Origin of the sequence: Candidatus Pantoea edessiphila (assembly GCF_002933315.1) — a bacterium.
Classification (GTDB): Bacteria; Pseudomonadota; Gammaproteobacteria; order Enterobacterales; family Enterobacteriaceae; genus Pantoea_C.
This window is the reverse complement of record NZ_PDKT01000001.1, coordinates 1-57,671: the sequence shown is the minus strand read 5'-3', so window position 1 is coordinate 57,671 and position 57,671 is coordinate 1. Positions and strand designations below refer to the sequence as shown.

Below are 57,671 nucleotides of genomic sequence, written 5' to 3'. Positions count from 1 at the left end.
GTCTTTTTATCTGATTCTGGTTCAGTATCAATAGAAGTATCGATAAAAATGGCTCTACAATATTGGTTAGGACGGAGTGAAAATCGTCAAAAATTTTTGGCTATTAAATACAGTTATCATGGAGATACTTTCGCTGCAATGTCTATATGTGATCCACAAAATTCCATGCATAATTTATGGCAAGGATATTTAAATAATAATTATTTTGCGGAAGCCCCAACATGTGGTTTCTATGACAATTGGGATATAAATGATTTTAATGATTTTGCGTATATCATGGAACAAAATTATAAAGAAATAGCTGCAGTGATTATTGAGCCAATACTTCAAGGAGCTGGTGGAATGCGCATTTATCATCCTAAATATCTAAAATTAGTTCGTGAATACTGTGACAAATATGGAATAATACTAATTGTTGATGAAATAGCGACTGGTTTTGGCAGAACTGGTAAATTATTTGCTTTTGAGCATGCAAAGATTGAACCAGATATTTTGTGTTTAGGAAAAGCGCTTACTGGTGGTACTATGACCCTTGCAGCTACTATTACTACACATGAAATAGCGCATACTATTAGCAATAGCAAAGCAAATTGTTTTATGCACGGACCAACTTTTATGGGAAATCCTATAGCTTGTGCTGTAGCTTTAGAAAATATCAATATACTACAAAATAATAAATGGATTAAACAAGTCAATAATATTGAAAAAAAATTAAGTAAATATTTATTACCATTAAAAAAATTGAGACAGATATCAGATGTTCGCATATTGGGAGCTATTGGTGTAGTTGAAACCTACAAACTAATCAATATTGAAGCGATTCAAAAGTTTTTCGTTGAACAAGGTGTTTGGATACGTCCTTTCGGTAAATTAATTTATTTAGTACCACCATACATCATTAAACAACATGAATTAAAAAAATTAACTCAATCTATCAGTCTAGCAATTGAAAATCCTCTAAATTTTATAAATTAATTTTCAAAATAGGATAAGTTATTTAGAATAGAATAAATAATGTTTATTTTAAACAATTAATAATAATTAACTGTTATTTCGATTATTTTATTTTATTAATTATATTAAACATGTTAATTTTTTCTGAAAAATACATTTTATATTATCGATTAATTAATTTTTTATTAATAGTATTAATAAAATCTTTTATATGAAATAAAATAATATAAATCAAGGAGAATTATATGAGTAAGATAGTAAAATTGGTTTTATTAAGACATGGTGAAAGTCAGTGGAATATGAAAAATCGTTTTACTGGATGGACAGATATAGATTTATCTGCTAGAGGTCGCATTGAAGCTAAAAAGGCTTCTAATACATTAAAAAAAGCAGGTTTTTTATTTGATTTTGCTTATACGTCTATGCTAAAGAGAGCTATTCATACCTTATGGTATGTTTTAGATCAACTTGATCAAGTTTGGATTCCAGTATATAAATCTTGGTGTCTTAATGAACGTCACTATGGTGCTTTACAAGGATTAAATAAAAAAGAAACTATTAATAAATATGGAGAAGAGCAAGTCAATCAATGGAGGCGCAGTTTTGAAATATTTCCACCAAAAATTACGCCTAGCGATTATCGATTTCCAGGACATGATTTTAGATATTCTTTTTTGAAGTATGAACAACTACCTTTAAGTGAAAGTTTAGAATCAACTGTTAATAGAGTTATTCCTTATTGGAATAAAAATATTTTTCCCTTAATAAAACAAGGTAATAAATTAATTATAGTTGCACATGGTAATTCATTACGGGCATTAATAATGAATCTAGATAATATTAATGAAAAAGACATCATGAAAATAAACATTCCAACTGGAAAACCATTAATATATGAATTTAAAAATGATTTAAAAATATCAAAAAGATATTACTTAAAATAATTCTTTGTGTATAAATACAATAAAATTAAATATTTCCTTTCACTTTATATTTAAGTTTTTTTGCAAAATCTAGCATACGATTAAGTGGTACTAATGCTGCCTTACCTAAGTCATTATCAATATTAATTTCATGTTGAGAGCCTCCAAATTCAAGGCTATCATAAATTGTTTTAAGGCTATTCATTTCCATCCATGGACAATGAGCACAACTTCGACAAGTTGCACCTTCACCTGCAGTAGGTGCTTCTAAAAGCTCTTTATTCGGAACTATTTGTTGCATTTTATAAAAAATAGCTCGATCAGTGGCAACTATTACTTTCTTGTTAGGTAAATCTTTTACTGCTTTAATTAATTGACTAGTGGAACCAACTACATCTGCTATTTTAATTATTGATTTTGGAGATTCTGGATGAACTATAATGGCAGCATCAGGATATACAGTTTTCATCTTTTTTAATGCACGAATTTTGAATTCATTATGTACAATACAAGTACCATTCCAATTGATTATATCAGCTTTTGATTTGTGTTTAATATAGCTACCCAAATTACGGTCTGGTGCCCAAATAATTTTTTTTCCCAAGTAATCAAGATATTCAATTAATTCAACTGCAATACTCGAAGTAACAACCCAATCAGCACGAGCTTTAACTGCTGCTGAAGTATTAGCATAAACCACTACAGTGCGATCTGGATGATTATCGCAAAAAGCATTAAATTCTTTAATTGGACAACTAAGATCTAAGGAACACTCTGCTTTTAAAGTAGGCATAATTACGTTTTTTTCTGGACTAAGAATTTTAGCTGTTTCTCCCATAAAACGTACACCTGCAACCAATAAAGTTGTAGCTGGATAGTTACTACCAAATCTAGCCATCTCAAGTGAATCAGAAACACATCCACCTGTATTTTCTGCTAATCTTTGAATTTCAGGATTAGTGTAATAATGAGCTATTATTACCGCATTTCTAGATTTTAAAAGCACCTTGATTTTATTTAAATAAAATTCTTTTGCTTCGTCACTTAATATAGAAGGTTTACTCATTAAAATAGGATAAGTTAAATTTTCAGAATCAAATTTAATACTTTTCATAAAGCACTCAATTTGTTAACTAATAAATATAATTTTTAATTAACAAGTTAAAATAAATAAATTATATATCTTGTAGTAAAATAGATTTTACTACTTTACCAATATCTGTTAATTTCAGTGCTATTTTTACCCCTGCTTCTTGAAGTAGAGATATTTTTTTATCTGCAGTACCTTTACCATTTGAAATAATTGCACCGGCATGTCCCATTCGTTTACCTTGTGGAGCAGTCAATCCAGCTATATAACTTACAACAGGTTTTGTAATATATTTTTTAATAAAAACAGCTGCTTTTTCTTCAGCTACACCGCCAATCTCACCGATCATTACAATTACTTTAGTTTGCAAATCATCCTGAAATAGTTTTAATATATCAACAAAGTCAGATCCGGGAATAGGATCACCTCCAATTCCTACGCAAGTAGATTGACCGTATCCTAAATTAGTAATTTGTTGAACTGCTTCATATGTTAAAGTGCCAGAACGAGATATAACACCAACACAACCAGATTTATGAATATAACCGGGCATTATACCAATTTTACATTCACCAGGAGTGATGATACCAGGGCAATTTGGACCAATCATACGTACACCTGTTAAATCTAATTTTGTTTTTATTAATAACATATCTAAAACTGGAATACCTTCTGTGATTGTAACAATTAATTTTATACCTGCATCTATGGCTTCAAGAATGCTATCTTTACAAAACATTACGGGAACATATATTACGCTCGTAGTTGCACCGGTACATTCAACAGCTTCTTTGACTGTATTAAATACAGGTAAACCTAAATGTACAGTACCACCTTTTCCTGGAGTAACCCCACCAACTAATTTTGTCCCATAATCCAATGCTTGTTTGGAATGGAAAGTACCTTGTACTCCAGTAAAACCTTGACAAATAACTTTAGTAAATCTGTCAACTAGAATAGACATTATTTATTCTCCGCAGAACTAACAGCTAATTTTACTGCTTGCGTTAACTCATTAACAATAAAAACATTTAATCCACTATTTATCAAAATTTGTTTTCCTAATTCAGCATTATTACCTTCTAGTCTTATTATAATTGGTAATTTTATATTTAATTTGGTTATTGCAATAATAATACCGTTAGCTATTAAATCACAACGTACAATACCTCCAAAAATATTAATAAGAATAGATTTAATATTACTATCTGATAGCATGATTTTAAAAGCTTCAATAACACCTTCGTTTGTTACGCTACCACCAACATCAAGAAAATTAGCTGGTTTCCCACCATAATATTTAATTATGTCCATAGTACCCATTGCTAAACCTGCACCATTAACAATGCAACCTATATTACCGTCCAGTGATACATAATTTAATTCATTTTGGATCGCATTTGCTTCCTTCTGATCTTCTTGACTAATATCATACATTTTGCTTAATTCTGGATGACGAAATAAAGCATTACTATCAATAGACAATTTACTATCTAAGCAAATTAAATCACCTTGTTTATTAATTACTAAAGGATTAATCTCAAGTAATTTAAAATCATTTTCTACAAACATAATGGACAATTTCATAAATATTTTAATAAATTGACTGACTTGTTTTCCTATTAATCCTAATTTGAATGCTAATTCACGGCCTTGGTATTGTTGTGGACCAGTAATAGGATCAAGTTTTATTGTATGAATAACATTAGGTGTTTTTTTTGCTGTTTGTTCTATTTCAATACCACCCTTAACAGAAGCTATGAAAACTACACGATAAGTTTCACGATCTACAATAGCACTTAAATAAAGTTCTGTATTTATATCAGTGTTCTCTTCAATTAAAATTTTATTTACTAATTGTCCACAAATATCTGTCTGGTAAGTCACAAGATATTTGCCATACCATTTTTTAAAAAAATCACTAATATCTTTTTTTTTGTTTGCTATTTTTATACCACCAGCTTTACCACGACCGCCAGCGTGTACTTGGCACTTAAGTACAAATAAACTACTCTTTATTTTAGAATATGCTTCTTCTGCTTCAGCTAAATCATAACATATATAACCTTTTGGTACTGGTATATCATATTTTGCAAGTAAATACTTAGATTGGTATTCATGTAAATTCATTATATTATATCCATTTATATTTCTAATAATAAACGTATTGGATTTTCCAATAACTCTTTAATTTTAACAAGAAAACCAACAGATTCACGACCATCAACCAAACGATGATCATAAGATAAAGCTAAATAACTCATTGGTAATATCATAATTTCACCTTTTACTGCCATAGGTCTATCTTTAATAGCATGTATACCAAGAATTGCGCTTTGTGGTGGATTGATGATAGGTGTAGACATTAATGACCCAAATACTCCACCATTAGTAATGGTAAAATTACCACCAGTTAGTTCTTGTACCTTTAATTTACCATTCTGACCTTTGGCTGCTAATTCTATTATTTTTTTTTCAATATCAGCCACACTCATAAAATTAATATCATTTATAACTGGTGTTACTAATCCTCTAGATGTTGATATAGCAATATTAATATCAAAATAATTGTGATAAATTATATCATTACCATCAATAAAAGCATTAATTTCTGGATATTTTTTTAATGATTCTACGACAGCTTTAACATAAAAAGACATAAAACCTAAGCGAACTCCATGAGTTTTTTCAAAAAAATCGCCATATTGTTTACGAATATTTATTATTGGCTGCATATTTACTTCATTAAATGTTGTTAACATCGCAGTATTATTTTTTGCATCTATTAATCTTTCTGCAATACGTTTACGTAAACGTGTCATTGGAACACGCTTTTCAACACGATCATTATTTGTATAATGTTGAATTTTTGTTTTTTTATCTTTTAGTTGATTTTGTAATATATTTTTTAATTCATTTATATTTTTATTAAAATTACTATTCTTTACATCTGAAATATTTAAATCATGTTCTGCAATCAATCTACGAGTTGATGGACTTAATGTATCATTTTTTTCTTTTTTTACATCATCTTTGAAATTAACTATATTATTTTTTTTTTCTTTTTGTTGATCAATAATTTCATCTTTTTGATGATCTTTATAATCATAATTATTATTGGAACTTTCTATTTTTTTTATAAGACCAATAACCTGATTTGATTTTACAGTTGAACCTTTATCCTCTACAATTTTTTCTAATATTCCGTTAGCAATTGCTGGAATTTCTATTATAACTTTGTCAGTTTCAATTTCTACTAATACTTCATCCACATTGATTTTATCACCTGGTTTTTTATGCCAAAGTGATATTGAAGCATCAATAACTGATTCAGGCAGATCAGGAACTATTATTTCCAAAACATTCATTATCTTTCCTTTTAATTCATGTCAATGCGCTATTAATCAAATCTTGTTGTTGTTTATGATGTGTTCGGATATAACCTACAGCTGTTGAAGCAGAAGCCGGACGACTTACATAACGCAATGTGGCATTAAATGATATAATTTTACTGAAATAATTTTGCATATAACTACATGCACCTTGATTTAGAGGTTCTTCTTGACACCAAATAAAATCTTTTACATGCGAATAAGATAATAAAACTTTTTTTAATGCTTCACATGGAAAAGGATAAAGCTGTTCAATACGAATTATAGCGATGTCAAATTGTTTGTTTTTAATCCTTTGTTCTATTAAATCAAAATATATTTTACCAGAACAAATTATTACACGTTTGATTATTTCTGAATTTAAGTTAACATTTTCGCCAATGACTACTTGAAAAGTACCACTTGCAATATCTTCTAATGTTGAAGTAACTAATGGATGTCGTAGTAGTGATTTTGGAGACATAACAATAAGTGGACGACGCATTTTTCTTATAGCCTGACGACGCAACATATGATACATTTGTGCCGGTGTAGAAGGTATACAAACTTGTATATTTTGTTCTGCACAAAGTTGTAAATAACGTTCAAGACGTGCAGAAGAATGTTCGGGACCTTGACCTTCATAACCATGAGGTAAAAGTAAAACAATACCGCACATACGACCCCATTTTTGTTCTCCAGAACTTATAAATTGATCAATAACTACTTGTGCCCCATTTGCAAAATCTCCAAATTGAGCTTCCCATATGGTTAAAACTCTTGGTTCAGTAATAGAATATCCATATTCAAATGCAAGTACTGCTTCCTCTGATAACACAGAATCCCAAACTTCAAATTTTCCTTTTTTAGATATATGATTTAAAGGAATATAAGTTGAACCATCAATTTGATTATGAATCACAGCATGTCTATGAAAGAATGTACCTCTGCTAGAATCTTCTCCCGAAAGACGTACTGAAATTCCTTGATCAATTAATGAAGCATAAGCCAGATTTTCAGCTGCACCCCAATCAAAATTTTTTTCTCTTTCTGCCATTTTCTTGCGATCATGATAAATTTTTTCTACACGTTCTTGTAATTTTATTTCTTTAGGGATATTACTAATAATACGTGCTAATTTTTGAATGTGTCGTATATTAATACAAGAAAGATATGCTTCCTCCCAATTATGATTTAAATAAGTAGACCAAACTGAAGAATATAAATTTGTAGGAGATAATTCTGGTATAACACATTCACCTTTTTCAAGTTCAATACGATAAGAAATGTTCATATCATTTACATGATTTTCACTAATAATTCCCTTTTTAATGAGTAAATCCGCATAAATCCTACGCGCAGTGGGATGTTTTTTTATTTTTTCATACATTAACGGTTGAGTAACAGTTGGTTCATCAACTTCATTATGACCATGACGTCTGTAACATATTAAATCTATAAATACATCACGTTTAAATTTATTTCTATAGTCTAAAGCTAATCTTGTAATAAATATTACAGCCTCTATGTCGTCAGCATTCACGTGAAAAATAGGTGCTAGTATCATTTTCCCAATATCTGTACAATATATCGTAGAACGTGAATCCTTAGGGTTTGATGTAGTAAAACCAATTTGATTATTAATTATAATACGTATAGTACCACCTACTTCATATCCTCGTGTTTGAGACATATTTAATGTTTCTTGCATTACACCTTGTCCAGTTACCGCAGCATCACCATGAATAGTAATCGGTAAGATTTCATTGTTGTTTTCTAATGCACGATCTGATCTTGCACGTGCTGATCCCATAATTACTGGATTGATTATTTCAAGATGTGATGGATTAAATGCTAGCACTACATGTAGTAATTTATTTTTAATTTTGAGATCTGATGAAAACCCCATATGATATTTCACATCTCCTGTACCTACATATTCTTTATATTCCCCGCAATAATTTCCAGAAAATTCATTAAATAAGTCTTTTGGTTTTTTACCTAAAATATTAATTAATACGTTAAGACGACCTCGATGTGCCATACCTAGTATCATTTCTTTAGTATTGTGTTTGGTAGAATATTTAATAATTTCCCGTAACATTGGAATCAATGCATCTCCACCTTCTAAAGAAAAACGTTTTGCACCGGGAAATTTTGCACCTAGATATTTTTCCAGACCCTCTGCTGCAACTAAATCTTGTAGGAAATCTATTTTTTCTTTTATGCTAAATGAATTTTGATAAGTAAATGATTCAATACATCTTTGAATCCAATTTTTTTCTTCCATGCTACTAATGTGCATATATTCTACACCAATGGATCTACAATATGTATTTTTTAAAATTTCAAATAAATTAGATAATTTTATAGGTATTTTTTTTTCAGTAAAATAATCTACATAAAAGTTTTGTTTTAAATCAATATCATTTAATCCATGAAAAGAAAGATCGAGATCAGAAACTGGATCTTTTTTCCACAGATTTAATGGATCCAAATTTGCCTGTCTATGGCTGTGTAAACGAAAAGCATTTATCAATTGCATTACTTTTAATTGCTTATAGTTATTATCAGGAATAATAGTACTATAACTACATTTATTACTAGCTAAACAACGAAAATTTTCGCGTATATTAGAATGCAATTGTTCTAATTCTATTTCTGTACCGGATATTTTTTGAAAAATTTTACCCCATTCTATATCAACAGAACTAGGATTTTCTAAAAAATCTTCATAGAGCTTTTCTAAGTAATATTGATCCACACCAACTAACCAAGAAGATTCCAGCCAGGATTTTATCGCTCTATTCTGCATGACAATACCTTTATACACAAATAATGATAGAATTATTTATAACTAATAATTAATTTTATATGGTTATTAAAATTAATTATTAAAAATATTACATTTATTAATTATCACGTTTTAATAACATTAATTTAATTTGATTAATAGCCCGTGTTGGATTCAGTCCTTTTGGGCAAACACTTACACAATTCATTATGTTATGACAACGAAAAACACTAAAAGAATCAATTATATTATCAAGACGTGCATTTGATTCTGTATCTCTATTATCAATTAGAAAACGATAAAGTGTTAATAAACCAGCTGGACCGATAAATTTATCTGGATTCCACCAAAATGAAGGACATGCAGTAGAGCAACAAGCACAAAGCACACACTCATACAATCCATCTAATTTTTCACGTTCTATCGGTAATTGAATATATTCACGAACAGGATGATTTATTCCGTTATTTAATAAAAATGGTTTAATTTTATTATATTGAGCATAAAATTGACTCATATCTACAACTAAATCACGTATAACTGGTAATCCAGGTAAAGGACGTATCATTATTTTTTTATTTTTGTTTTTTAATTTTGATATTGGTGTAATACATGCTAATCCATTCTTTCCATTCATGTTTATGCCATCAGAACCGCATACTCCTTCCCGACATGAACGACGAAATGATAAAGTTGGATCTTGTTCTTTTAAAGCAATTAAAGCATCTAATACCATCATGTCATGATTATCCTCAATTTCAAGATGATAATCTTGCATATATGGTATTTCATTAATTTCTCTATTATATCGATAAATTGAAAACCAAAGCTTCATAACTATTTTTTACTCGATTTAATAAGTACGTATCTTTGGTGGAAAGGAACTACGAAATTTAGGTGTCATATTAACCTTGCGACTAGTCATACTTTCAGTTTGTGGTATATAAATACTATGACATAACCAATTTTTATCATCCCTGTTTGGAAAATCGAATCGATTGTGTGCTCCTCGACTCTCAGTACGGTAATTAGCGGCAATTGCAGTAGCATAGGCTGTTTCCATTAAATTATCTAATTCTAGACACTCGATAAGTTGAGTATTAAATTCTTTTGAATGATCATCCAATCTAACAAATTTTAATTTATCTCGAATAATCCTTAATTCGTTAATACCTTGTTCCATTGCTTTACCTTCTCTAAATACAGAAAAGTTATTTTGCATACATTTTTGAAGTTCTTTACGCACATTAAATGGATTTTCACCATTTGTATTTTGCTTCCAGTAATTTAAACGTTTCATTGCAGCATTAATATCTTCTCTAGAAGCATGACGTAATGTTCCTTGTTCTTCAATACTTTTTGATAAATATAAACCAACTGCTCTGCCAAACACTACTAGATCTAATAATGAATTACCTCCAAGACGATTAGCACCGTGCACTGATACACAAGCAACTTCACCAACTGCAAATAAACCTGGTACAATAACTTCTTTACCTCCTTCGTTAATTCTTAGTACTTGACCGGTTATTTTAGTAGGAATACCACCCATCATATAATGACATGTTGGAATTACAGGGATAGGAATTTTTGTAGCATTAACATTAGCAAAGGTATTAGATAACTCAAGAATACCTGGTAATTGTGACTCAAGAATTTCTTTACCTAAGTGATCTAATTTCAATTTAACATGTGGACCCCAACGGCCATCATAACCACGACCTTCACGAATTTCTATCATAATTGATCTAGCCACTACATCACGACTAGCAAGATCTTTAGCATTTGGCGCATAACGTTCCATAAAACGTTCGCCATGTTTATTAAGAAGATATCCACCTTCACCACGACAACCTTCTGTAACTAATACACCTGATCCTGCTATTCCAGTTGGATGAAATTGCCACATTTCCATATCTTGTACTGGTATTCCTACACGTAATGCCATACCAATACCATCACCAGTATTAATATATGCATTAGTTGTGGATTGGAATATACGACCTGCACCTCCAGTAGCTAGTATTGTAGCTTTAGCTTTAAAATAAAAAACCTCACCGCTTTCAATTTTGATGGAAATACATCCAACTATTGCATTATCTGCATTTTTTACTAAATCTAGTACATACCATTCTGAAAATATAGTTGTTTTGTTTTTTAAATTTTGCTGATATAAAGTATGTAATAACGCATGACCAGTACGATCGGCAGCAGCAGCAGTACGAGCTGCCTGCTCTTCTCCAAAATTTTTTGACTGCCCACCAAAAGGACGTTGGTAAATTTTTCCATTATCAAGACGCGAAAATGGTAAACCCATATGTTCTAGTTCTAAAACTGCTTCTGGACCATTTTTACACATATACTCAATTGCATCTTGATCGCCTATATAATCAGATCCTTTTACCGTATCATACATATGCCATTCCCAATTATCTTTGTGGGTATTACCTAAAGATACAGTAATGCCTCCTTGCGCCGAAACTGTATGTGATCTTGTGGGAAAAACTTTTGACAATAATGCACAATTTTGTCCCGATTGAGAAATCTTCAGTGCAGTTCTCATTCCTGCACCTCCTGCACCTATTACAATAGCATCAAATTTTTTAACCGGTAAACTCATTTATCCTCCACAAATTACAATACATCCATAAATGGCATATGATAATAGTACTAATATAATTATTGATTGTAATATAAGGCGCAATACTACCAGCTTAATATAATCTGTTAATACTTGCCAAATTCCTATCCAACCATGAATAAGTACGGAAAACAACGTTAATATGGTAAATATTTTAGTTGTGATATTCTCAAAAAATTCATGCCAATTATAATAATTTAACTTATCTAAACTGATTAAAAAACTACAAACATATATCACATATAATACAATAATAATTGCTCCTATACGTAATATTAACCAATCACGAATACCACTACGACTGAAAGCAGAAGTATCATTTACCATATTAAAACTCCAGCTATTATAGAAAGCATAAGAGTAATACTAAATACTATGTAAGTTAAGAAAGTAGCAGTTTTTAATGTTTCTGATAAAAAGTTGAAATCCATTAAAATATGACGAATTCCATTAATTATATGATATATGAAGATATTAAAAAAACACCAAATAATAAATTTACAATAAAAATTATTAAAAATATACATAACGTAATGAAAATCTTTTGGAGAAGAAAGTGATAAATCTAACAACCATAATAAGATACCAAAAATGAATAGCATAATTACACCAGAAATACGGTGTAATATAGACGATATAGCTGTTATAGGAAAATGAATCGTCGATAATTTTAAGTTAATAGGTCTTAATTTATTCATTATTACTAATAATTTTTAATAAAAATAAGTCTAAAATATTAATTATAATAATTGTTAAAGCAAATTGCTATAATTATAAATAAATCATAATAGTGATTACAATTATTCAATGAGAATTTTTTATGATTTTTAAATAAAAATTGATAATAATCAATTTGTTAATAAATTTATAATTAATCGATAAGATGACAGGTATAATTTATTTTTTTCTTTATTATTAAAATATGCATATATTGTAACAGTATATAAACTGAATTATTATAAGATTGTAAGTTAAGTACTATTGATTTTTTATTTGTTAAATATACTATTATAAAATAATAATATTGATAATTAATTAAAATTTAATCTAAATTATTTTGATTATTGTGAGGAGATTATATAATAAATGGATTTAAAAAAAACAAAACTCATTTTACAAGACAAAACATCAATTGAATTAAATATCATAAAAGGTACTTTAGGACAAAATGTAATTGATATAAGAAATTTAAGTTCTAAAGGATTACTTACATTCGATCCTGGATTTAATTCTACTGCTTCTTGTGAATCAAAAATTACGTTTATTGATGGTGATAAAGGTACTCTATTATATAGAGGTTTTCCTATTGACCAACTAGCTAGCAAATCTAATTATTTAGAAGTTTGTTATATTTTATTGAACGGAGATGTGCCTACAAAAAAACAATTTGAAAAATTTCATAAAATAGTTACACGTCATACTATGATTCATGAACAAATAACTAGATTGTTTCATGGATTTCGTAGAGATTCCCACCCAATGGCTGTGATGTGTGGTGTCACTGGAGCATTAGCAGCATTTTACCATGATTCACTTGATGTTAATATAAAACGACATCGTGAAATTGCAGCATTTCGTTTACTATCTAAAATGCCAACAGTAGCTGCAATGTGTTATAAGTATTCTATTGGTCAACCTTTTATTTATCCACGTAATGATTTATCTTATGCTGGTAATTTTTTACATATGATGTTTGCTACACCTTGTGAAAAATATAAAGTAAATGCTATTTTAGAAAGCGCTATGGATCGTATATTAATACTTCATGCTGACCATGAACAAAATGCTTCTACTTCAACAGTTCGTACTGCCGGATCTTCTGGAGCCAATCCTTTTGCTTGTATAGCAGCAGGTATCGCTTCTTTATGGGGACCAGCACATGGAGGAGCTAATGAAGCTTGTTTAAATATGCTAGAAGAGATTAATACTGTTGATCATATACCAGAATTCATAAATCGTGCAAAAGATAAAAATGATTCTTTTCGACTTATGGGTTTCGGTCATCGTTTATATAAAAACTATGATCCTCGAGCAAAAGTAATGCGTGAAACTTGTCATGCAGTACTTAATACACTTTGTATGAAAGATAACCTTTTAGAAGTGGCTATAGCATTAGAAAATATTGCATTAAATGATCCATATTTTGTTGAAAGAAAATTATACCCAAATGTAGATTTTTATTCAGGTATTATACTAAAAGCTATGGGTATTCCTTCTTCAATGTTTACAGTTATATTTGCAATGGCACGTACTGTTGGTTGGATAGCTCATTGGAAGGAAATGCATGATGATACCATGAAAATTGCTAGACCACGTCAACTTTATACTGGGTATGATAAACGTAAATTTATTTCTAAATTAATTGATTAATTACTATCATTTTTAATAAACTTAATTAATATTATAATATAAATTGTTAAAATCACTATAAATTCAACAATATACTTATAATCAAGTAAATCATCCATGTATATTTTTCTATTTTCAAATTAAACTAAATTAGCGAATAAACAAAAAACAGAATAAAATATTTACTAACATTAGTTACAATAAAAAATCAGTATGATTGAGTTAATACTATTTATTAAATTTTTATTGAAAAATAATGTAGCTAATTCATATTTTTCGTCACATTTTTTAATGTAACTTATTAAAAATAGATATTATTAAATATTATTTTTTAATCTTGGTGTTATAAGTTATTATTATGTGATATTTTTATGTTGTAAATGAATAATACTATTTAAAATATACTATATAATAATATATCAAAACTTTAACTCAATTTTTAATAGACATAAAATAAATTTGTAATTTATTCATTCAACAGTATTGTATGTTTTAATAAAGTTTTATATAAATTAATTTGAAATGTTGAATATAAAAATGATACATTTCTGACTTTTTATTTCATATAATTTACTGTTTGTAAATATAATTTAGGTTTAACTCTATGAATAATATAGGTATTTTTTTTGGAAGCGATACTGGTAATACTGAAAATGTTGCAAAAATGATACAAAAACAAATAGGAGACAATGTAGCAAAAATTTTTGATATAGCTAAAAGTAGTAAAGAAGATTTAGAAATATTTAATATTATTTTGATAGGTAGTCCAACATGGTATTATGGTGAAGTACAATGTGATTGGGATGATTTTCTTCCTACGTTAAAGGAAATAAATTTTTTTGGGAAAAAAATAGGTTTATTTGGATGTGGTGATCAAGAAGATTATACGGAGTATTTTTGTGACGCATTAGGAATTATACACAATATTGTTGTATCTAATGGTGCAAAAATCATAGGTTATTGGCCAACTGAAGGTTACCATTTTGAATCCTCAAAAGGTCTTAAAAATGAAAAAAATTTTTTAGGATTAGCAATTGATGAAGATCGTCAACCAGAACTTACTAAACAACGAATTAGTATATGGGTCAAAAAAATTTTAAAAGAATGCAACCTTAAAAATAATCTAGAGATTGAATAGTTATTTATTTAATTTAGAGTATAAATTACGTAAACCAACAATACGGTTAAATACTAAATTATCTGAACTAGAATATAAACTATCTGTACAAAAATAACCTTCACGTTCGAATTGATAAGCCATATTATTTTTTGCATTTAGAAGGCTTTGTTCTACATAACCTTTTTTAATCTCTAATGAATTAGGATTAATATTTACGAGAAAATCTTCTTCTATTTCTGGATTTGGAATTTTAAATAAATTATTGTATAGACGGAACGTAGCTGGTTGAGAATGCAAAATCGATAACCAATGAATAATGCCAATATTTTTATCTTTTATTAAATTTTTACCAATCGTACTTAAATCACATGTACAATAGATACAGATGATATTTCCTTCTGTATCTTTTTTTACATAATTAGAACTAATTATACAAGCATTACGTAACCGAACTTTTTTTCCAAGAACTAGACGTTTATAATTTTCATCAGGTTCTTCTCTAAAATCAGATTTGTCAATCCAAATTTGATTAGTAAATTTTACTTCACGAGTACCCATTTCCGGTTTATTAGGGTGATTTTTCATTTTAATATATATTTCGTAATGCAATGGAAGGTTTAAAATAATTAATTTTATCGGATTTAATACTGCTATAGCACGAGGTGCATTGATATTTAGATCTTCACGAATACATGATTCTAATGCATCAATTTCAATAATATTTTGCTGTTTAGTTACTCCTATGCGACGACAAAACTCACGAATTGAAGATGCAGTATAACCTCGACGACGTAATCCGGAAATAGTAGGCATACGAGGATCATCCCAACCTTCAACATAATTTTTATTTACTAATTGACCCAATTTTCTTTTTGACATTACTGAATATTCCAAATTTAATCTAGAATATTCATATTGATTTGGAAAATTTGGAATAGAAATATTGTGTAATATCCATTCATAAAGACAACGGTTATCTAAAAATTCTAATGTACATAATGAATGTGTAATGCCTTCTAAAGCATCAGATATGCAATGAGCAAAATCGTACATTGGATAAATACACCAATTGTCATTAGTTTGATGATGTTTACAAAACTTAATGCGATATAATACTGGATCCCTCATTACGATAACACTAGAAGACATGTCAATTTTAGCACGTAAGCATGCTTCTCCCTCTTTAAAGCAACCATTTCGCATTTTATCAAATAAAAATAAATTTTCTTCTATAGATCTGTTACGGTAAGGACTATTAATACCAGGTTTATTCCATACTCCACGGTATTCTTTAATGTCTTGTATTGTAAGTTCATCTACATATGCTAAATCTTTATTAATAAGTTCAATAGCATATTGATATATTTGATTAAAATAATCAGATGTATAACGAATATCTTCATTCCAATTAAAACCTAGCCAAAGTATATCATTTTTTATAGATTCAACAAAATGAACGTTCTCATTTAAAGGATTTGTATCATCAAAACGTAAATTGCATGTACCACCATAATCTTGTGCAATACCAAAATTTAAACATATAGATTTTGCATGTCCAATATGAAGATAACCATTTGGTTCAGGTGGAAAACGAGTACATATTTTACTATATTTACCGCATGCCAAGTCATTATTAATGATTTGACGAATAAAATTAATCGTTTGACTTTTATTACCTTTCATTAAATTAAATTCCTTATATTAATATAATAAACCTTATATTAAGCATGAAATGCTATTTTTGATAGTACACATGAAGAACCTTATATTTTATAGTAAAAATAGTGATAAATAAAAATTAAATCAATATATAAGATTGTACAATTAATTTCTTAAAATTATAAATAATTAATTGTATATAAAACATGAAAATATTATTTTAAATACGGAGTATGATTATATATATTATTTTATAATTACTAAAAAACGTCATTAATAAATATAAAAATAAATTATTTTATGTTAATTTTGGGAATTATTTATGTGTTCAATCTTTGGAATATTAGAGCTAAAAACAGATTTTGCTCTTATGAAAAAAAAAGCTATTGAGTGCTCAAATTTAATGAAACATCGTGGACCTGATTATTTTGGTATTTATGAAGATAAATATATCATTTTAATACATAATCGTCTCTCAATAGTTGATGTGAAAAATGGTGCACAACCGTTATATAATGATAATAAAACTCATGTATTAGCTGTTAATGGTGAAATTTACAACTATCACAAATTATATTCTAAACTGAGTAAAAATTATAAATTTCAAACTAATTCTGATTGTGAAGTAATTCTTGCATTATATCAAGAAAAAGGTATTAATTTTCTTAATGACTTACAAGGAATGTTTGCTTTTATTTTATATGATAGTGTAAAAAAAATTTACCTTATTGGTCGTGATCACATAGGTATCATTCCTCTATATATAGGTATGAATAAGCATAATACTATTTTTATAGCTTCAGAAATGAAAGCTTTAATTCCAATTTGCTGTTCAGTTAAAGAATTTCCTCCTGGAAGTTATTTATCTAATATTCAGAATAAAATTTATCGTTATTGGCAACCTAATTGGATAAAATACAAAAATGTTAAAAATAATATAACTTATGTTTCTAAATTAAAAAATGCTTTAGAAAAATCTGTTAAAAGTCATCTCATGTGTGATGTACCTTACGGAGTACTTTTATCTGGAGGAATAGATTCTTCAATTATTTCTGCTATTACAAATAAATTAATAAAAAATCAAAATAATTTCAAAGAAAAAAACAATATACCATTACATTCTTTTGCTATAGGATTAAGAGGTTCACCAGATTTAAAAGCAGCAAAATTTGTTGCAGATTATTTAGGTACCCTGCATAATGAAATACATTTCACAATACAAGAAGGTTTAGATAACATTCGTAATGTAATTTATCATATTGAAACATATGATGTTACCACTATTCGTGCTTCAACTCCAATGTATTTGATGTCTAATAAAATTAAAGAAATGGGAATAAAAATGATATTATCTGGTGAAGGTGCTGACGAAATATTTGGTGGTTATCTTTATTTTCATAAAGCTCCAAATCCTAAAGAATTTCATGAAGAAAATATCCGAAAATTGCTATCATTACATATGTTTGACTGTATGCGTGTTAATAAAGCTATGTCAGCTTGGGGTATCGAAGCACGTGTTCCTTTTTTAGATAAAGAATTTCTAGATATATCAATGAGAATAAACCCAAAGGACAAGATGTGTGGTTCTAATGGAAAAATAGAAAAATACATATTACGTAAATGTTTCTCTTCTTATATTCCAGATATTATATTATGGCGTCAAAAAGAACAATTTTCTGATGGAGTTGGTTATAGCTGGATAAAATCGTTAAAAAAACTTGCTGAAAATCAAGTTACAGATGAACAATTAAAATCAGCTAAATTATGTTTCCCATTCAATACTCCACAATCAAAAGAAGCTTATCTTTACCGTAAAATATTTGATGAGTTATTTCCAATATCTGGTGCTGCAGAATGTGTACCAGGAGGGCCATCTATTGCTTGTTCATCAAATAAAGCAATTAAATGGGATAAGGATTTCGAAAATATAAATGATCCATCAGGTCGTTCAGTTAATGTGCATTCTTCTTATTTAAATTATTTAAAACATAATATTATTAATTAAATTTTTAATTATTAGTAAAATACAGATATAAAACAAAAACTATTTTATAAAGAAAAACTAGTTGACGTAATATAATTTAATTATCATAATAAGCTTTTTAAGAATAGCTACGTAGCTTAGTTGGTTAGAGCACAGCACTCATAACGCTGGGGTCACGGGTTCAATTCCCGTCGTAGCTAATGTTTTAGCGGAAGTGGCGAAATCGGTAGACGCACCAGATTTAGATTCTGGCGCCTTTGGGTGTGCGAGTTCAAATCTCGCCTTCCGTAATAAATCAAAAATACAGTTGGGGTATAGCCAAGCGGTAAGGCACCGGTTTTTGATACCGGCATTCCCTGGTTCGAATCCAGGTACCCCAGTTATAAAATTTTTTCTCTAAATATAAATGTATATATTTTTTTACGTCCCATAAATATTTTCAAAATATTTAGGTATTATTAATTAAAATAAATTGAAAACCTTATTAAGGTTACATGTCTAGTTTATTAAGGTTACATGTCTAGTTTTGCTTAATAAAGATATATAGTAATTAATGATTCTAATTTTATACTTAAAATTAGAATCATTAATATATTACTTTCTTAATATTAATCACTATTTATTAAATATTAGAAAATAATTTTCATTATAAATTTTGATTATTTATATCAACTAAATTGTTTGTAATTTATTCTGCATTAATAAAATATTTGTATATTAAAGAATTAACAATGAAAAAAATTTATATTAAAACTTGGGGTTGTCAGATGAATGAATATGATTCATCTAAAATAGTTGATTTGTTAAAACAAAATCAGAGATATGTTTTGACTAAAGAACCTGAAAAAGCAGATATTTTACTATTAAATACATGTTCTGTTAGAGAAAAAGCTCAAGAAAAAGTTTTTCATCAATTAGGAAGATGGAAAAAATTAAAACAAAATAATACTAATTTAATTATCGGAGTTGGTGGATGTGTAGCTTCACAAGAAGGTGAACAAATTACACAACGTGCACCTTATGTAGATATTGTATTTGGACCACAAACTTTACATAGATTACCACAAATGATAAATAAATGTTGTAACTCTAAAAATCCAATTATAGATATTAGCTTTCCAAAATTAGAAAAATTTAATAATTTTCCTAAAATAACAGCGAAAGGTCCATCTGCTTTTGTCTCTATTATGGAGGGTTGTAATAATTATTGTACATTTTGCATAGTACCTTATACTAGAGGTGAAGAAGTAAGTCGTTACAGTAACGAAATATTATTAGAAATTTCTCAATTAGCATTACAAGGAGTACGAGAAATAACTTTGTTAGGTCAAAATGTTAATGCTTACCGAGGAATGAATGCTAATGGTACAATTTGCACTTTTTCTAATCTATTGAGATTAGTTGCAGAAATTAAAGGCATAGATCGTATTCGTTTTATTACTAGTAATCCAGTCGAATTTACTGATGAGTTAATTGAAATTTATAGAGAAAATCCAAAATTAGTAAGTTTTTTACATTTACCAGTACAAAGTGGTTCTGATCGTATATTAAATCTAATGAAAAGATCACATACCGTGTCATATTATAAATCTATAATTAAAAAATTAATTAAAGCAAGACCAAATATCCAAATAAGCTCAGATTTTATTATAGGTTTCCCTGGTGAAACTAGAAATGATTTTGATCAAACTATGAAGTTTATTGCAGATATAAATTTTGATATGAGTTTTAGTTTTTTATATTCTCCTAGACCAGGAACACCAGCAAGTGATTTACCAAATGAAATAACATACGAAGAAAAAAAACGTAGGCTTTATTTATTACAAAGTCTTATTAATAAACAAGCTCAATCTTGGAGTGATCGTATGATAGGCACTATACAACGTGTATTAGTAGATAAGGTATTACGTAAAGACATGAAGGAAATATCAGGAAAAACAGAAAATAATCGTGTAGTTATATTTAAAGGATCACATAACAATATTGGTAAATTTGTTGATGTAAAAATTACAAGTAATAATGTTAATTTTTTAAAAGGCACATTAATAAATGAAGTATTGAAATAAATATTGTTAATTAATAGTATTAGAAAATAATAAATGAAAGATAATATTGTTGATTTACAAATTGCTTGTAAACATAACACTGATATTCCTAATTTATCAACATTTCAAAAATGGATAAAAACAATATTCATATATTTTGGAATAAAACACCAAGTCACTATTCGTCTAGTAAATAACAATGAAAGCTGTAGACTTAATTTAAAATATCGTGGAAAAGATTATCCAACTAACATTCTTTCATTTCCTTTTGAACGACCTCCATGGATAAAATCGTATTTATTAGGTGATTTAGTCATTTGTTTTCCGGTAATTACAAAAGAAGCAATAGAACAAAAAAAAAGTATTGAATTTCATTTAGCACATATAGTAGTACATGGTATACTTCATTTGCTTGGTTATAGCCATAACAACATAAACAAAGCTAATACGATGGAATCTATTGAAATTGAAATAATGTCCCTTATTGGTTATCCTAATCCTTATGTATACTAAATTTTATATGTTTAACATTTAAGCATTATGTCATAATATCAACAAATAATAATCGTAAATTATAACAATTTTTTATTTTTTGATAGTTATTTAGAAAAAATATTTTATCTTTCTAAAGTTAGAAATGGTTTTAAAAATTTTTACTAAACAGTAATATGTTTTTATCTTTAAGCTATAAATCTCAACTGACACGTTTGTTTCTAGCATTTATTACAGGTGCATGTGGTGTTTTTGCTTTTTCTCCTTATGATTTTTGGTCTATTTCAATATTATCTTTATCTGGCTTACAAATTCTGACGCTCAATCGTACTAGTAAACAATGTGTTGCTATAGGTTTTATATGGGGATTGGGTTTGTTCAGTTTCGGTTTATATTGGATATCTCCAACAATTGTTAATTTCAGTGGTATCGCTACTTATAAGAGTATTATAATATTAATAATATTCAATACATATTTATCAAGTTATCCAGCTATATTTGCTGGATTATTAAATAATATATGTATCAATACAAATTTTTTGCGCTTGGTATTAATTTCTCCGGCATTATGGCAATGTACTGAATATTTAAGAGGTTCAATTTTTACCGGTTTTCCTTGGTTACAATTTGGTTACAGTCAAATAGATGGACCATTAAAAGGATATGCTCCATTAGCTGGTGTTGAAATGGTTACTTTTATATTAATGGTTATTGTTGGTTTGATAGTTTTAGCTATCATGAACTTTAATATTAACTCACTATTTGCTGCTGTAATAATATTAATATTATCTTGGCTATTAAGCTATATTCCGTGGCATAAATACTTAACTAATCAAACTATAAAAGTTGCTTTAATACAAGGTAATATCTTCCAAAAAGCGAATTTAACTATAGAAAAACCAATTAAAAATGAAATTATTTATGCGAAAATTAGTAACATTTTGATGGGAAAAATACCAATTATTATTTGGCCTGAAACAGCAATTAGTGAATTAGATTTTAATCAGCAAATATTTCTGCATAGATTAAATAAAAAATTAATTGATAATAGTAGTTTTTTAATAAGTGGTATTAATGAATGTCATATAGAAAACAATAAAAATTTAAACTACAATTCAATTATAGTTTTGGGAAATAAAAAAATATTTAACTATCATATAAATAATAAGTATAGTAAAAATCATTTAGTACCTTTCGGTGAATTCATACCATTAGAAAATTTTATATTTCCATTGATATCATTTTTTAAAATGCCTTTTCCTTCTTTTAGTAGAGGCAAGTATATTCAAGCACCATTAAAAATTGCAGGTTATAATTTCACGCCTGTAATTTGTTACGAAATAATTTTTGGTGAACAAATAAGAGCAAATTTTCGAACAAATACTAATTTTCTTTTAACTATATCGAATGATATATGGTTTGGTAATTCGATAGGATCATGGCAACATTTTCAAATAGCTCGTATGCGTGCATTGGAACTAGGTAGATCATTACTTATTTGTACTAATAATGGTATTACAGCAATTATTAATGCTAGTGGTAAAATCGAAAAAATACTTCCTCAATTTACACGTAGTGTTTTAATTCATAATATAGTACCAGCTACAGGTAAAACCCCATATGCCCATATGGGGTCTTGGCTAATATGGATGTTAACAATTTTAAATATATTAATTTTTATGTTTTTTCGTTTTAAAAATATAATAAGATATATAACTTAATTAAATATTCTGCATTATAATAGAAAATCTTATAATAATAAAATAATATAAATGATTAACGTTATTATTAATTTATCTTTTAACAATAAATTGGAAGTATATTATAATATCATTGTAAAATAAGGATAATTAAGTGTGTATGCAAAAAGAATATCTTCCTAAAAAAATAGAAAGCAAAGTTCAAGCAATTTGGGATAAAAACAAAACTTTCAATGTAACAGAGCGGAAAGATAAAGAAAAATATTATTGTTTATCTATGTTACCTTATCCTTCTGGTCATATACATATGGGTCACGTTCGCAATTATACTATCGGAGATGTAATTTCAAGATACCAGCGTTTATTAGGTAAAAATGTATTACAACCAATTGGTTGGGATGCATTTGGATTACCAGCTGAAAATGCTGCAATTAACAATGACACTATACCTGCAGTCTGGACTTATAAAAATATTGCTTACATGAAAAATCAGTTGAAATCTTTAGGTTATGCTTACGATTGGAATCGCGAAATAACTACTTGTAAGCCAGATTACTATTATTGGGAACAGTTATTTTTTATAAAACTATATGAAAAAGATCTTGTTTATAAAAAGTTTTCTGAAGTTAATTGGTGTCCTAAAGACCAAACCGTATTAGCAAATGAACAAGTTATAGATGGTTGTTGTTGGCGTTGTGATACTCAAGTTCAACGTAAAGAGATATCACAATGGTTTATGAAAATTACATCTTATGCAGAAGAATTATTGACAGATTTAAATTGTTTGCATGGTTGGCCTGAAAAAGTTAAACTTATGCAACGTAATTGGATAGGTAAATCTGAAGGTATAGAGATTAAATTTGATTTATCTAATAATATTAAAGATAAAATAATAGTATATACTACACGTCCTGATACTATTTTTGGCGTTACTTATATTAATTTATCTGTAAATCATCCATTAGCTTTAAAAAATTCAACTCATAATATTTCGTTAGCTAATTTTATTAAAAAATTACGTAATAAATCAACTGACTATGATGTGAAAAAAATACAAGGAGAAAAAACCAGTTTATTAGCAATACATCCTTTAACAGGTAAATTAATTCCAGTTTGGGTATCAAATTTTGTTTCTATAGAATATGCTACTGGTGCTATAATGTCAGTTCCAGCTCATGACCAAAAAGATTGGGAATTTGCTATCAAATATAATATACCAATAAGACCAGTTATTTTAAATATTGATGGTAATAAACCAAATATTACTGAATCAGCTATGACAAATAAAGGTATATTGTTTAATTCATATCAATTTGATGGACTTAATCATAAAGATGCGGTAAATCTTATTTCTGAAGAACTAAAAAAGAAAAAAATTGGCATTAATAAAGTAAATTATCGTCTGCGTGATTGGAATATCTCACGTCAACGTTATTGGGGTACACCAATTCCAATGATGACACTACAAGACGGAACAGTTATGCCAATACCTAAAAATAATTTACCAGTTATACTGCCTGAAGATGTTGTTATGGAAGGTATTAAAAGTCCAATTAAAACTAATTCTGAATGGTCTAAAATGAATATAAATGATCAAGTTGCATTTAGAGAAACTGATACTTTTGATACTTTTATGGAATCATCATGGTATTATGCTCGATATACATGCTCTAATTATGATAAAGATATAGTAGATTCTACAGCAGCAAATTATTGGTTACCAGTAGATCAATATATAGGAGGCATAGAACATGCGATAATGCATTTGATGTATTTTCGTTTCTACCATAAGCTATTGAGAGATACTGGTTTCGTGCAATCTAATGAACCTGCAATACGTCTCCTTTGTCAAGGTATGGTTTTATCTGACTCATTTTATTATATTAATGAAAATGGTAACCGTAATTGGGTTTCTCCATTAAATGTTAGTATTAAACGTAATAAACAAGGTCAAATTGTAAATGCAGTTGATACGCAAGGAAATCAATTGGTATATGCTGGCATGAATAAAATGTCTAAATCCAAAAATAATGGAATAGACCCACAGAAAATAATTGATCGTTACGGAGCTGATACATTAAGGTTGTTTATTATGTTTGCGGCTCCACCAGAAATGACATTACAATGGCAGGAATCTGGTATTATTGGAGCACATAGATTTCTGAATCGTTTTTGGAAATTAGTATTTGAACATATCAATAGAAAGAGTACTTTTTCCTTATTAACTTTATCTGATCTCAATTATAGTCAAAAAGTATTATTAAAAAAATTAAATGACACTATTATTAAAGTAACAGATGATATTGATCGTCGTAGATCATTTAATACAGCTATAGCTTCAATTATGAAGTTAGTAAATACTCTTATTCATCATTTTAAAAATAATAAGGATGGTAAACAAGGTGAAGCATTAAGACAAGAGATATTATTAACTATAACCCGTTTACTTTATCCATTTACTCCTCATATTTGTTATATAATATGGAAAAATTTAGGAGGAAAAGGTAGTATAGACGATACATCATGGCCTACCCCTAATAAATTTGCACTACTTAGCAAGTCTTTTTTAATTATAGTTCAGGTCGATGGAAAATTACGTGATAAGATTGTAGTTACAGACAGTGATCTTACAAAAGAACAAATGCAAAAAATTGCTATGCAAAGATATGCAGTTGAAAAATATATTAATCAAGTTACTATTCGTCGAGTTATATATATACCGGGTAAACTTATTAATTTTGTCACTAATTAGTATTTTTATTATTCATTATAATAGGGAAATACAGTGAGAAGAATAACTAATAAAATATTTATCTTATTAATAATATTGATGTTAACTAGTTGCAATATGCAATCAATGCGTTTTTATCAGGCACCAATGGGGTTTAGGAATATAATTATTTGTAATGATCAAAGTTATAATCCAATTTTAAATGATTTGTATAAACTGTTGGCTGATAAAAAAGTTAAAGTAGTTGCAGATATTCCACAAAATAGAGACAGATTTCCTGTATTAAAATTTGATACACAATTTGAACATTATGGCTCAATGATAGAGTTAATTGATGATAAAACACCAAAAAACTGCAACTTTACATTAAAAATTAATGTAAATTTCAAACTACCTGGTGAAAGTTTTCATTCAGTATCGGTTGATAGTGTAAGTTCAATATGTAATTATATAGGATCCTTTAAAAAAAATTATAATTGGGTGACTAATGCAATAAATAGAAAAGCTGCTGATGACTTATTGTACAGAATATTTTATATATATAAAACAAAAATTAAAGTTAGAAAAATTAAATTAGGTCAGAAAATCAAACCCTTAATACATTCTATGCGTAGTAGAACCAAAATACGACCAAGAATGTTTCCGGCAATGCCTCCATATAGAAATAAAGTGCCACCCAGAATGTTTCCAAGAATAATTCCTCATAGAAATAAAGTCTTACAAAGAATAGTTTCAAAAACTTTTCATAGAATATAATTAAAATGTTATAAACATGATTAGGATTGATTCACAGCAACTTAACGGTCAAATTTATAATAAATTAAATAATTCTTATCTATTAATAGGTAATGAGCCTTTATTAATAGATGAAAGTTATGATTTAATAAATATAGCTGCTAAAATAAATGGTTTTCAAGAGCATGTTAATATTGCAATAGATTCTAATACTAATTGGATTAATTTATTTACAATTTGTAATTCGTTGAGTTTATTTAATTATAAAAAAGTTATTAATTTACAATTTACTGAAAATTGTTTTAATTTATTAACTATAAGAAAAATGAAAATACTGCATTCATTACTATCTCCTGATATTTTGCTTATTTGTCGTATAAAAAAGTTAACTAAGAGTGTTGAAAATAGTATTTGGTTTAGAGAATTTTTTCAATCTAGTGTAATAATTTCTTGTTGGCAATTGAGTGAAAACCAGTTAATTAAATGGATATTGAAACGTGTTGAAAATATGAATTTAATTATAGATGAAAGTGCAATAAAACTGCTTTGTTGCTATTATGAAGGTAATTTATCAGCATTATCTCAATCTCTAAAATTTTTACATTTACAATGTCCTGATAGTAAGATAACTACATCAATAGTTACAGAATCATTAAGCGAAGCACCGTTTTTTAGTGCTATTTCTTGGGTCAATACTTTATTAGAAGGAAATATTATTCGTGCAATAAATATTTTAAAACAATTAAGTAGCAATGACAGTGATGCAATCATATTATTTAATACTTTACAACGTGATATGTTAATTCTTGTAAAGCTATATCATTATCAACAACAAAAATCTATCCGAATTATTATGGATGAATATAAAATATGGAAAACAAGACATTCTTTATTTAAAATTGCATTAAAAAGATTAGATAGTGCTCATTTACAATCAATATTGTATCAATTAATAGCAATTGAACTGTCAATAAAACAAAATCAGTATCCAATAGTTTGGTTACAATTAGAGTTATTATCTTTTATAATATGTAAAAGTATTATTATTCCAGCAGATTTATCCTATGTCTTTTGAATTATACGCTATATTTGGTGGTACCTTTGACCCTATTCATTTTGGTCATTTGATTCCTGTAAAAATATTAGCTAATAAAATTGGTTTAAAATCTGTAACATTATTACCTAATAATATGCCACCTTATCGTTTACAACCAAAAGCTAACGCAATACAACGTCTTGATATGTTAAAATGTGCTATTGAAAAAGAACCACTATTTAAGATTGATACTCGTGAACTACAATATCAAATACCATCATTAACTGTTTCTACGTTAGAAAATATACGTAAAGAAATTGGTAATGATAAATCAATTGCTTTTATTATTGGTTATGATTCTTTTTTAAATTTAACACAATGGTACAGATGGCAAGATTTGTTTTCCTTATGTCATCTTTTAGTATTTAATCGTGATGGATATTTATTAGATAGACAAAAAAAACAAATATTTCACTTCATAAATAAACACATTATCCATGAAGTGAAATATTTATACTTAAAACCATCAGGATATATATGGTTTGCTAATACTCCTTTTTTTAATATCTCTTCTACCAAAATAAAATTACTACTTAGTCAAAAGAAAAAATGTGATAATCTACTCCCACTATCTGTTTTCAATTATATTAATTTTCATAAATTATATAATAAATAATTTATGGTGATATTTTTCCTTTATCATAATAAAAGCTATTGTATGTTATAAAAATAATAATAAATTATTCAATTTATATTAAACTTAAATATGCAAGTTATTTTTTTTCATAATTTAATAAATCTATTTTTATTAAGTTATAAATAATTAACATATACATTATAATGAATCACAAGATAAAAATGATATTTAAAAATAATAATTTTCGTAATTATTATAATACGAAAAAAATTCTTACCTATAGGGCTTTAATTGCCTTTTTCTTTATATTAGCAGTACTTTTTACGATATTAATAAATATATACTATTTACAAGTAGTACGCTTTAAAGAATATAAACTACAATCTATTAAAAATCATATTAAATTAATTCCAATTGCTCCAGTTAGAGGTACTATATATGACCGTAATGGAATACCTTTGGCTATTAATCGTATTTCGTATCAAATAGCTATTACATCTAAAAATACTAATAATTTAAATAAAACCATTTTAAATTTACGCAATATATTACATTTCACAGATAGCGATCTTAAAGCACTCCAAAAAGATAGCATTGCTAACTCTTATTTTAATGATGTTCCAATCAAAAGGAAATTAAATAAAAAACAACTTTCTTATTTTACTACCAAGAGATATCTTTTCCCTGGAATAATTATTAAGAAATATCAAACTCGCTATTATCCTTTTGGTAGTACACTAACTCATGTTATAGGGTATGTTTCAAATATCAATGATAATGATATGAGTTACCTAAAAAAAACAAATAAATCTTATAATTATATAGCAACTAAAAATATCGGTAAGTTAGGAATAGAAGCTTACTATGAAGATTTGCTACATGGTGAAGTGGGTTTTGAAGAAGTTGAAGTTAACAGTAGTGGTAACAAAATTCGAAAACTTAACAAACAACTACCTATGTCAGGTAATGATATCTATCTTACTATAGATTTAAAATTACAGCAATATATTGAAAAATTAATTTTAAATAAAGGTCGTATTGCTGTTGTAGCAAGTAACCCACAAAATGGTGAAATTCTAGCGATGGTCTCTATACCTAGCTATGATGGAAATTTATTTGTAAATGGAATATCCAGTAAAGCATACAATATCTTATTAAAAAATAAAGATCTTCCTTTATATAACAGGGCGATTCAAGCTGCTTACCCTCCAGCATCTACAGTGAAACCATACATAGCACTTACAGCACTTGATGCAGGAATAATTACTAAAAATACAACTATATTTGATCCAGGCTGGTGGAAAATGCCAGGTTCTAGAAAATATTATCGTGATTGGAAAAAATTGGGTCATGGTAATCTTAATATAACTAAATCCATAGAGGAATCATCTGATACATTTTTTTATCAAATAGCTTATAATATGGGAATTGATTACATTTCTAAATGGATGACTAAATTTGGTTTTGGTCAATATACTGGCATAGATTTACCTCAAGAAAATAAAGGAAATATGCCTACCCGTAACTGGAAAACAAATCGCTTTAATACAATTTGGTACCAAGGTGATACAGTTCCTATTGGTATTGGTCAAGGATATTGGACAGCCACTCCTTTACAAATGAATAAAGCAATGATTATTTTAATAAATAATGGAGTTGTTAAAGTACCACATGTTTTACGTTCTATTGGGAAAAAAAATTCAAAAATGGTTTATAACGAACCATTTTCAATGAACGTAATTCACTCTAATAGTGATTATTGGAATATAATTAAAGATGGAATGTATGGTGTAGCAAATCGTTTAAATGGAACTGTACATCAAAGTTTTGTAAATACTCCTTATAAAGCTGCAGCTAAATCTGGTACTGCCCAGGTATTTAGTCTAAGAGAAAGTGAGATTTATAATTCACGTAATATTGACGAAAGTTTGCGTGATCATAAATTAATGAATGCATTTGCACCATATGATAAACCACGCATAGCAGTTACAATTATTATGGAAAATACTGGCAATTATAAAATAGGATCAATAATGCGTCAGATTTTAGATTATTTTATGCTTAACAAAATTAAATAAATTGATTGAATAGTAGAATAATAATAAATTATTACGGAAAGATATAAATGTCAATCAAAATATTAAAAAATAAATTCAGAAAAAATTCGATATGGACGCGAATGCATATAGATCCATTTTTTATACTTACAATTATTTTATTGTTGGTTTATGGCATAATAATTGTTTGGAGTGCTAGCGGTCAAAATATTAATATTATAGAAAGAAAATGTATTCAAGTGATAATTGGTTTAATGGCTATGATAATATTAGCTCAAATACCACCTAAGATATACGAAACATCTGCGTATTATCTTTATGGTATATGCGTAATTTTATTAATTTCAGTTGATATTTATGGTCAAATAAGTAAAGGATCTCAACGTTGGCTAGATTTAGGAATATTAAGATTTCAACCATCAGAAATTGCTAAAATAGCAGTGCCTTTAGCAATTACAAAATTTGTTAATCGTGATTTTTATCAATTAAGTTTACAACGTATTATTATAGCTTTAATTTTCATATTTATACCAACTTTATTAATAGCGATACAACCGGACCTAGGTACATCTATTTTAGTAGCTATGTCAGGATTACTTGTGTTGTTTATTTCCGGCATCGACTGGAAGTTGATTTTTATAGCATGTTGTTTAATAGTTTTGTTTAGTCCTATTTTTTGGTTTTTTTTAATGCAAGATTACCAACGAGAACGTGTAATGATGTTATTTCATCCTAACAGTGATCCTTTAGGTGCTGGATATCATATTATGCAATCTAAAATAGCTATTGGTTCTGGTGGTGTATATGGCAAGGGTTTTCTTGAAGGTACTCAATCACAATTAAATTTTTTACCAGAACGTCACACTGATTTTATTTTTGCAGTTTTAGCAGAAGAACTTGGCTTTATAGGAATAATAATTCTATTCTTATTATATTTATTAATAATTACAAGAGGTTTAATGTTAGCATTACGAGCTCATACTTCTTTTGGTTTTGTTATAATAAGTACATTAGTATTAATTTTATTTGTTTATGTAATTATTAATGTTAGTATGGTTAGTGGCATCTTACCTGTAGTTGGCATTCCGTTACCAATGGTAAGTTATGGTGGATCAGCTCTTACAGTACTCATGGCTGGATTCGGTATTGTGATGTCTATTGATACTCATAGAAAGGTGATATCTGATATTTAAACTTAATAAATTGTAATTGTATTAAAAAATTGATTGAATTTAAGTAATTTGTAAACCCATTTCTTGCATCTCAGCTCTATAAGAAGACCTAACTAGTGGACCACAAGCAACATAAGTAAAACCTATAGATAGGGCTTCTTTTTTTATATCATTAAATTCTTTCGGAGTTACATAACGTTTGACTGGAAAATGGTTGCGACTTGGCTGTAAATATTGTCCTAATGTCAACATACTTACACCATGATTGTATAAATCACGCATTACTTCAATAATTTCAGTATTAGTTTCACCTAATCCTAACATTAATCCAGATTTAGATGGAATATTTGGATGATATTGTTTGAATTGTTCTAGTAATTTTAGTGATTTTTTATAATTTGCACCAGGACGAATTTGGCGATATATTCTTGGAACATTTTCTATGTTATGACTAAATATATCAGGAGGCTGATTGATGATAATATTTAAAGCACGATCCATACATCTACGAAAATCAGGAACTAATATTTCAATTTTTATATCAGCATTTTTTTTACGTATTGAATAAATACAATCAACAAAATGCTGTGCACCACCATCAATTAAATCATCGCGATTAACAGAAGTAATTACAACATATTTTAATCCAATACTAGTTACAGTACTTGCTAACCTTTCAGGTTCATTAATATCAGGCATGAATGGATTACCATGTTTAACATCACAAAAAGGACATTTTCTAGTACAAATAATACCAAGAATGATAAATGTTGCTGTATTTTTATTAAAACATTCAATGATATTAGGACAAGATGCTTCTTCACAAACTGAATTGATTTTGTTTTTACGCATAATTGATATTATATTATTTATGCGATTTGAATTTATAGGAAGTTTGATTTTAATCCATTTTGGTTTAGGAAGTATTTCTTGGTTTTGTGTTTTTATATTTTTTATCGGAATTGTTTTCATAATTAATATGTCAATTAATACATTAGCATTTATTTAAAATAAAACTATTTTTTACATAAATCATCAAAGAACAAAGAAAGCAAATTAAATATTTTAAAAAGATATTTATTTATTATAATTTATGATTTCCATTTTGCATCTTTGTAATTCATTAAATTAATAAATTCTGATATTAACAAAGATTTAACTTTATCGATATCAATATTTGGATAGTAGTGCTGTATTTTTGTCATTTTCATATTAACATGTCCACAAGGGTTAATACTTAAAAATGGACTTAAATCTACTGTTACATTAAGAGCTAAACCGTGAAGAGAACAACCCTTACTAATGCGCAATCCTAACGAACAGATTTTTTTGCCTTGTACATATACTCCAGGTGCATCTAATCGACTACAAGATTCTATTTTAAAATAATTTAAAGTTTTAATTGCTGTTTCTTCTAAAATGTGTACTAATTTATGAACACTCATCTTACGACGTTTTAAATCTATTAGTACATACATTATTTGCTGTCCGGGACCATGATAAGTTATTTTACCACCTCTATCGGACTGGATAACTTTGATATTAATATTTTCTAATATATTTTTTTTAGTTTCCGATCTACCTTGAGTAAAAATTGGATAGTGTTCAGCTAACCAAACTTCATCGTAGCTCTTATTATTACGTTGATTTGTATACTGATGCATAGCATCTGATGCAGATTGCCATGAACATAAATTTAACTCACGTATTAAAATAGAGTTGATTGGCAAAATAATTCCTTTTAATAAAAGTTACAATTATTTATAAAAAATTAAAGTGTATATATGAAAACAAATTTTATAAATTTAATTAATTTTCCTACTCAATTTACTTATAAAATCATTGGATTATCCAAACCTAATTTAGTTGACGATATAATAAAAACTATAAAACTTTACTGCTCGGATTATTATAAAATTAAAATTTACCACAGTCGTAAAGGAAATTATACTTCTGTTAATATTACTATTATTGCTAATGATATCAATCAAATTGAAAATATATATAATGCATTAGGAAAAATAAAAATGGTGCGTTTTGTATTATAATTAAAATAAAGTTATTTTTAATAAATCCTATTTTAAAATAAAACCCGCCTAATAGCGGCGGGTGGTTGTGTTTCTGACTGTTAACTTAAAGACTGATAACGTTAGCAGCAGATGGGCCTTTTGCGCCGTCAGTAATTTCAAATTCTACTCGTTGGCCTTCAGCTAGAGTTTTGAACCCGTTACTCTGAATAGCAGAGAAATGTACAAATACATCTTTGCTACCATCTTCAGGAGTAATGAAACCGAATCCTTTTGATTCATTAAACCATTTAACATTACCTTTGATCTTAGACATCTAATATTACCTTTACATGAAAAATATAACACTACTACTGTATCAGTGCTCAGTACAGCAATTATGGAAAAAATTATATAACTTAAATTTAACTATACTTCAATAAATACTAATATTTTATTATTAATTAACCTCCATATTAATCATCTTAACAAATAAAAATAAATAATAATTTATTACATAAGACATTAACTATTACATAAAATAATATTTAATTCAAACAAAATATTAATATTATTTTTTTAGTAAAAATTCTAAATTTATAGGTATTAGTATACCATAAATTAGTAATAAATGTATTCTCTAAAAATGAAAATTTATCTGTTGATACTTAAATATTTTCTTTCTAATTATCAAATTAGATAACTAATCATATTAAATTTTTATGTTAATAAAAACTAAAATAATTAGTTTTTTATTATGTATAAATATAACAAATAAATATAAAATTAAGTCAATAATTTAATATTAACAATATTGTCATTTCAAACATTTATTAAACTCAATAGAAATAAATTAATATTTGTGTTTTGTCAAGTTATTTTGATATTATATTAAATAATAAAGTCGTAGTTAGTAAAAAAATGAGTAAAAAATTGCAGAAATTGAAGTTAAACCAATTAATACTACAAATAAATCACAAATATTACTGCAATATTTGTGCATCTTTGCAACTTTTCTTATTGCATACATTGGCATCAAAAACAAAATAATTGATATAATTGGTCCTCCTAAAGTTTCTATCATCTTTAAAATATTAGGATCTATTGTAGCTACGCACCAAGTAGTTATTAATATAAACAACGAAGTGATATAATTTAATGTTTTAGGAACTATATTTTTTCCCAATTTACGTAGTATTTTATTTATTATGCCATTAAGTCCTTCTTTAGCTCCTAAATAATGACCAAGAAAAGATTTAGTTATTGCTATGATGGCAAGAGGTGGTCCTAACCAGTCTATTACTGGTACATTAAAATGATTTGCTAGATATGATAATATAGTAATATTTTGTTTTTTAGCAATATCAAGATCTTGTGGAGAAAGACTAAAAACACAACTAAAAACAAAAAACATAACGGTTATTACCATTAATAAATTTGAATAGGCAAGAATACGAGAACATTTTTTTTCTGCGTATTCACCGCATTCTGATCTTTTTACTAATGCAAAAGAAGATATAATAGGAGAATGATTAAAAGAAAATACCATAACTGGAATAGCTAACCACAATGTAATCCATAAATTATTATTTTGGTTAGTATATAGCGTTTTTAATATATCTCCATGCCAATGTGGTATCAAATATAATGCTATTATAATTAAAGCCATAATAAAAGGATAAACTAATATACTCATTATTCTTAATATTATTTTTTCACCGAATCTAATAATTATCATCATAAGAATAATTAAAATAAATGATAGCAGTGCACGTGGAGGTGGTGTTAATTTCAATTGATTTAAAATAAAACTATTTAGTGTATTAGTCATAGCAACACTATACATAAGCAATGTAGGATATATTGCAAAAAAATAAAATAAAGTCATAATATTTCCTGCATTAATACCAAAGTGTTCTTCTACAACTTCAGTAATACCTCCTGAAGGATTATTTCCAGATAGTACAAACCTTGTTAAAGCTCGATGAGAAAAAAAAGTTAAGGGAAAAGCAATAACGGTCATTAAAATTAATGGAATGATTCCGCCAATACCTGCATTAATAGGTAAGAATAAAACGCCTGCACCAATTGCTGTACCGTATAAACCTAGTAACCAAATAGTATCAGTTTTATGCCACCCTTTTTTAGCTATCTCATTAATATTATTTGACATGCTGATTTGAGTGGTTTTCATATAATACTCCAATAAAAGTCTTATAAATTTTATTTAATAATTGTTTAAATCATTTTTGTATTATTTAATAACAAACTAAAATTATTTAAAGTATTTCAATAAGAATTAAACCAACTAAAATTAAATATTTTAGTTATATTATTAATGTAATTTATATTAAATTGAAATTTTTTAATTTATATATGATTTATTAAAAAATATTATCAATTTAATAAATTGAAATATTATTTTTTATTATTTATAATAAAAAATAGAATATGTCATTATTTAAACTAAAAAATAATAATATTAATTATAATCATCAGTAATTAATTTAGTTATCTAGGATAATGTTATCTTTTCAAGATTTTTTTAAAAGATCATATATTCAAATATATGATTAGACATGTGTTATTAATTAATAAACTTTATATCCAATTCATCAAATATTTCCAATAATTAAATAGTAATATATATTGATCTTTTATCTAATGAAATGTTTTAAAGAGATTTTATAAAATTATTGAATATTTATTTGTTATTAAATTATATTTTTAAATATAATTTATTTTTTTACTAAAATATTAAGTATTGAAATATATAAATTATTAATTATATTATATAATAACATTATTAAAAAATAAGATTAATCATTAAATTATTGACCTATAATCATAATTGTATATCACTATAGTAAAATAATGTATTATATTTAACTTTATCTTATCTATATCTATAAAGAAATTTTTAATAAATTGATTACTTATGATAAAAATCAGTAATTAAATTTTATTTATCAAGGTTTATAAAAATGTTAAAAATTGAAATATATACAAAAAAAACATGTGGTTATTGCATTAAAGCAAAACAACTATTAAATAAAAAAGGATTTATTTTTAAAGAAATTTCTATTGATGAAAATACAATAAAAAGAGAAGAAATGATAAAACGTAGTGGTTTAAAAAGTGTACCTCAGATATTTATTAATGATAAACATATTGGAGGTTGTGATGATTTATTTGAATTTGATAGAAAAAAATTAAGAAAATTTTTATAATATGATATTTACTTTGATTTCTAGGTTATGATTACATGCTAGATTATAAATTTGATGAAATGAGATTTCATATTCAACGTATATATATTAAAGATATTTCATTTGAGGCACCTAATACGCCTCAAATCTTTCAAAAAGATTGGAATTCAAAACTAGAATTAAATATAGATACTTTTTCTAATCAATTATCTAATGAAATATTTGAAGTTGTATTAAGACTAACTGTAACAGCTAATATAGATAAAGATATTGCCTTTCTTTGTGAAGTTAAACAAGCTGGAATATTTAATATAATTGATATTCCTGATTTATATAAAACACATTTTTTACGAGTATATTGCCCAAATATTTTGTTTCCTTATGGAAGCGAATGCATTTCTAACTTAGTTACTCGTGGTACATTTCCTCAAACACATTTGACACCTATCAACTTTGATGAACTTTTAAAAAACAAGATTTCTATAAAAGAAAAGTAAACTAATTTTTATATAACTATATTTATCAATAAATATAGTTATATTGATTATAATAAAATTTTAATTTAATTATTTTACATGACTATCTATTATACTAAAAATTATTTTTGTTTAATAAGATTTAATCGAAATAATTAATGCATTACCTAATAATTATGCAATTATAATTTCAGCAATAATATTTAAAAAAATATGCTTTTTTAAAATAACAAAATAATATATTTATAATAGTAATTTTACTTTAATATTCATAAATAATTTAGCAAATATAAAACAAAAAAAATAAAAAATTTTTACAGGAAACAAAAAAATGTTTTTTGATAAATTAGAATTCATTTGGAATAATATCACGAGAGAAGCTCGAATTATGTCTGAATGTGAACCGATATTAGCTAGTTTTTATCATGCAACATTACTTAAACATATAAATCTTAGCAGTGCACAGAGCTATATTTTATCTCATAAGCTTTCTAGTTCAATAATGTCTGCTATTAACATTCATGATATACTAAAAGAAGCTTATACTGATGATATTTCTATTGTTTTTTCATCTGCTTATGATATACTGGCAGTACTTCAGCGAGATCCAGCAGTAAATAAATATTCAATTCCACTACTTTATCTCAAAGGATTTCAAGCATTGCAATCATATCGCATTAGTCACTGGTTATGGAATAAGGGCAGGTATTCTCTGGCAGTGTATTTACAAAACCAAATTTCAGCTTCTTTTGGTGTGGATATTCATCCTGCAGCAAAAATAGGTCATGGTATTATGCTTGATCATGCAACAGGAATTGTTATTGGTGAAACAGCAGTAGTTGAAAATGATGTATCAATTTTACAATCAGTTACTCTCGGAGGTACAGGCAAAATAAAAGGAGATCGGCATCCAAAAATTCGTAAAGGTGTTATGATTGGTGCTGGTGCTAAAGTACTTGGCAATATTGAAATAGGCAAGTGTGCAAAAATAGGCGCAGGCTCGGTAGTGTTAAAAAATGTTCCTCCAAATACTACTGCTGCTGGTATTCCAGCTCGTATTATTGGTAAATCAGGTAGTAAAACACCATCAATGGAAATGGATCAATATTTTAATAGTTCAGGTTTTCAACTTGGTGATGGTATTTAATTTCAATAAAACGATTTAATCTAAAATGTTAAGACACATCTATGTAATATTTTTTATTTAAAATACTCAGTTAGTAACGATACTATCTTATTTACTGATTTATCACAACAAAGTTATTAATAAATATTAAATTTCTATTAAAGTATTAATTAATAAATTATATAAATATTTTATAATTTCATTATAACAAATTTTTATTTTTATGTTTATAATAATAGAGTTAATATAATATACATTAATATAAATGCAGAATAAAAATTTTCATTAATTTTTAACAAAAATTAATGAAAATACATTACACTAAATCATTTTTGTTTATATATACTTAAATTTGTATTAAGTAATTACTGTTTTACTATAGGCATAAATTTATTTCAGCTTAACGTTAAAATTAAGCTTAGCTTATATTATTAATTTAAATAATAATTTTATTTAATATAAAAATAAGGAGCTTAAAATGAAACATTCTTATTGCCAACTAGTAAAACGTGCTGTATTAACAGCAACTATTTTTTCTTTTATTTTATTAATTATAAAAATTATTTCTTGGTGGTATACTGAATCAGTGAGTTTACTTGCAGCTTTAGTTGAATCAATAGTTGATATAACTGCTTCTTTAATTAACTTACTAGTTGTTCGTTATTCATTGCAACCTGCTGATTCTGATCACATGTTTGGTCATGGTAAAGCAGAATCACTAGCTGTATTAGCACAAAGTATGTTTATTTCAGGGTCATCTCTTTTACTTTTTCTAACTGGCATTAAGTATCTTATCTCACCAAGTGTAGTTCATTCTCCAGTTATAGGGATAATTGTAACTATATTAGCACTTATTTCTACTTTAGTTTTAGTAGCTTTTCAAAGCTGGGTAGTACATAAAACTAATAGTCAAGCAATTCGTGCTGATATGTTACATTATAAATCAGATGTTATCATGAATTTTGCTATTTTAATTGGGCTTATTTTAAGTAGTTATAATTTCACACATGCTGATGCATTATTTGCTCTAGGAGTGGGTTTATTTATTTTTTATAGTTCATTGAAAATGGGATATAATGCAGTTCAATCACTACTAGATTGTGTATTACCAGAACAAGAACGAAAAAAAATATCAGAAATACTAAACAAATGGCCCAACATAAAAGGTATTCATGATTTACGAACTCGTCAATCTGGATCAACTAAATTTATTCAATTTCATCTTGAATTAGAAGATAATTTACCACTTTTACAAGCACATTATGCAGCTGATAGAATAAAAAAAGCATTACTTACAGAATTTCCAGATGCAGATATAATTATTCATCAAGATCCCTATTCTGCTATACATCTTGAAAAAAATAAAATAATATTTTAAATCGAAAAAATTATTTTTAAATCTACCAACAGATAATATGAAATATTATTGAAATTAATTAAAAGAAGAAACATTAAATATTTATAATATCGATATTAATATTAAAATAAATCAATTAATTAATATAATAACTGGAATGTATCATGATTAAAAAAATTGGTATATTAACTAGTGGTGGTGATGCTCCAGGAATGAACGCCGCTATTCGTGGGATTGTACGTTCTTCGTTAAGTGAAGGATTAGAAGTTGTTGGTATTTACGATGGTTATTTAGGTTTATATGAAAATCGTATGATACAACTTGATCGTTATAGTGTATCTGATGTAATCAATAGAGGTGGTACTTTTCTTGGTTCTGCTCGATTTCCTAGTTTTCTTAACGAAAAAATTAGATATATAGCTATTGAAAATATGAAGTATTCTGGTATTGATGCTTTAGTAGTCATAGGTGGTAATGGTTCTTATATGGGTGCTATAAAATTAACCGAAATGGGTTTTCCTTGTATTGGTTTACCAGGAACAATTGATAATGATATAGCTGGAACTGATTATACTATAGGATACTTTACTGCACTTGAAACTATAGTTGAGGCTATAGATCGTTTAAGAGATACTTCATCTTCACATCAACGTATTTCTATAGTTGAAGTGATGGGTCATTATTGTGGTGATTTAACATTAGCGGCTGCAATTGCAGGTGGATGCGAATTCATTGTTTTACCTGAAATACCATATAATCGTGAAGAATTAGTAGAGGAAATTAAAATAGGTATGGCTAAAGGGAAAAAACATGCAATAGTTGCAATTACTGAAAACATATGCGATATAGATAATTTAGCATTTTTTATAGAAACAAAAACTAAACGAGAGACTCGTACAACTGTGTTGGGGCATATTCAAAGAGGAGGTTCTCCTTGTGCATATGATCGTATTTTAGCTTCTAGAATGGGTAATTATTCTGTTCAATTGTTAATTCAGGGTTATGGAGGTCGCTGTGTAGGAATACAAAATGAAAAAATGGTACATTATGACATTCATGATACAATTAAAAATATGAAACGTTCATTTAAATTGGATTGGTTTAATCTTGCTAAAAAATTATATTAAAATTTATAAAAAAATTAACAAAACAATATAATTTTATTTTCAGTTAATTTTATTATTATTTTCTACTAGTTGAATAATTCGTGAAAAAACTGTAGCATTTAATGAAGCTGTACCAATCAGTAATCCGTCAACATCAGGTTGATTAATAATTTTAATAGCATTTTCTATATTTATGGAACCTCCATATTGAATAATTAATTGATCAGCAATCTCTTTATCTTTTTTTGCCAGATAACTTCTAATAAATTCATGAGTGGTTTGTATTTTCAAAGGAGTAGCTGATTGACCTGTACCAATAGCCCAAATGGGTTCATAAGCAATAACTGCATTTCTAAATGCTTTTATTCCTTGATTTTTCAATATAGTATCAATTTGTAATTTACAAATTTCTTCAGTTTTACCTGTTGCATTTTCTCTTGCATTTTCACCAATACATAAAACAGGTATTAAATTAAACAATTTAATTATAGAATATTTTTTTGCTATATAGTCATAATCTTCTTTATGATAAATACGACGCTCTGAATGGCCTACTATAACATATTCTACACCCGTTTCTTTTAACATTTCTATTGAAGTTTCTCCTGTAAAAGCTCCAGATATATTGATATCTACATTTTGAGCACATACTTTTATTTTACTTGACGTCATTTTTTTTACTCGATCAAGATATATTGTAGGAGGTGCAATTGATATTTTGCATCGATTTATGTTCAACATTTTTTGATTAAGTTCATTGATGAAATTATATATCATTGAACTATTGCCATTTAATTTCCAATTACCTATGATTAGTGGGTATTTCATTATATATTCCAATTTTTGATAAAATATATTGTATATATTTGTTAACTAATACTATAATAAAATAATTCCTTACTCTCATATAGAGAATAATATACAATAATATAAATATCTAATGAAATATTTATATTATTAATGAATTTAAAAATAAATTTATATTTAATATAGTGAAATAATCTTAAATAAATGTAAGAAAAATTAATTATAGCTACAAACATATCACTGACAAAATAGTCATTTTAAATGAATTATTAATTACTTACCAATAATTTTCACTAGTTATATTACCAGGATTTGCCTTTAGATTTATCTTCATGCTTCTAGTGTCTTTTAACAATTGCTGAGTTTTGTGCACCATTCCCGGATTACCACATAACATAACATGACTATCTTCAGCGTTTATATTTAGTTTAATTACACTTTCTAAAGCTCCATTATTAATCAAATCAGGTATATGACCATGTAAAGAATTAGATATTTTTTCTCGACTGACTATAGTTTGAAATCGTAATTTTTTACGATATTTTTTTTGTAAATTATTTATTAAATTTGTAAAACTTAAATCTGCAAAATATCTTACTGCATGAATAAGGACAATATTTTCAAAACGATCTAAATCATTTCCGCATTGTAATATTGAAAGATATGGTCCAATAGCAGTACCAGTTGCGATCATCCATAATGTTTTACATGTAGGAACTGAATTTAATATAAAAGAACCACATGCTTCTTTTGCTATCATCAATTTTTCATCTGGCTTCAATCCTTGCAAGTATGGGCTTAACTTGCCTTCAGATACTATGGTTAAGTAAAATTCTAGTATTTCATCATTTGGAGAATTTACATAAGAATAAGCACGCTGTATACGCTTACCATCTATTTCTAATGCAATTTTAGTAAATTGACCTGCTATAAAAGGACAAATAGGCGCTTTAACACGAATACTAAACAAAACATTTGTCCAATTTTTTATTTCATGAACTCGAGCATCAACCCAGTCAGACATAGTGTAACCTTTTAAAATTTTTATAGAATTAATTACATAATAATTTACATCACAAAGTCAGGTAGATAATAACAATTTTCCGATAATTATCTTACATTAAATATTAATGTTATCTTCTATTACAAAAACAACTAATGATAACTTATATATCATATAATATCTTGTAATAAATATTGAATAACATTCAAACATATCTTTACGTAATATAATATAATTAATCAAGATATATCAAATATATCATAAAATATATTTTTTTGCTTACTAAAAATTAATATTTTTTATTAAAATAAAAAGCCCAACTAGCTATAGCTAGGCTTAAGATACATAGTTTAAGATAACTAGGTTTATTTATAATATAAAACGACTAAGATCTTCATCAGAAACTAATGTATCTAAATGTTTACCGACATAATCTGCATCAATTGTTACTGATTCACCTTTACGATCACTAGCATCATAAGAAATATCTTCCATTAGACGTTCAAGCACAGTATGTAAACGGCGAGCACCAATATTTTCAGTTGTTTCATTTACATGCCATGCAGCTTCCGCAATCTTACATATGCTATCATCAGTAAAATCTATATTTACACCTTCTGTATTAATCAAAGCCTTATATTGCATTGTAACTGAAGCTTTTGGTTCAGTTAATATTCTTTTAAAATCATCTACAGTTAAAGCTTTTAGTTCAACACGAATCGGTAATCTGCCTTGAAGTTCAGGAATGAGATCAGAAGGACTTGCCACCTGAAAAGCACCAGAAGCGATAAATAAGATATGATCTGTCTTTACCATACCATGTTTAGTAGATATAGTACATCCCTCTACTAAAGGTAACAGATCGCGCTGAACACCTTCACGTGATACATCTGGACCACCAGTGTTTTGACCACCATACTTGCATATTTTATCTATTTCATCGATAAAAACAATACCGTGTTGTTCAACAGCTTCAATAGCATCTTTTTTTAATTCTTCTGGATTTACTAATTTAGCAACTTCTTCTTCTATTAAGAACTTCATAGCTTCTTTTATTTTCAATTTTCTAGATTTTTGTTTCTGAAAACCTAAATTTTGAAAAATAGACTGCAATTGGTTTGTCATTTCTTCCATACCTGGAGGTGCCATAATTTCTATACCTAAAGAAGCTACTGATACATCAATTTCGATCTCTTTATCTGCTAACTGACCTTCACGTAATTTTTTTCTGAAAGATTGCCTTGTTGTCGAAGATTCTTTATGATTTGTTTGTTGATTCCAATTATCCTTCATAGGAGGAACGAGAACATCTAAAATACGTTCTTCAGCTATTTCTTCAGCACGATGCCTATTTTTTTCTATAGATTGACTACGTACCATTTTAACAGCTGAATCAGTTAAATCGCGAATAATTGAATCAACTTCTTTACCAACATATCCTACTTCTGTAAATTTTGTTGCTTCAACTTTAATAAAAGGTGCATTAGCTAATTTAGCTAATCTGCGTGCTATCTCAGTTTTTCCTACACCGGTTGGTCCAATCATTAGAATATTTTTAGGTGTTACTTCATGGCGTAGCTCTTTGTTAAGTTGCATGCGTCTCCATCTATTACGTAATGCAATAGCTACGGCTCTTTTAGCACTATCTTGACCTATTATAAAACGATTCAATTCTGTAACAATTTCACGAGGAGTCATCTCGGACATAATTAAAATCCTTACGCCTTGAACGGTAATTCTTCAAAATTAACGTTATGATTAGTGTATATACAGATATCACCAGCTATATTAAGTGCCTTTTCAACTATATTTCTTGCATCTAACTCAGTATTTTCTAATAAAGCACGAGCTGCGGCTTGTGCAAATGAACCTCCAGAACCAATAGCAATTAAATCATTTTCCGGTTGTATTACATCTCCATTACCACTTATAATAAGAGATGTTGATTCACTAGCTACCGCTAACATCGCTTCAAGACGACGTAAAATACGATCAGTACGCCAATCTTTTGCTAATTCAACAGCTGCTTTAACCAAATGACCTTGATGAGTTTCCAGTTTACGTTCAAACAATTCGAATAAATTAAAGGCATCTGCAGTACTACCTGCGAATCCAGCAATTATTTTGTCATTATAAAGACGACGTACTTTTTTTACATTGCTTTTCATTATGGTATTACCAAGAGTAGCTTGACCATCACCACCAATAACTACTTGACCATTACGTCGCACACTTACTATTGTTGTCACAGGTAGATTTCCTTGTTACATGCAAGAAGGGCTCTGACTATAATATACAGAGCTTTATGCAAAAAGATATGGAGTAATTTCAATATGTTTAATCCCCATTTTTATAAACGATTGTAATGTATTTATTAAGAACCTACATATATTTTTATCAAAATGGCAACAAACATATTTCTATTAAAGATAAATAATATTAATTTTTTTAAATTTATCAAAAATATTGATCGTTAATCACAAAATTTAATCAATACTCTACGGAAACAAGAGCATAATATCTTATATCACATATAGTAATCAATTATTTTCATAAAGTATAATTAATATTTGTTATATATTAAATCATATAATGAATTTTACTTGCTAGTATTTTTAATACAATAATGTTTTGAAGATTAAAAGTAAATAAAGTGATTTAAATCAAATATTGATTAACATAATTATAGTTCAGTTGGATCAATATCTAAATTTAATTTAACTTTACGTGCTTCTGGCATGGTGTAAATTAAAGGTAAAGATTTATTAATTAGTTTTTGTAAGTATTTCCTTGAAGGATGTTGAATTAACAAGTTCCATCGCCAACGTCTGTTCTTTTTTGGTTGCAAAGATGGTAAAGGTCCCATAAACCATATAAATTTGTCATTTAAGGAATAATTTTCTAATAAACAACGCAATTTTTGAAGTAATTTCACTGCTTTTTGACTATCAAAGTTCTCAGCACGAAATAAAACATGATTAGTCCATGGTGGAAGTAATACTAATTTACGTTCTAGTAATGTTTTTTCTGCGAAACCGAAATATCCTTTATTTAATAAAATTTTTAATAACGGATGATCAGGGTAATGAGTTTGTAGTAAGACTTCTCCTTGTTTGTTAGCACGTCCAGCTCTTCCAGAAACTTGAACATAGAGTTGAGCAAAACGTTCAGTAGCTCTAAAATCAGATGAAAATAAAGCCCCATCTACATTTAATAAAGATACTAAAGTAACATCTGGAAAATGGTGACCTTTTGTAATCATTTGAGTACCAATTAGAATACACGGCTCTCCTAAATTTATATTATCTATATAATTCTTTAATGAATTTTTATTTCTTGTTGTATCGTAGTCTATACGTAGTATTTTTATATTGGGAAATAATTGTTTTAATTTTTCTTCAATTTGTTCGGTACCTACTCCGATTGGTATGAGATCTTTTAATGTGCAATTAGGACATACATTAGGTATTATACGCTTATTATGGCAGTAATGACAAATCAGTTGACGACTATATTGATGTAATGTATAATGACGATCGCAGTTGCTGCATTCAGCGATCCAGCTGCAATTATGACACAGCAGTGAGGGTGAAAAACCTCTCCTATTTAAAAATAATAAAACCTGATTTTTAGCATTTAGATGGGCTTGAATTTTCTTAATGAGAACATGAGATAAACCTCCGTTTAGTGTTAATCCTTTAATATCTACTACCTGTTCTAACACTATTCTAGCATTACCTACACGATTATTCAAATTTAACTGGCGGTATTTACCTTTAAAGACATTATGTAATGTTTCTAATGCAGGAGTTGCTGAACCCATTACAATTGGTATATTTTCTTGATAAGCTCTATATACTGCTAAATCACGTGCTTGGTACCTCAAACCTTCCTGCTGTTTGTAAGCATTATCATGTTCTTCATCAATAATGATGATACCTGGCCTTGCAAGAGGGGTAAATAATGCCGAACGAGTGCCAATTACAATAGCATTTTCACCACGTTTTGCTCTTAACCATACAGCAAGACGTTCTGTATTATTTAGTTCAGAATGTAATAAATCAATAGGAACATTAAAACGTTTACGAAATATATTGATTGCTTGAATTGTTAAACCAATTTCCGGGACTAAAATTAATGCTTGTTGGTTACGTATTAAAATATTTTCTAATATTTGAAGATATACTTCAGTTTTACCAGAACTTGTAATACCTGCTAATAACCAAGCAGCATAATGTTGATCTTCTTTTCTTATAGCATTAATAGCTATTTTTTGATCTACATTTAATATTGGTTTTTCACCTTTAATAATACAATTATTATACCAATTGTTTATTGGTAATTTATATTCAATAAGCTTACATAGGCCTTTGACATGTAATGCTTTAATAACTGAATATTTTATATTATAATTCCTAATATGGTTAAAACTTAGTGGTTTCTGACGCAATAATTTTAAAGCTTTTTGTTGTATCGGTGCATTATTAAGAGTTTCAATTTTAATTGAATAACCTTTCTCAGTTAATTGCCATAATAATTTTGGATTATTATATATTATTTTTCCTTTACGCAATAATGTAGGAATAGAGTGAATTAAAACTTCTCCTAAAGGTGAATGATAATAATTTGAAGCCCAATTTAGTAAATTCCATAAAGAACTATTAAATAAAGATTCTTTATCTAATATTTCTTCAACTGTTTTTAATTTTATTTTTTTTGAATCAATAATAATATTTTCATGTAGTGATACTATAATACCAATCATTTTTCTATGACCAAAGGGCACTTTTACACGCCCTCCTATAATTGGTTTAATATCTTTTGGACATATATAACTAAAGACACGATTTAACGGAATTGGCAAAACAACTTGAATAATAGACATGCTTATCTCTTTTAATAAAAACATATAAATTTATATCTTTTATATAAAATAATAAATTCAATATAATATATAAATAATAAACATCAGTAATGTACTTACTGCATCAAAAAAGTGGAATTATACATTTTATAATGATAAAAAGTATAATTTACATTGTCATTTAAATTAATGTTATTTAAATAAGTTCCCATGAATTTTATAGGAGATTTTTATGAAAAAAGATATTCATCCTAATTATGGAATAATTAGTGCTAATTGTACTTGTGGCAATATGATTACAATTAGTTCTACTTTACAACATAAATTAAATTTAGATGTATGTAATAAATGTCATCCATTTTATACAGGAAAGCAAAGAGATGTTTCAACTAAAGGTCGTGTTGATCGTTTTAATAAGAGATTTTCTTTAGTTACAAAAAATAAATAGATCAATTATTAACAAAACGGAATGCTTATTATAAATTTAAAGCATTCCTAGATTTTTATAAAATATTCAATTAAATAATAAGTATATTTTTAGTTAATTAATTCAAATATGATAATTAGTGTGTTAATTATTTTGTAATATTCATTAAATTAATATAATTCAATTTTAATTGATAATTATATCTAAAATTTAGAATAATGACTAAAAACTAATATATTTTCATAATAATTAATTATTAGGATAAATATGAAATTTAAAAAAGCAACTATTGCAGTCCACAGTGGTTTAAATACTGATATACAGTATGGTTGTGTATCGCCTCCAATTTATCTTTCTAGTACTTATAATTTTATCGATTTTAAAGAACCAAGATTGCATGATTATTCACGACGTAGTAATCCAACAAGGGATATAGTACAAAATGCTTTATCTGAATTGGAGGGTGGTAATGGCGCTGTTTTAACTAATACTGGCATGTCAGCAATTCATTTAATAACAACTTGTTTTCTTCAACCCAGAGATTTACTAGTTGCACCATATGATTGTTATGGAGGTAGTTATCGTTTATTTTCTAGCATGCACCAACGTAATGCATATCGTGTAAAATTTATCAATCAAAATGATAAACTAGCATTACAAGAAATTTTTGATAAACAACCAAGATTAATACTTATCGAAACTCCTAGTAATCCTTTATTACGAGTTGTAGATATTGCAATGATTTGTAAATTAGCTCGTGAAACAGGAACTATTAGTGTAGTAGATAATACATTTATGACTCCAATATTGCAAAATCCTCTTTCTCTAGGAGCTGATTTGGTTGTTCATTCATGTACTAAATATATTAATGGTCATTCTGATGTACTAGCTGGTGTAGTTATTGCGAAAGAGCCTGAATTCATATCTAAATTATCTTGGTGGAGTAACAACATAGGTGTAACTGCAGCAGCTTTTGATAGCTATCTATTGCTACGTGGTTTGCGTACTCTGTTGCCTAGAATAGAAATAGCTCAAAATAATACTAAAGCCATTATTGATTATTTAAAGCAACAAAAATTAGTTAAACAAATATATCATCCTTCCTTAAAGGATAATATCGGATATAAATATGCACTTAAACAACAAAAGGGCTTTGGAGCTATTTTAAGTATAGAACTTAAAGGAAATAATGAATTGTTAAAACTTTTTTTGAGTTCTCTTAAATTATTTACTTTAGCGGAATCTTTAGGGGGTGTAGAAAGTTTAATTTGTCATTCAGCTACTATGACACACGCAGGTATGTCTGTTGAGGCAAGAACTATAGCAGGTATTTCTGATATGTTATTGCGTATTTCAGTAGGAATTGAAAATAAAGATGATCTAATCTTTGATCTAGATCAGGCATTTAAAATTGTATCTAAATAATATTTTATTCAATAAGATAAAAATTCTTGCAGTAATAAATTAAAATTATAGTTAGCAATAAAATATAATAATAAAATATTTAACTTATTATTAATTTAGATAAATAATCTAGCTAAGTAATTTTTATTATCTTAATTTTAACTGCATTATTATTAGTATTGCTTGCATATAACTTATTTTTCATTCTTATACAGTAACGTTTTATATGTAATATTCCTTTTTTTAATATAAAATACATTTAACATATTTTTAATATGTTAATTTATATATAATTTTAGTTGATATCATTAAGCAAGGTAAATGAGATGAGTGATTATTACACTGATCAACAAAAAAAATTAAGTAAAGTTGAATTAAAATTTAATAAAAAATTTAATATTTCATTTGAATTTTTTCCTCCTCGCAATAAAGAAATGGAAGAAACGTTATGGAAATCTATTAATTTTCTTAGTCAGTTAAAACCTAAATTTGTATCCGTTACACATGGTGCTAATTCAGGAGAAAATAGACTTACATATAGCATTACTAAAGATATTAAAGATCGAACTGGATTGGAAGTTGTTCCTCACCTTACATGCATTAATTATACACGTAATGAATTAATTAATATAGCAAATAATTATTGGAATAATGGTATTTGTAAAATTATTGCTTTAAGAGGTGATTTACCTAATAAAAAAAATATTAAAACAAATATGTATTGTTATGAGTTAATTGCTTTATTGAAAAAAGTAGGTGATTTTGATATTTCTGTTGCTGCATATCCTGAAGTACATCCAGAAGCAAAAAATGCACAAGCTGATTTACTTAATCTAAAATGTAAAATTGATGCTGGTGCTAATCGTGCAATTACTCAATTTTTTTTTAATATAGAACATTATTTACGTTTTAGAGATCGTTGTGTTGCTGTTGGTATTGATGTTGAAATTGTACCTGGAATTTTACCTGTATCAAATTTCAAGCAATTACGACATTTTGCAAAAATCAGTAAAGTGCAAATTCCCTTATGGATGTATGAAATATTTAATGGTTTAGATAATGATTTTGAAACTTGTAAAATGATAGGTGCTCACATAGCTATGAATATGGTAGAAATTTTATCCAATGAAGGTGTTAAAGATTTTCATTTTTATACACTTAATCGATACGAGATGAGTTACTCAATTTGTCATACATTGGGTATTAAACCTCATAAATTATTTTCCATACAATAAATTTCTATACAGTAAATATAATGTATTGTATTGAAAAAATTTTAATTAAACAATTATATGCATTCTAATGATATTATTAATTACAAAAATAATGAATCATCTGATAAATATTTTTATAAGTAGGTTTAATATATGATGTATCCATAAATTCATTTGGTTGATGTGCTTGATTTATTGAACCAGGACCAAAAATCAAAGTAGGACATAATTTTTGTATGAATGGTGCCTCTGTGCAATAATTTACTGACTCAAAATTTGTATTTAATAATTTTTTGATTTTTCTAACAAAAAAATTACTGGTAGAACATTTATATGCAGGAACAGATGAATGTAATTCATCAATAATTATTCTATTTGGCCAATTTTTTTTAATGGGTTCTAAAGCGTCATGAATAAATTTGTTTACTTCAATAATAGTGATATTCGATAAAAAACGAATGTCTATATGTAATTCACAATAAGAACATACACTATTTGATACATCTCCTCCTTTAATGTAACCAAAGTTAAGAATGTATGGAGGATTAATAGAACGATTACAATTATTTTTTTCGATACTATTACGCAATTTTATCAAATTTTTTATTACTTGTTGCATTATTTCGATAGCATTGACACACTTATATAAATTACTTGAATGACCTGAATCTCCTGTAATGCGAATTATATTAGATATATGACCTCTATGTTCATAAACAAGTTTAAGATCAGTTGGTTCACCTATTATAGCAATATCTGGATTCAATATAATTGATTCTGAAAAGTTTTTAGCACCAACCATTGTTGTTTCTTCATCGGCAGTAGCTAAAATATAAAGAGGTTTTCGCAATGTTTTTATATCAACATTGCGTAATACATCAATAATAAAAGCAAAAAAACCTTTCATATCTACTGTTCCTAAACCGTATAATTTATTATTAAATTCAGTTAAAACAAAAGGATCATATTTCCAAGAGTTAGGATCAAAAGGTACAGTATCAGTATGACCTGCTAACATTAGACCACCTAAACCAGATCCAGTTTTTGCTAATAAATTAAATTTATTATTTGTATTTAGAATAGGATATATTTCTATGCTTAACCCAAGATCGTAAAACCAACTAGCTAATATATCGATCAATAATTTATTACTATTATCGAATTTAGGATCGATTGAACTAACCGATGGTATTGATATTAATTTTCGATAACATTCAAAAAAAGAAGGTAATCGTGTTTTCATTAATTATATTCCTTATATAAATTAAAATTCATTAATAATACGTTCTTATATTATAAGAACAATATATTAACTTTAAAATAGTGATTTTTTATGTTAAATACTTTAATTATCGGTGCCAGTGGATATGCTGGTATAGAACTTGTAAATATTTTAAGTCGTCATTCACATATTAATATAGTTGCTTTATTAGTTTCAGATAATAGTTTAGATATCGGAAAATCGTTATCTGAAGTACATCCAAGAATGAAAAATATTATAGATTTACCATTACAAAGCGTTAAAAATATTCCGAATTGGAAAAATAAAATAGATTTAGTTTTTTTAGCTACATCTCCTGAAGTTAGTCATGAACTAGCACCTAGGTTTCTTGAGATTGGCTGTGTAGTATTTGATCTTTCAGGAGCTTTTCGTATAAAAGATAAAATGTTTTATAAAAATTCTTATGGATTTCATCATAAATATGAAGAATGGTTAAATAAAGCAGTATATGGTTTAGCTGAATTTCAATACAATGAAATTAAAAAAGCTCAATTAATTGCAATACCAGGTTGTTATCCAACTATATCACATTTAGCTCTCAAACCATTGATTGATGCGGATTTACTTAATATATCACAATTACCAGTAATTAACGCTATTAGTGGAGTGAGTGGATCTGGACGTCAAGCAAATATAAATACTCATTTTTGTGAAATTAGTTTGCAACCTTACGGTATCTTTAATCACCGTCATTATTTAGAGATTGTGAAATATTTAGGAATTCAAGTAATTTTTATTCCGCATATTAGTAACTTTGCCCGTGGAATTTTAGCTACTATTACTTGTTTGATGAAAAGTAGCGTAAGTAATAAAAATATTAGTAAAGTATTTCATGAGATTTATTATAATAAGCCTTTTATTAGAATATATGAAGAAGGATTTCCATCTTTAAAAGCAGTGAGTAATTTACCTTACTGTGATATTGGTTTTGCAACAAAAGGTAATCACTTGATTATTGTTGCTGCAGAAGATAATTTATTAAAAGGAGCAGCATCTCAAGCAGTACAATGTATGAATATTCGTTTTAACTTTCCTGAAACTCAATCAATTATATAAAATAAATATGATAAATTAATATGAATAATCATTTGGTTATAAAATTAGGTGGTAATATTTTAAAAGAAAAAATAGAGTTGAATAATTTATTTAAAATCATAGCAAATTATCGCAATATTTTTAATCGTTTTATCATAATTGTTCATGGTGGTGGTTATATAGTAGATGATTTAATGAATAAGTTATCATTAACTATAGTAAAAAAAAATGGATTAAGAGTTACTCCTATTGATCATATCGATATTATTACTGGTGCTTTAGCAGGGACAGCTAATAAAAAATTTCTTGCTTGTGCAAGACAACATGATATTAATGCTGTAGGTTTATCCTTAGGAGATGGAAATATAGTTAAATCCACACAAATTAATGAACAATTAGGTTATATTGGTGAGGTGTTTCCCGGAAAACCATCATTATTGAATACATTACTAAATGGTGGATATATGCCAATAGTTAGCTCGATAGGAATTGATAATAACGGTTATTTGTTAAACATTAATGCTGATAAAGCTGCTGCTGCTGTAGCATTAACTATAAATGCTGATTTACTGCTTTTATCAGATGTAAATGGCATAATTGACAATAAAGGGTCTTTAATTACAGAAATAAATAGAAATGAAGCAAAAAAATTAATTTCTAATAAAATAATTACAAATGGTATGATTATTAAAGTTAAAGCAGCATTAACTGCTGCTCGTGTACTAAATAGACCTGTAAATATCTCTAGCTGGAAAAAATCTGATCAATTGATTTCTTTGTTAAATGGATATTCAATTGGTACTAGAATTGTTTATTAATAGTTATATCCAAAGGATTTTATAAATGATGCAACAAAAAATTAAAAAAATAGTACTAGCCTACTCTGGTGGACTTGATACCTCAGCAATAATACCATGGTTAAAAGACAATTATCATTGTTGTGAAGTAATTGCCTTTGTAGCTGATGTCGGTCAATCTCATCATTCTTTAGATGGTATAGAAAAAAAAGCTATTCAATCTGGCGCTTCTTCCTGTTATATAATTGATTTAAAAGAAGAATTTGTTAAAAATTATATTTATCCGGTATTACAAACAGGCGCAGTATATGAAGGTTATTATTTAATGGGAACATGTATGGCAAGGCCTATTATAGCAAAAGCACAAGTTGATTTAGCTATGAAACTAAATGCTGACGCTTTATGTCATGGAGCAACAGGTAAAGGCAATGATCAAGTACGTTTTGAAACTACTTATGCTGCAATAGCACCACATTTAAAGTTAATAGCTCCTTGGCGAGAATGGAATTTACATTCTAGGGGAGATCTCATAAATTTTTTAAAAAATAAAAATATACCTAATGATGTTTCTTTAGAAAAAATATATAGTAGAGATGAAAATGCATGGCATGTTTCAACTGAGGGTGGCATATTAGAAGATCCCGAAAAAGAAGCAAATAAAGATTGCTGGGTATGGACTAATGATCCATTATATGCTCCTAATCAACCAGAAAAAATAGTTATTAATATCGAACGAGGACAAATAACCGGAGTTAATAAAGAAAATCTAAGTCCTTTCAAATGCTTAAAAAAATTAAATATAATAGGTGCTAAGCACGGGATAGGTCGTGTTGATATAATAGAAAATCGCTTAATAGGTATAAAATCAAGGGGATGTTATGAAACACCTGGTGGAACTATAATGGTCAATGCATTACGTGCTTTAGAACAATTAGTTTTGGATCGTGATAGTTTTAAATGGCGAGAAAAAATTGGTCATGAAATGTCTTATATAGTATATGATGGAAGATGGTTTAGTCCATTACGTGAGTCTATACAAGCAGCTGCTAAAGTATTAGCGGAACAAATGACTGGTGAAGTAGTTATGAAAATTTATAAAGGTAATGCTATTGCTATAGAAAAAAGATCAATTAATAGTTTATATTCAAAAGATTATGCTACTTTTGAAGAAGATAATGTATATAATCATCATCATGCGGATGGTTTTATTCGATTATTTTCTCTTTCTTCTAGAATTCGTGCTCTTATAAAGAAATAAATAATTTTTAATATATTTGTTAGAATTGAATTTTTGTAAGATTTTAATAAATGGGGAAATTTATATGTCACTTTGGGGTGGACGATTTAGTAAATCAATAAACCAAAAATTTAAAGCATTTAATAATTCATTATATTTTGATTATCGATTAGCAGAACAAGATATTATCAGTTCTATTGCATGGTCAAGAGCATTAACTACAGTAAATGTTTTAGATTTTAATGAACAGAAACAAATAGAATATGAACTAAATTGTCTGTTGGAAAAGATTCGTATTAACCCTAAAATAATGTTATCAAGTAATAATGAAGACATTCATAGTTGGGTAGAAGATCAATTAATAGAAAAATTAGGTGAATTAGCTAAAAAATTATACACTGGACGTAGTCGTAATGATCAAGTAACAACAGATTTAAGATTGTGGTGTAAAATCAGTATTAAAAAATTACTTAAATCTACTTTAGAACTTAAAAAAATACTAATATTAACAGCTGAAAACAATCAAAATACTATAATGCCAGGCTATACGCATTTACAACGTGCACAACCAATAACTTTTGCATATTGGTGTTTAGCTTACTTAGAAATGTTATTAAGAGATGAAGAAAGACTAAAAAATACCTTTAAACGTGTAGATATTAGTCCATTAGGTTCTGGAGCTTTATCAGGAACTAGTTATAATATTAATAGAAAACAATTGGCTGATTGGTTGGGATTTAAATCTGTTTCTAATAATGGCCTAGATTCAGTTTCTGACCGTGATTATGTTTTAGAATTAATATCTAATGCATCAATTGGTATGGTACATTTATCTCGTTTTGCTGAAGATATGATTTTTTTTAACAGTACCGAAGTAGGTTTTATTGAATTATCAGACGATATAACATCTGGTTCATCACTTATGCCTCAGAAAAAAAATCCAGATATATTAGAATTAATCCGTGGTAAATGTGGGCAAGTACAAGGTGCATTAACTGGAATGATGATGATTTTAAAAGGATTGCCTTTATCATATAATAAAGATATGCAAGAAGATAAAAAATTTTTGTTTAATGCTATTGATACTTGGCATGAATGTATAGATATGTCAATCCTTGTATTACATAAATTAATAATAAATAAAGCACGCTGTAAAGAAGCTGCTAAACAAAGTTATTGTAACTCAACTGAATTAGCGGATTATCTTGTGTCTAAGGGAATGCCTTTTAGAACAGCACACCATGTTGTTGGTAAAATAATATTAAAAGCAATAAATACAAATTCAGCATTAGAAGATTTAAAATTAAGTGAATTTAAAAAATTTAGTGATAAGATTACAGAAGATGTATATTCCATTCTTAGTTTACAATCTTGTATTAATAAACGTAATGTACAGGGTGGTGTATCTCCCATACAAGTTTCAAAAGCTATTAATGAAGCAAAAAAAATTATAGTTAATTCTTTAGATGATTTTTAATTAATTATTCTAGAAATTTTTTTGCTAATGTATACATTTTTCAGATATAATTATTTTCATTGCTTATAAATTTAAGTAAATAATATAAAAATTTTAAATTAAGATATATGATATTTGCTATTATTAGATGTCATATTAGTATTAAAAGATCCACGTTAATTATTATTAATAAATTTTAAAAATTATTTCAATATATTTATATCAATTTTTATAATTTAATTAACTAAAAATTATAGATAACACCAAATTTCATCTTACAATTAAAATGAAAATATGTCATTATATTTAATGAAATGATTTAATCAGTGAATATAATTTTTATCTACAATAATAAAAGTGATAATTGTCCGTTCATGAATAATCCTAACTATAAACCTATTATACTTATCTTTGATTCTGGTATTGGAGGCCTATCAGTATATAATGAAATAAAAAAACAATTTCCAAATATTCATTATATTTATATTTTTGACAATGCTGGTTTTCCTTATGGTAATAAGGAACAATTGTTTATTATTAAGCGTATTATTAATATTTTTGAAAAAATAGTAAGTATTTTTTCAATATCTTTAGCTATCATAGCTTGCAATACTGCAAGTATAATTTCTCTCTTCGAGTTACGTAAACGTTATGTTTTTCCTATTATAGGATTAGTACCAGCTATCAAACCTTCAGTAAAAATAACAAAAAATGGTATAATAGGACTATTAGCAACCCATAATACTATTACTAGCATGTATGTAAATAAATTAATATATAAATTTGCTAAAAATTGTATAATATTAAAAATACAATCAAGTAAATTAGTATATTTAGCGGAAGAAAAATTTATAGGTAAAAAAATTTTTTTAAAAGATTTACAATATGTTATCAATCCATGGCTAAAACAATCACAAAAACCTGATACTGTTATTTTAGGTTGCACCCATTTCGTTTTATTACGTGATGAATTACAAAAGGTACTACCATCAAATACATATTTAATTGACTCTAATATTGCTATAGCAAATCGTGTAAGCTACTTATTGAAGTATACATTAATTAAGATTGGATATTTAAAAGAAAATATAGCTTTTTGTACATGTATTAATAGCAAGTCAATACAAATTTCATTAACTCTGAAAAAATATGGATTTCCTATATTACAAGAATTAAAATTTACTGAAATAATAAACCTTAATTAATATATTAATATAATCAATTATCTAACAAAGGAAGAAAGATGTCATTAAAAACTTGACTAACAGACATAACAAAGTTAAGATAGCACTGCTGTTGTTCTTTAACAATTTATCAGACAACCTGTGTAGGTATTCGTAGAATTGTATCAATTTTTTTTAAAAACATGTTACAC

The 57,671-nt window shown here is 27.2% G+C and carries 48 protein-coding genes and 3 tRNA genes (1 of these 51 running past the window's edge); 31 read left to right on the top strand and 20 right to left on the bottom strand.

What is annotated here, in order from left to right:
- A protein-coding gene (bioA, locus tag CRV12_RS00370; RefSeq protein WP_136130674.1) for an adenosylmethionine--8-amino-7-oxononanoate transaminase crosses the window boundary here: on the top strand, positions 1-975 show its 3' portion. Its footprint begins 318 nt before the window's first position; 975 of the gene's 1,293 nt are visible here — the last part of the coding sequence; its start codon lies off the left edge, out of view; its stop codon occupies positions 973-975.
- A gap of 224 nt (positions 976-1,199) precedes the next feature.
- Positions 1,200-1,898, top strand: a complete 699-nt coding sequence (gpmA, locus tag CRV12_RS00365; RefSeq protein ID WP_136130673.1) for a 2,3-diphosphoglycerate-dependent phosphoglycerate mutase — start codon at positions 1,200-1,202, stop codon at positions 1,896-1,898.
- A gap of 25 nt (positions 1,899-1,923) precedes the next feature.
- On the opposite strand, the gene nadA is transcribed toward gpmA, so the two are convergent.
- From nadA to sdhC, 9 genes are all read right to left on the bottom strand, one after another.
- On the bottom strand, positions 1,924-2,991 hold the full coding sequence (nadA, locus tag CRV12_RS00360) for a quinolinate synthase NadA (protein ID WP_136130672.1): 1,068 nt from the start codon (positions 2,989-2,991) through the stop codon (positions 1,924-1,926).
- 61 nt (positions 2,992-3,052) lie between these two features.
- Positions 3,053-3,931: a succinate--CoA ligase subunit alpha gene (gene sucD, locus CRV12_RS00355; RefSeq protein WP_136130671.1), complete on the bottom strand. Its 879-nt coding sequence runs from the start codon at positions 3,929-3,931 to the stop codon at positions 3,053-3,055.
- Complete coding sequence (sucC, locus tag CRV12_RS00350; protein ID WP_136130670.1) at positions 3,931-5,097, bottom strand: ADP-forming succinate--CoA ligase subunit beta; 1,167 nt, start codon at positions 5,095-5,097, stop codon at positions 3,931-3,933. Before sucC ends, sucD begins: the two co-directional genes overlap by 1 nt.
- Before the next feature lie 14 nt (positions 5,098-5,111).
- On the bottom strand, positions 5,112-6,335 hold the full coding sequence (gene odhB, locus CRV12_RS00345; protein WP_136130669.1) for a 2-oxoglutarate dehydrogenase complex dihydrolipoyllysine-residue succinyltransferase: 1,224 nt from the start codon (positions 6,333-6,335) through the stop codon (positions 5,112-5,114).
- Positions 6,336-6,351: 16 nt separating this feature from the next.
- Positions 6,352-9,153, bottom strand: a complete 2,802-nt coding sequence (sucA, locus tag CRV12_RS00340) for a 2-oxoglutarate dehydrogenase E1 component (protein ID WP_136130668.1) — start codon at positions 9,151-9,153, stop codon at positions 6,352-6,354.
- Positions 9,154-9,250: 97 nt separating this feature from the next.
- Positions 9,251-9,967, bottom strand: a complete 717-nt coding sequence (locus CRV12_RS00335; RefSeq protein WP_136130667.1) for a succinate dehydrogenase iron-sulfur subunit — start codon at positions 9,965-9,967, stop codon at positions 9,251-9,253.
- A gap of 18 nt (positions 9,968-9,985) precedes the next feature.
- Positions 9,986-11,752 (bottom strand): succinate dehydrogenase flavoprotein subunit, encoded by a 1,767-nt coding sequence (gene sdhA, locus CRV12_RS00330; RefSeq protein ID WP_136130666.1) that lies wholly within the window; start codon positions 11,750-11,752, stop codon positions 9,986-9,988.
- Entirely contained in the window at positions 11,753-12,100 is a 348-nt protein-coding gene (gene sdhD / locus CRV12_RS00325) for a succinate dehydrogenase, hydrophobic membrane anchor protein (protein WP_136130665.1), read from the bottom strand.
- A complete protein-coding gene (sdhC, locus tag CRV12_RS00320; protein ID WP_136130664.1) occupies positions 12,094-12,471 on the bottom strand; it encodes a succinate dehydrogenase, cytochrome b556 subunit in 378 nt (125 codons plus the stop codon). The genes sdhD and sdhC overlap by 7 nt, the downstream gene beginning before the upstream one ends.
- A gap of 388 nt (positions 12,472-12,859) precedes the next feature.
- On the opposite strand from sdhC, the gene CRV12_RS00315 reads away from it, so the two are divergent.
- Positions 12,860-14,143 (top strand): citrate synthase, encoded by a 1,284-nt coding sequence (locus CRV12_RS00315; protein WP_136130663.1) that lies wholly within the window; start codon positions 12,860-12,862, stop codon positions 14,141-14,143.
- A 583-nt stretch (positions 14,144-14,726) separates the two neighbouring features.
- A complete protein-coding gene (gene fldA / locus CRV12_RS00310; RefSeq protein ID WP_136130662.1) occupies positions 14,727-15,260 on the top strand; it encodes a flavodoxin FldA in 534 nt (177 codons plus the stop codon).
- Here the strand turns inward: fldA and glnS are convergent, their stop codons facing one another.
- Entirely contained in the window at positions 15,261-16,925 is a 1,665-nt protein-coding gene (gene glnS / locus CRV12_RS00305) for a glutamine--tRNA ligase (RefSeq protein ID WP_136130661.1), read from the bottom strand.
- 298 nt (positions 16,926-17,223) lie between these two features.
- On the opposite strand from glnS, the gene asnB reads away from it, so the two are divergent.
- The 13 genes from asnB to rodA all read left to right on the top strand — a co-directional run bounded on the left by asnB (position 17,224) and on the right by rodA (position 31,511).
- A complete protein-coding gene (asnB, locus tag CRV12_RS00300) occupies positions 17,224-18,906 on the top strand; it encodes an asparagine synthase B (RefSeq protein WP_136130660.1) in 1,683 nt (560 codons plus the stop codon).
- A 105-nt stretch (positions 18,907-19,011) separates the two neighbouring features.
- Positions 19,012-19,085 (top strand) — tRNA-Met (locus CRV12_RS00295).
- Positions 19,086-19,093: 8 nt separating this feature from the next.
- A tRNA-Leu gene (locus CRV12_RS00290) sits at positions 19,094-19,175 on the top strand.
- Between the two features lie 18 nt (positions 19,176-19,193).
- Positions 19,194-19,265: transfer RNA gene (locus tag CRV12_RS00285), tRNA-Gln, on the top strand.
- Positions 19,266-19,616: 351 nt separating this feature from the next.
- Positions 19,617-20,951 carry a tRNA (N6-isopentenyl adenosine(37)-C2)-methylthiotransferase MiaB gene (gene miaB / locus CRV12_RS00280; protein ID WP_136130659.1) on the top strand — a complete coding sequence of 445 codons (1,335 nt, stop codon included), beginning with the start codon at positions 19,617-19,619 and terminating at the stop codon, positions 20,949-20,951.
- A gap of 33 nt (positions 20,952-20,984) precedes the next feature.
- Positions 20,985-21,443, top strand: coding sequence for an rRNA maturation RNase YbeY (gene ybeY / locus CRV12_RS00275; protein ID WP_136130658.1), 459 nt, complete (start codon positions 20,985-20,987; stop codon positions 21,441-21,443).
- Positions 21,444-21,598: 155 nt separating this feature from the next.
- A complete protein-coding gene (lnt, locus tag CRV12_RS00270; RefSeq protein WP_136130657.1) occupies positions 21,599-23,143 on the top strand; it encodes an apolipoprotein N-acyltransferase in 1,545 nt (514 codons plus the stop codon).
- Between the two features lie 139 nt (positions 23,144-23,282).
- On the top strand, positions 23,283-25,874 hold the full coding sequence (leuS, locus tag CRV12_RS00265; protein ID WP_136130656.1) for a leucine--tRNA ligase: 2,592 nt from the start codon (positions 23,283-23,285) through the stop codon (positions 25,872-25,874).
- A 96-nt stretch (positions 25,875-25,970) separates the two neighbouring features.
- Positions 25,971-26,609: a hypothetical protein gene (locus CRV12_RS00260; RefSeq protein ID WP_136130655.1), complete on the top strand. Its 639-nt coding sequence runs from the start codon at positions 25,971-25,973 to the stop codon at positions 26,607-26,609.
- Positions 26,610-26,625: 16 nt separating this feature from the next.
- A complete protein-coding gene (gene holA, locus CRV12_RS00255) occupies positions 26,626-27,663 on the top strand; it encodes a DNA polymerase III subunit delta (protein WP_136130654.1) in 1,038 nt (345 codons plus the stop codon).
- Entirely contained in the window at positions 27,653-28,300 is a 648-nt protein-coding gene (gene nadD / locus CRV12_RS00250) for a nicotinate-nucleotide adenylyltransferase (protein WP_136130653.1), read from the top strand. The genes holA and nadD overlap by 11 nt, the downstream gene beginning before the upstream one ends.
- Positions 28,301-28,464: 164 nt before the next feature.
- A complete protein-coding gene (mrdA, locus tag CRV12_RS00245; RefSeq protein WP_420022056.1) occupies positions 28,465-30,339 on the top strand; it encodes a penicillin-binding protein 2 in 1,875 nt (624 codons plus the stop codon).
- 47 nt (positions 30,340-30,386) lie between these two features.
- A complete protein-coding gene (gene rodA / locus CRV12_RS00240) occupies positions 30,387-31,511 on the top strand; it encodes a rod shape-determining protein RodA (RefSeq protein ID WP_136130651.1) in 1,125 nt (374 codons plus the stop codon).
- A 39-nt stretch (positions 31,512-31,550) separates the two neighbouring features.
- Here rodA and lipA read toward each other — a convergent pair whose 3' ends face one another.
- Together lipA and lipB are read right to left on the bottom strand one after the other, a co-directional pair.
- On the bottom strand, positions 31,551-32,462 hold the full coding sequence (lipA, locus tag CRV12_RS00235; RefSeq protein WP_136130650.1) for a lipoyl synthase: 912 nt from the start codon (positions 32,460-32,462) through the stop codon (positions 31,551-31,553).
- A 119-nt stretch (positions 32,463-32,581) separates the two neighbouring features.
- Complete coding sequence (gene lipB, locus CRV12_RS00230) at positions 32,582-33,220, bottom strand: lipoyl(octanoyl) transferase LipB (protein WP_136130649.1); 639 nt, start codon at positions 33,218-33,220, stop codon at positions 32,582-32,584.
- 54 nt (positions 33,221-33,274) lie between these two features.
- On the opposite strand from lipB, the gene ybeD reads away from it, so the two are divergent.
- A complete protein-coding gene (ybeD, locus tag CRV12_RS00225; RefSeq protein WP_136130648.1) occupies positions 33,275-33,538 on the top strand; it encodes a DUF493 family protein YbeD in 264 nt (87 codons plus the stop codon).
- Positions 33,539-33,623: 85 nt separating this feature from the next.
- Here the strand turns inward: ybeD and cspE are convergent, their stop codons facing one another.
- Together cspE and CRV12_RS00215 are read right to left on the bottom strand one after the other, a co-directional pair.
- Positions 33,624-33,833 carry a transcription antiterminator/RNA stability regulator CspE gene (gene cspE, locus CRV12_RS00220; RefSeq protein ID WP_006118399.1) on the bottom strand — a complete coding sequence of 70 codons (210 nt, stop codon included), beginning with the start codon at positions 33,831-33,833 and terminating at the stop codon, positions 33,624-33,626.
- Between the two features lie 573 nt (positions 33,834-34,406).
- Positions 34,407-35,690 (bottom strand): serine/threonine transporter, encoded by a 1,284-nt coding sequence (locus tag CRV12_RS00215; RefSeq protein WP_136130647.1) that lies wholly within the window; start codon positions 35,688-35,690, stop codon positions 34,407-34,409.
- Positions 35,691-36,480: 790 nt separating this feature from the next.
- On the opposite strand from CRV12_RS00215, the gene grxC reads away from it, so the two are divergent.
- From grxC to pfkA, 5 genes are all read left to right on the top strand, one after another.
- A complete protein-coding gene (grxC, locus tag CRV12_RS00210; protein WP_136130646.1) occupies positions 36,481-36,726 on the top strand; it encodes a glutaredoxin 3 in 246 nt (81 codons plus the stop codon).
- A 35-nt stretch (positions 36,727-36,761) separates the two neighbouring features.
- Positions 36,762-37,202 carry a protein-export chaperone SecB gene (gene secB, locus CRV12_RS00205; RefSeq protein ID WP_136130645.1) on the top strand — a complete coding sequence of 147 codons (441 nt, stop codon included), beginning with the start codon at positions 36,762-36,764 and terminating at the stop codon, positions 37,200-37,202.
- 310 nt (positions 37,203-37,512) lie between these two features.
- Positions 37,513-38,328: a serine O-acetyltransferase gene (gene cysE / locus CRV12_RS00200; protein ID WP_136130644.1), complete on the top strand. Its 816-nt coding sequence runs from the start codon at positions 37,513-37,515 to the stop codon at positions 38,326-38,328.
- Between the two features lie 457 nt (positions 38,329-38,785).
- On the top strand, positions 38,786-39,685 hold the full coding sequence (gene fieF, locus CRV12_RS00195; RefSeq protein WP_136130643.1) for a CDF family cation-efflux transporter FieF: 900 nt from the start codon (positions 38,786-38,788) through the stop codon (positions 39,683-39,685).
- Between the two features lie 143 nt (positions 39,686-39,828).
- Entirely contained in the window at positions 39,829-40,791 is a 963-nt protein-coding gene (gene pfkA, locus CRV12_RS00190; protein WP_136130642.1) for a 6-phosphofructokinase, read from the top strand.
- Between the two features lie 39 nt (positions 40,792-40,830).
- Here the strand turns inward: pfkA and tpiA are convergent, their stop codons facing one another.
- From tpiA to priA, 5 genes are all read right to left on the bottom strand, one after another.
- Positions 40,831-41,598, bottom strand: coding sequence for a triose-phosphate isomerase (gene tpiA, locus CRV12_RS00185; protein ID WP_136130641.1), 768 nt, complete (start codon positions 41,596-41,598; stop codon positions 40,831-40,833).
- Between the two features lie 256 nt (positions 41,599-41,854).
- Entirely contained in the window at positions 41,855-42,601 is a 747-nt protein-coding gene (locus tag CRV12_RS00180) for an FAD-binding oxidoreductase (RefSeq protein ID WP_136130640.1), read from the bottom strand.
- A 348-nt stretch (positions 42,602-42,949) separates the two neighbouring features.
- Entirely contained in the window at positions 42,950-44,287 is a 1,338-nt protein-coding gene (gene hslU / locus CRV12_RS00175; RefSeq protein WP_136130639.1) for an HslU--HslV peptidase ATPase subunit, read from the bottom strand.
- A gap of 11 nt (positions 44,288-44,298) precedes the next feature.
- On the bottom strand, positions 44,299-44,829 hold the full coding sequence (hslV, locus tag CRV12_RS00170) for an ATP-dependent protease subunit HslV (RefSeq protein ID WP_136130638.1): 531 nt from the start codon (positions 44,827-44,829) through the stop codon (positions 44,299-44,301).
- Positions 44,830-45,263: 434 nt separating this feature from the next.
- Positions 45,264-47,465 (bottom strand): primosomal protein N', encoded by a 2,202-nt coding sequence (gene priA / locus CRV12_RS00165; RefSeq protein WP_136130637.1) that lies wholly within the window; start codon positions 47,463-47,465, stop codon positions 45,264-45,266.
- A gap of 211 nt (positions 47,466-47,676) precedes the next feature.
- Between priA and rpmE the strand changes: the two genes are divergently transcribed.
- The 3 genes from rpmE to metF all read left to right on the top strand — a co-directional run bounded on the left by rpmE (position 47,677) and on the right by metF (position 50,510).
- Positions 47,677-47,892 (top strand): 50S ribosomal protein L31, encoded by a 216-nt coding sequence (gene rpmE, locus CRV12_RS00160; protein WP_136130636.1) that lies wholly within the window; start codon positions 47,677-47,679, stop codon positions 47,890-47,892.
- Between the two features lie 246 nt (positions 47,893-48,138).
- The gene (gene metB, locus CRV12_RS00155; RefSeq protein WP_136130635.1) at positions 48,139-49,296 is read left to right on the top strand and encodes a cystathionine gamma-synthase; all 1,158 of its coding nucleotides are present in this window, start codon (positions 48,139-48,141) and stop codon (positions 49,294-49,296) included.
- A gap of 305 nt (positions 49,297-49,601) precedes the next feature.
- Positions 49,602-50,510 (top strand): methylenetetrahydrofolate reductase, encoded by a 909-nt coding sequence (metF, locus tag CRV12_RS00150; protein ID WP_136130634.1) that lies wholly within the window; start codon positions 49,602-49,604, stop codon positions 50,508-50,510.
- Between the two features lie 76 nt (positions 50,511-50,586).
- Here metF and argE read toward each other — a convergent pair whose 3' ends face one another.
- Positions 50,587-51,732, bottom strand: coding sequence for an acetylornithine deacetylase (argE, locus tag CRV12_RS00145; protein ID WP_136130633.1), 1,146 nt, complete (start codon positions 51,730-51,732; stop codon positions 50,587-50,589).
- A 90-nt stretch (positions 51,733-51,822) separates the two neighbouring features.
- Between argE and argC the strand changes: the two genes are divergently transcribed.
- The 5 genes from argC to murI all read left to right on the top strand — a co-directional run bounded on the left by argC (position 51,823) and on the right by murI (position 57,501).
- Positions 51,823-52,827, top strand: a complete 1,005-nt coding sequence (gene argC / locus CRV12_RS00140) for an N-acetyl-gamma-glutamyl-phosphate reductase (protein ID WP_136130632.1) — start codon at positions 51,823-51,825, stop codon at positions 52,825-52,827.
- A 20-nt stretch (positions 52,828-52,847) separates the two neighbouring features.
- Positions 52,848-53,624 carry an acetylglutamate kinase gene (argB, locus tag CRV12_RS00135; RefSeq protein ID WP_136130631.1) on the top strand — a complete coding sequence of 259 codons (777 nt, stop codon included), beginning with the start codon at positions 52,848-52,850 and terminating at the stop codon, positions 53,622-53,624.
- Positions 53,625-53,649: 25 nt separating this feature from the next.
- Positions 53,650-54,861: an argininosuccinate synthase gene (locus tag CRV12_RS00130; RefSeq protein WP_136130630.1), complete on the top strand. Its 1,212-nt coding sequence runs from the start codon at positions 53,650-53,652 to the stop codon at positions 54,859-54,861.
- Positions 54,862-54,925: 64 nt separating this feature from the next.
- The gene (gene argH / locus CRV12_RS00125; protein ID WP_136130629.1) at positions 54,926-56,317 is read left to right on the top strand and encodes an argininosuccinate lyase; all 1,392 of its coding nucleotides are present in this window, start codon (positions 54,926-54,928) and stop codon (positions 56,315-56,317) included.
- Between the two features lie 353 nt (positions 56,318-56,670).
- Complete coding sequence (murI, locus tag CRV12_RS00120) at positions 56,671-57,501, top strand: glutamate racemase (RefSeq protein WP_136130628.1); 831 nt, start codon at positions 56,671-56,673, stop codon at positions 57,499-57,501.
- Positions 57,502-57,671: the final 170 nt, after the last annotated feature.

Excerpts from the sequence above, each read along its gene's own strand:
- gpmA (WP_136130673.1), top strand. The coding sequence starts at position 1,200 with ATGAGTAAGATAGTAAAATTGGTTTTATTAAGACATGGTGAAAGTCAG.
- nadA (WP_136130672.1), bottom strand. The coding sequence starts at position 2,991 with ATGAAAAGTATTAAATTTGATTCTGAAAATTTAACTTATCCTATTTTA.
- sucD (WP_136130671.1), bottom strand. The coding sequence starts at position 3,931 with ATGTCTATTCTAGTTGACAGATTTACTAAAGTTATTTGTCAAGGTTTT.
- sucC (WP_136130670.1), bottom strand. The coding sequence starts at position 5,097 with ATGAATTTACATGAATACCAATCTAAGTATTTACTTGCAAAATATGAT.
- odhB (WP_136130669.1), bottom strand. The coding sequence starts at position 6,335 with ATGAATGTTTTGGAAATAATAGTTCCTGATCTGCCTGAATCAGTTATT.
- sucA (WP_136130668.1), bottom strand. The coding sequence starts at position 9,153 with ATGCAGAATAGAGCGATAAAATCCTGGCTGGAATCTTCTTGGTTAGTT.
- CRV12_RS00335 (WP_136130667.1), bottom strand. The coding sequence starts at position 9,967 with ATGAAGCTTTGGTTTTCAATTTATCGATATAATAGAGAAATTAATGAA.
- sdhA (WP_136130666.1), bottom strand. The coding sequence starts at position 11,752 with ATGAGTTTACCGGTTAAAAAATTTGATGCTATTGTAATAGGTGCAGGA.
- sdhD (WP_136130665.1), bottom strand. The coding sequence starts at position 12,100 with ATGGTAAATGATACTTCTGCTTTCAGTCGTAGTGGTATTCGTGATTGG.
- sdhC (WP_136130664.1), bottom strand. The coding sequence starts at position 12,471 with ATGAATAAATTAAGACCTATTAACTTAAAATTATCGACGATTCATTTT.
- CRV12_RS00315 (WP_136130663.1), top strand. The coding sequence starts at position 12,860 with ATGGATTTAAAAAAAACAAAACTCATTTTACAAGACAAAACATCAATT.
- fldA (WP_136130662.1), top strand. The coding sequence starts at position 14,727 with ATGAATAATATAGGTATTTTTTTTGGAAGCGATACTGGTAATACTGAA.
- glnS (WP_136130661.1), bottom strand. The coding sequence starts at position 16,925 with ATGAAAGGTAATAAAAGTCAAACGATTAATTTTATTCGTCAAATCATT.
- asnB (WP_136130660.1), top strand. The coding sequence starts at position 17,224 with ATGTGTTCAATCTTTGGAATATTAGAGCTAAAAACAGATTTTGCTCTT.
- miaB (WP_136130659.1), top strand. The coding sequence starts at position 19,617 with ATGAAAAAAATTTATATTAAAACTTGGGGTTGTCAGATGAATGAATAT.
- ybeY (WP_136130658.1), top strand. The coding sequence starts at position 20,985 with ATGAAAGATAATATTGTTGATTTACAAATTGCTTGTAAACATAACACT.
- lnt (WP_136130657.1), top strand. The coding sequence starts at position 21,599 with ATGTTTTTATCTTTAAGCTATAAATCTCAACTGACACGTTTGTTTCTA.
- leuS (WP_136130656.1), top strand. The coding sequence starts at position 23,283 with ATGCAAAAAGAATATCTTCCTAAAAAAATAGAAAGCAAAGTTCAAGCA.
- CRV12_RS00260 (WP_136130655.1), top strand. The coding sequence starts at position 25,971 with ATGCAATCAATGCGTTTTTATCAGGCACCAATGGGGTTTAGGAATATA.
- holA (WP_136130654.1), top strand. The coding sequence starts at position 26,626 with ATGATTAGGATTGATTCACAGCAACTTAACGGTCAAATTTATAATAAA.
- nadD (WP_136130653.1), top strand. The coding sequence starts at position 27,653 with ATGTCTTTTGAATTATACGCTATATTTGGTGGTACCTTTGACCCTATT.
- mrdA (WP_420022056.1), top strand. The coding sequence starts at position 28,465 with ATGAATCACAAGATAAAAATGATATTTAAAAATAATAATTTTCGTAAT.
- rodA (WP_136130651.1), top strand. The coding sequence starts at position 30,387 with ATGTCAATCAAAATATTAAAAAATAAATTCAGAAAAAATTCGATATGG.
- lipA (WP_136130650.1), bottom strand. The coding sequence starts at position 32,462 with ATGAAAACAATTCCGATAAAAAATATAAAAACACAAAACCAAGAAATA.
- ybeD (WP_136130648.1), top strand. The coding sequence starts at position 33,275 with ATGAAAACAAATTTTATAAATTTAATTAATTTTCCTACTCAATTTACT.
- cspE (WP_006118399.1), bottom strand. The coding sequence starts at position 33,833 with ATGTCTAAGATCAAAGGTAATGTTAAATGGTTTAATGAATCAAAAGGA.
- CRV12_RS00215 (WP_136130647.1), bottom strand. The coding sequence starts at position 35,690 with ATGAAAACCACTCAAATCAGCATGTCAAATAATATTAATGAGATAGCT.
- grxC (WP_136130646.1), top strand. The coding sequence starts at position 36,481 with ATGTTAAAAATTGAAATATATACAAAAAAAACATGTGGTTATTGCATT.
- secB (WP_136130645.1), top strand. The coding sequence starts at position 36,762 with ATGCTAGATTATAAATTTGATGAAATGAGATTTCATATTCAACGTATA.
- cysE (WP_136130644.1), top strand. The coding sequence starts at position 37,513 with ATGTTTTTTGATAAATTAGAATTCATTTGGAATAATATCACGAGAGAA.
- fieF (WP_136130643.1), top strand. The coding sequence starts at position 38,786 with ATGAAACATTCTTATTGCCAACTAGTAAAACGTGCTGTATTAACAGCA.
- pfkA (WP_136130642.1), top strand. The coding sequence starts at position 39,829 with ATGATTAAAAAAATTGGTATATTAACTAGTGGTGGTGATGCTCCAGGA.
- tpiA (WP_136130641.1), bottom strand. The coding sequence starts at position 41,598 with ATGAAATACCCACTAATCATAGGTAATTGGAAATTAAATGGCAATAGT.
- CRV12_RS00180 (WP_136130640.1), bottom strand. The coding sequence starts at position 42,601 with ATGTCTGACTGGGTTGATGCTCGAGTTCATGAAATAAAAAATTGGACA.
- hslU (WP_136130639.1), bottom strand. The coding sequence starts at position 44,287 with ATGTCCGAGATGACTCCTCGTGAAATTGTTACAGAATTGAATCGTTTT.
- priA (WP_136130637.1), bottom strand. The coding sequence starts at position 47,465 with ATGTCTATTATTCAAGTTGTTTTGCCAATTCCGTTAAATCGTGTCTTT.
- rpmE (WP_136130636.1), top strand. The coding sequence starts at position 47,677 with ATGAAAAAAGATATTCATCCTAATTATGGAATAATTAGTGCTAATTGT.
- metB (WP_136130635.1), top strand. The coding sequence starts at position 48,139 with ATGAAATTTAAAAAAGCAACTATTGCAGTCCACAGTGGTTTAAATACT.
- metF (WP_136130634.1), top strand. The coding sequence starts at position 49,602 with ATGAGTGATTATTACACTGATCAACAAAAAAAATTAAGTAAAGTTGAA.
- argE (WP_136130633.1), bottom strand. The coding sequence starts at position 51,732 with ATGAAAACACGATTACCTTCTTTTTTTGAATGTTATCGAAAATTAATA.
- argC (WP_136130632.1), top strand. The coding sequence starts at position 51,823 with ATGTTAAATACTTTAATTATCGGTGCCAGTGGATATGCTGGTATAGAA.
- argB (WP_136130631.1), top strand. The coding sequence starts at position 52,848 with ATGAATAATCATTTGGTTATAAAATTAGGTGGTAATATTTTAAAAGAA.
- CRV12_RS00130 (WP_136130630.1), top strand. The coding sequence starts at position 53,650 with ATGATGCAACAAAAAATTAAAAAAATAGTACTAGCCTACTCTGGTGGA.
- argH (WP_136130629.1), top strand. The coding sequence starts at position 54,926 with ATGTCACTTTGGGGTGGACGATTTAGTAAATCAATAAACCAAAAATTT.
- murI (WP_136130628.1), top strand. The coding sequence starts at position 56,671 with ATGAATAATCCTAACTATAAACCTATTATACTTATCTTTGATTCTGGT.